Origin of the sequence: Asprobacillus argus (genome assembly GCF_032248395.1) — a bacterium.
GTDB classification, from domain to species: domain Bacteria; phylum Bacteroidota; class Bacteroidia; order Flavobacteriales; family Flavobacteriaceae; genus Polaribacter; species Polaribacter argus.
The window spans coordinates 173,014-230,684 of sequence record NZ_JAVTTO010000003.1; the positions used below are offsets into that span (position 1 = coordinate 173,014).

Sequence of the window (57,671 nt, forward strand, 5' to 3'; positions counted from 1 at the left end):
TAGACACAAATAAGTTTTTATTAATCGGATCAAAATGAATATCTCTTATCCTTTGGTGTTCTAACGTCAATTTTCCCTTTTTTATCGTAATTCTATAGGAAGTTCCTAATTCTTTACTTTGGTAAGTTCCTAAATACTCATTCAGATTCACATTTCCAAAGGCAACAAATTTAATAGGCTTTCTATCGTTAATACTTACCTTCATTATTTTGATTCCCTGATCATTCTTTTCAAAAACTACGTCAACATCATTAGGATCTTTCATCATTTTAAACTTATTTTTATCAGTAGGGACAAGTCTTGTCTCACTTTTTTCATTTCTGTAATAAACAAGAGTATCATTTTTTAACAGCACCTTTCGTTTATACTTCTCATCCACTTCCCAATACTCTCCTAAAAACTTTGAAAGTTGTTTTTGAGAAAGTTTTATAAACATGGAAGGGTCATGAACAACAATTTCTTCCTTTTTGGAAGCGTCTTGTTTTGGAAATTTCCCTTCTAAGAATAAATTAGCAATAGTAAATACTTGATCAACAGGATCAATCGTGGATAAGTTGGAAAAAACTGCAATTGAGAGATTATGAGATGGAATCCGAGCGAAATAGGCTTTATACCCTGCGTCAGAACCTGAATGAACTACCACTTCTATTCCTCGATAAGTTCCTACAAATTGCCCCATCGCATATCCCGTTTCTGAACCACCAATCAATTTTGTTCTAGTGTTCAACTTACGGATTATTGACATATCACCTACTATAGGGTTTTGAAAATTCAACGCCCATTTCCCAAAATCTTCAGCAGTGGTAAATAAACTTGTAGGACCGACTGTGGCATAACTCAACGTACTTTTTATAAACTTTTTATCACGTACTTTATAGGAATAGGCTCTATTCGCTACTATTTTTTGATGATCATCATAAAACTCACTATTGTTCATTCCAAGAGGCTCGAAAATTCTCTTTTTCGTAAAATCTGCAAACGACATTCCTGATACTTTTTCTATTACCTCTGCCAATAATGTAAAACCAGTATTAGAATACATGTTTCTCTTGTTGGGATCAAAATTTAAAGACTTTTGGCGATTGACCAGTTTTAAAATGTGCTCCTGAGTAATTACATCATCTAAACGAATACCCGACATTCGCAAAAGGTCCCATTGATCTCTTAATCCGCTACTATGATTTGCAAGATTTCTAAGCGTAATTTTCTTTCCGTAGTCTGGTAGTTCGGGTAAATACTTCCTCACATCATCATCCATAGATAACTTCCCGTCTTTTTCTAAAAGTAATACGGCAAAAGCGGTAAACTGCTTTGAGACAGATGCCACATGAAAAACGGTATTCTTTGTAATAGGTATGTCATATTCTAAGTTGGCAGATCCAAAACCTTTTTCATAAACGATTTTATCATCTTTCATCACCATTACAGACATCCCAGGTTTTTCCAACGTGTTCCATTCAGAAAAAATAGCATCAATATCTTTAGTCTTAACCTCCTGAGCAATAAGAATGGTAACGAAAAAGAAGAAGAGAGTACTACTATATAGCACCTTGTGGTTAGTTTTCATCTATTTATATTTTAGCAGTTATCGTTTTAAAGACCTCTGGTTTTTAATTAGGTTACATCACAAATTATTTAATGCTGTAAAATTGTTCGAAAAAAGGTAATTTGGTACATTTGCAGACTATTTAAAAAAGAATATGACTAGTAAAGAAACTAAGACTTTTGATGTCTTAATAGAAATTCCAAAGGGAAGTAGAAACAAGTATGAGTATGATTTTGATTTAAAAAAGATTCGATTTGATCGAATGCTTTTTTCTTCGATGATGTACCCAGGAGATTACGGATTTATTCCTGAAACTTTAGCTTTGGACGGAGACCCATTAGATGTATTGGTAATGGGAACAGAACCGACATTCCCGATGTGTGTCATGGAAGTTAAACCCATTGCTGTTTTTCACATGGCTGACGAAAAAGGTCCAGACGAGAAATTAATTTGTGTACCAGTAACAGATCCTATCTGGAATACTTATGAGGATATTACAGATTTGAATCCGCATAGAAAAAAAGAAATCACACATTTCTTCCAAGTATATAAAGATTTAGAAAAGAAGAAAGTAGATGTTGGTGGTTGGGGCGATGCTAAAGAAGCACGTGAAATCTATAAAAAATGTGTGGAACGCTACGAAAATAGTGAGCATAAAACTAATAGAAATTTTACGATATAATTTATCATTACAATTTGGTAAAGTAAACCCTTTCATATTCAGTATGAAAGGGTTTTTCTATTCGCCTCGATTTTACTACTTTTGCCCAGCAAATTAACAAAACAAAAACGAATATGGGATCAATGATGATTTACATGCCAATAGCTTTGGCAATCTTAGGGCTAGCATATATGCTAGTAAAGAAGTCTTGGGTGATGAAACAAGATGCTGGTGATGGAAAAATGAAAGAAATTTCTGACCACATCTATGAAGGAGCGCTAGCTTTCTTAAATGCAGAATACAGACTTTTAGCTATTTTTGTAGTAATCGTAAGTGTTTTATTAGCAATCGTTTCTTTTGTTGTACCTACAACTCACTGGTTAATCGTAATTGCATTTATTTTCGGAGCTGTATTTTCTGCTTTCGCTGGAAATATCGGAATGAAAATCGCTACAAAAACAAACGTAAGAACAACACAAGCTGCTCGTACAAGTTTACCAAATGCTCTTAAAATATCTTTTGGAGGTGGTACTGTAATGGGATTAGGTGTAGCTGGTTTAGCCGTTTTAGGTTTAACAGCATTTTTTATCATATTCTATCAATTCTTTATGGATGGAACTTGGTCTTCTACGGGAGATATGACTATCGTACTAGAAACCTTAGCTGGTTTTTCTTTAGGAGCTGAATCTATTGCACTATTTGCAAGAGTTGGTGGAGGTATTTATACCAAAGCTGCCGATGTAGGAGCGGATTTAGTAGGTAAAGTAGAAGCTGGTATTCCAGAAGACGATCCACGTAACCCAGCAACCATTGCAGATAATGTAGGAGACAATGTAGGAGATGTTGCAGGAATGGGAGCCGATCTATTTGGTTCTTATGTAGCAACTGTATTAGCTGCTATGGTACTAGGAAACTATGTAATTAAAGATATGGGAGGAAGCATTTCTGATGCTTTTGGAGGTATCGGACCTATCTTATTACCAATGGCTATTGCAGGTGCAGGAATTATTATTTCTGTAATTGGTACCATGTTAGTAAAAATAAAAAGTAATGATGCAAAAGAAGCACAAGTAATGGGTGCTTTAAATGTAGGTAACTGGACATCTATTATTCTAGTAGCGGTTTCATGTTTTGCATTATGTTATTATATGTTACCAGAAACTATGAATATGGAGTTTTTCGGTGAAGGATTGCAAGAAGTTTCTAGAATGAGCGTATTCTATGCTACCCTAGTAGGTTTAGTAGTAGGTGCGGTTATTTCATCGGTAACTGAATTTTACACTGGATTAGGTAAAAAACCAATCTTAAAGATTGTACAACAATCTAGTACTGGAGCAGGAACTAATATTATTGCTGGTTTAGCGACTGGTATGATCTCTACGTTCCCATCTGTGTTATTATTTGCAGGTGCTATTTGGGCATCGTATGCTTTTGCTGGATTCTACGGTGTTGCTTTAGCTGCTTCTGCAATGATGGCAACAACTGCTATGCAGTTAGCTATTGATGCATTTGGACCTATTTCTGATAATGCTGGAGGTATTGCTGAGATGAGCGAACAAGAGCCAATCGTAAGAGAACGTACAGATATTTTAGATTCAGTAGGAAATACGACTGCAGCAACTGGAAAAGGTTTTGCAATTGCTTCTGCTGCTTTAACGTCATTAGCATTATTTGCTGCCTATGTAACTTTTACAGGAATTGACGGAATCAACATCTTTAAAGCACCTGTCTTAGCAATGCTATTTGTAGGTGGAATGGTGCCAGTTGTATTCTCTGCATTAGCAATGAATGCTGTTGGAAAAGCTGCCATGGAAATGGTACACGAAGTAAGACGTCAGTTTAAAATGATTCCTGGAATCATGGAAGGTACTGGAAAACCAGAATACGACAAGTGTGTGGCAATCTCTACACAGGCTTCTTTAAAAGAAATGATGTTACCAGGATTATTAACGATCGGTTTCCCATTGATCATTGCTTTTGTACCGATGATCTTCGGAATGGACAATTTAGCAATTGCTGAAATGTTAGGTGGTTATATGGCTGGTGTAACAGTAAGTGGTGTACTATGGGCTATCTTCCAAAACAATGCTGGAGGAGCTTGGGACAACGCTAAGAAATCTTTTGAAGCTGGAGTTGAAATCAATGGAGAGATGACTTATAAAGGTTCTGATGCTCACAAGGCAGCTGTAACTGGAGATACTGTTGGAGATCCATTTAAAGATACTTCTGGACCATCTATGAACATCTTAATTAAGTTAACTTGTTTAATCGGATTGGTAGTAGCTCCAATCTTGGGAGGACATAGTACAACAGATGCACATACAGAAGTTATTGAGTTACATGCAGATGGTGGAAAACACAAACACATGGAACATGCAGTTGAGAAAAAAGTGAAGGTAAAAATGACCAATAATGAAGATGGAACCGTAAAGGCTGTGGTTATGACAACTTCTAATGAAAACGGAGAAGAAGTGACCAAAGAAGAAATCTTTGAAGGAACGAAGGAAGAAGTTGAAAAGAAGCTAGAAGCTTTTGAAAAGGATCTTGAAAATGTAAAGATCAAAATCAAAAAAGAAGTAAAAAAGATGCAATAATCTTTTTATGCTATATAAAATAAAAAAGCACCTCAATGAGGTGCTTTTTTATTTCCATATCTTTAAGAGTCTAAAATCAAACTTATGGGACTAGTTACTCAAGAAACCAACAAAGACGTTTGGGCATATATAAACAGTATTGAAAATATTTCTAAAAGAGAAGATGCAAAAACGCTTGTGAATATGATGCAAGAAATTACCAAATGCGAACCCAAAATTTGGGGAGATCATTTCATTATTGGGTTTGATAAGTATAGCTACAAACGCAAAGGTGGTAAAGAAGAGTTCGAATGGTTTCGCACAGGTTTTGCCCCAAGAAAGACCAAACTGACCTTATATTTAACGATGGATATTGCTCAGGAGCAGGACTTGCTAGATGCTTTGGGTAAATGCAAGCACGGCAGAGGTTGTTTGTATATTAATAAACTGGCAGATGTCGACCTGATCGTTTTGAGAAAGTTGATTGAAAAATGCTATAACCCTTCCAAAGAATAGCTATTGTTTTATTAAGACCTTTAAAAGGTACGACTAACTGTATATAAATAATATTTTTTATTTTGCTTATTAAAAATGGAAATTCCCTAAATTCTATGACTTCTAGCTTTTTCTCTCTATTACTTATTGCAGGCGCCATCCAAGGCTTTGCGTTTAATGCCTTTACCTTTTTAAAGCAAAAAAAGGTAAGTAAAGTTATTCTCTATCTAAACTTAATGGTCTTATTTCTGTCTTTGAATAACCTCCAGGCCTGGTTAATTGATAACGGATATCGTTCTGATTTTTTCTTTATCAAATGGCTAAAAGTACCGTGGTATATGCTATTATTTCCAATGTTCTATTTGTTTTTGATCCACTATATGCAGGTAGAGAGTAGATTAAGAAAATTACTTCGAATTTCGATTTTCATTTTTTCAATTGAGATGATTCTTCGCGTAGCTATCATGTACTATACCTACTATTTTATAGAGGGTTTAGATAGCTATTTAATTGTATCGTATACTAATGCAGAAGAGATCTTTAATGCTGTATTTGGTATTATCATTGTATATAAATCTAGCTTTTTAGTTTTTAAACAGAAAGAACGATATCAATATATTCTATCTTACGATGACATAAATTGGATCAAGGTCTTTTTAAGGCTTGGGGCATTGATCATTGCTTTTTGGATAATGGCAATCGTAATACATAATGTCACGGGAAATATGTCTGCGTATGTACCATTACGTCTGGGCACTTCCGTATTGCTCTACTGGATAGGGTATCAAGGGTTTTTCCGATATAAAATTGTAAAAGACAGGATCTCATTAAGAAATTATATATCCAACGATCGGATCCAGAGTTTAACAATTGCATTACCAAGAGACAATACCATTTCAAGTAAGCACGAAAGAGATTTTGAAAAAATAAACCAGTATATCACATCAGAACAACGTTTTTTAGACGCTCAATTGACCATGAACATTCTAGCACAAGAATTGTATATGAGTCCGAGTCATGTATCTAAAATCATTAACAATTATAGCGATTATAATTTTTCAGATTATATCAATTCTTACAGGGTAGAACAAGCAAAGAAGTTATTAGCCGATAATGACTTTGATAGTTATACAATGGTTGCGATTGGATTGGAATGTGGATTCAACTCAAAGTCCACTTTTTATACAGCTTTTAAGAAGCTAACGAACCTTACACCCACACAATATAGAGAGCGATATTAGTTGTCCTAATTTATAGCAATCTATCCGAATTTTGGCAAATTCGATAATCTCGGACATCTCATTTACAAGCATAGTTACTTTAGTGGAAGAAAAATTAACTATAAAAATGTAGCATTATGAAAAAACAGTTATTACTTACAATTGCATTACTCCTTTGCGCATATTCAAATGCACAAATAACAGTAGAGAAATCATCCGAAAAGACATTGGATGAGATGTTGAAAAACATTGATAAAACAGATTTTACCTCTGGAATTTTGGTAGATAGATCTGGGAATTACGCTAACTTAGCGAAACTTAATTCTTCTGAAAAAAGTGTCTCAATAAATTATGCCTACTTTAAACAGGCAATTTTGGACTTGCATATTGCTTCAAATAAAGAAAAATTCATTTCTTCAAAAGCATTGAAAGAACGTCTCGAAAAAAACAATCAGAAAGGGGATATTGTAGACATTGGTATCATCAGTGCTGATTTCCACAGTTTAAACTATCAATTTGGAAAAGAAGCTGGAAATGGTCTAAAGCTAGAAGGCAATGCATTTAAACAAGTTAAAAACAAAGAAGCTTTTTTGCATCACACTAGTCTGGTAACTTCACCTCTAAAAATGGCCGCGAAAGGTACCACTATCACATATCGTTTTCAAGATAAATTCTGGTTTAACAGCTCAAAAAAAGATATTAAAAATTTGACAGCTCATTTTCAAAATGGCGGAAAATTTACCATAATTGAAAACGGTAAGATCATAAGAAAAGAATTACAGCAAAACTATACAAAGAATGGCGAGAAAATGATAACATTTACCGCTACCTACTCTGACAATTCGCAACTAACATGTAAATCAAAAATCTATATTATCGCTCAAGAAATGGCTTCCAGAGGAAGCAGCTGTATCGAAAGTGATAGTGTATTTGCAGATCCCACAGAAGCTTTTCAAGGATATGACGAGACTACCCCTATTCGCGGTAGAATGGATTATCGCATTTATTTTCGTACTAACAGCCCTGGCTCACCTTGTAACCTAGTAAAACCTATCATAATTATAGATGGGTTCGATCCTGGCGACCGAAGACGATTCGAAGATGCAGACTGTGCAAATGATCAGGATTGTGCAGGTAAATATATCAATAATGGTCAATTCGACGGTAGTCTTCATACATCTATTCGAGAATTTCTAAATCCTACTGATGGCTCTCAAAATTTAGGAAGCGTTCTTCAATCATTAGGTTATGATGTTATACTTGTAAACAATCCTACACATACTGCTCCTAACAACATTAAAATTGATGGAGGAGCTGACTATATTGAAAGAAATGGATTAACCTTGACCAGACTTATCCGTAATGTAAATTTAAGATTAGCTTCCAATAACTCTAACGAAGAACTCGTCATAGTCGGCCCAAGTATGGGTGGGCAAATCTCGAGATACGCGTTAGCTTTTATGGAGAAAAAATATGCGCAAACAGGAGAATCAGAATGGGACCATAACACACGTCTATGGATCAGCGTCGATAGCCCGCATTTAGGTGCTAATATTCCATTAGGAGTTCAAGCTTTACTTAATCAAGTAAAAAACGAAAATGACGCTGCACAAGATTTTGTAGACAATCAATTAGGCTCTCCTGCTGCCAAACAACAATTGATTGAACAATATACAGGGCATCATCAAAACCAGTTATTAGATCAGGAATTAGATGGTAAAACTGTATCACAAGGATTTTCAAGTTCGAGAGGTTCAATATTCTTTCAAACTTTTTATAACGCACTTTTTAATAACGGTTTGCCTGGATCGAAAGGGTATCCTCAAAATCTTAGAAAAATTGCATTAGTCAATGGGACGATGACGGGTAGCAGAAATTATGAGAGTGTGCATCAAGAAATCCCTAATGATGTCTTCGCCGATAACAGTGAACAGACATTGAATATTAAAGGATTTCAAGAAATCGGTATTGGCCCCATTAGCGGTCCTGTTCATATTGCTAGTCTGGAGACATTTTCGCTGCCAAAATATCTATCTCATGGTAAAGTATCAAGGTTCAAAAAATTACTCAATGATAGAAGTCTTTATATGACCAACAATAACTCAAGAGGAAATATGGATAATATTCCTGGAGGTTGGTTTGACAGTAATAATCAGCTGGCTGCTCCTGTACTGGAGGGTAGTCCGCACAATATTAATTTTGCGCTATGGTCATTTATTGCACGTGCGTTAGGTTTTGAAATGATCGGATTCATTCTCGACCTTTTTGGGGATGATTATTGGAGTTTACGTAAATTAAAGCCCGTTAGTTCTTTTATTGCTTCCTATTCAGCTATTGGTCATTTAAGTCCAGAGCAAAGTTGGGCGCAAGCCTTGGATAAAAATTTAGTCTGCCAGAATTTAACCCCATTCGACTCTTATTTTGGTCATGACATAAGTACGCAACATACCACGTTTAATACGGAGGCTAGAACTTGGCTAATAAGTGAAGTTGAAGGAACGGCTTTAGAACCATATTTCCCTGTTAACCCAAATAATCTAGTAGGCTCATGGTTGATGTGTAATAACTTAACACGAACATATACTTTTAATAGTTGTTCTACTCCTGGCGATGTCATTAACTGGGAAGTCGGCGGAGGCATGCAAGTTGTAAATTCGACCACAAATTCAATAACGGTGCATACCCCTAGAGGATCGGGAGGTCAGGGGTATATTAGAGCACATTTTTCAAATGGAGTTAGTATGCAAAAGGATATTTGGATTGGCCCTCCAGGGCTTCCTGCCGGAGTAACCGGACCTACAGTTGTAAAACCAGGATTCATATATACCTATCAAGGAGGAATTGCACAAGGAGCATTATCCTATCAATGGGAGTTACCTCATCCATTTAGAGTAACAAGCACCATTGATATGAGTTCCATGAGCTGGAATATGGCGCCAACAACAGGAAGATTTTTAGTAGCTATGTCGGGACATCAAGGGGCTGATGGGTATGTCAAAATGAGAGGGTGGAATAATTGTGGCCTTGGGCACCCCGCAATTCTAGCCGTTGAACACGAGCCTCATGATTCTGGAGATCCTTTTGAGTTTCAGGAATTGCGATCCGGAGGGCAAAACCCTAAACAGACGGTATATCCAAATCCCGCCAATAACAGTTTAACTATTAACATAACTAAAAAATCAAAAGACGAATCATTTACCGTTACATTAGTAGATGTTTCTGGAAGGATGTTATTACAACAAAAGTTCGCAGATAATCAACTTACACTGAACACATCGAGGTTCAAAAACGGTTACTATATTTTGAAAATTAACAGCAAGCATCAATCTATTACTAAAAAAGTATTGATTCAGCATTAGAAAAAGAAAGTAAGTATCCTTAAGACCGGATCATTGCATAAATGATCTGGTCTTACTTTTGTAACATAAATTTTACGCTGTCTCCAGCCACCTTCTGACTTAACCTGCTAATTGCATATTCGGATAATTGCAACACTCTCGGGTAACCACCTGTAACCTGACAATCGCGCATTAAGACGATCAACTTTCCTGACGGAGTTAACTGAACCGTGCCTGGCAATACCGCAGACGTCAAAATAGAGGATAAGTTATTTTCAACCAGTTCATTTAAACGATATCCTACTCGATTGTTATCTTCAGAAACGGTAAATGATTGAAACAGTCTTTCTTTTTGTTTGTTGTTCAACTGGTCAAATTCTGGTCCAGGAAAACATTCCAAAGCTACATCCTGAAAATGATCTTGATATATCTTCAATTTAGAAAACCCTTCATCTGAATATGGCTTCTTTGAATTTATTTTCAACGTATCACCTTTCAATAATTTCAGCTGGGTAATTCCCATTAGAAAACTTCTACTCTTTAACACAATCTCGGATTGAATTCCACCTTGTATTGCTAAATAAACCCTAGCTCCATAATTTCTTCTTCCAAACGATAAGACATCCTTCTTTTTAACCTCAACAACAGTATTCATTTGGATAGAGTTCCTATTGATTTTAGGTGAAAAATCTCCACCCATTAAGCAAATAAAAGCGCCCGATGTAAATTCGAACTTTCCTTGTCCGAAGGTAATTTCTACAACAGCACTTGTACTATTATTCTTTAATAAGATATTTGCCATTTCAGCGGAATACGTATCCATAGATCCGCCTTGTGGAATGCCATTTTTAGTGAAACCGATTCGACCTACATCCTGTATTGTATTGTAAACTCCAGCATGCACTACTTTAATCATATCCATTGAAATTTAAGTTTATAAATTCCTTCAGAAACCTCTTCTTGAATTTTCTTAAAAACCGCTAAATCTATTGATTGAAACTTCACTCGATCTCCGGCTTTTGCAAAACTGGGTTGCGTTTTTGTGACATCAAAAAAGTCAATAGGAGACTTCCCTATAATATTCCAACCTCCTGCACTATCTTGTGGATATACCCCTGTTTGCACTCCTCCTATTCCTACAGCGCCTTTCTCAACACGCAACCTCGGATTTGATCTCCTGGGCATATGAATTTGAGAGTTCAACCCTCCTAAATACAGAAACCCTGGTTGAAAACCTAAAAAATAGATCAGATACTCAGGAGCCGTATGCAATCGAATCACCTCATCAACAGCAATGCTTTTCTTACTTGATATCTCTTCTAGGTCCAAACCAAACTTCAAATTGTAACAGACAGGAATTTGCCAAACCTTTTGTTTTCGAACTTCTTGCTTTCTCTCCATTGCATACAACTCGTTGAGCTTTACAACCGCACGGTTAAAATTCTTTAAAATTCGGTATCGAATCGTCAAAGAGTTGTATGCAATGATCGTATCTAAAACATTTTCATCCTTTTCTATTTTTTTTTCAAAAGCAACAATATCTTGAATAATTTCTTCATCAATTCTTGACGGCCATTCTATTAAAATAGCGGATTCTCCAAAAGGCTTATATGTAGGTTTGTATATATTCAATAGTATCTAACTGTCATTTCGAGCGCAGTCGAGAAATCTTTTATGATTGCATTCCAAGACCTCTCGATTCCAATCGAGGTGATATGAATTTTTCATTTAACTCTTTTAAAATATCAATGGCATTCTTGTTATCCCCATGTACACAAAAGGTTTGTGCCTTGATCTGTTTTTCATTTCCTTGAACAGTCTTTACTAAAGACTCTTCAGCCATTCTTCTCACATGCTCAACGATTTTTAACCTATCAGTAATGATTGCATATGGTAATGCTCTTGATACCAAGGTTAAATCATCATTATAATTTCGGTCTGCGAATGCTTCATATACTATAGTCATTTGATTAGCTAAGGCAACTTTTTCTATCGCTGAATTATACGGAACATAGATTTTTACATCTTTAAAAGCACGTTGTATAACCGAAACCACCACGGTTGCTTTCTCTTCGTTTACAGCGATCAAGTTATACAAAGCTCCATGTGGTTTTACATGATGAATAACAGCTCCTTTTAAATCCGCTCGTTCTTTAAAAACCTGTAACTGCTCATACAAACTTTGTTGCAATGCTTTATTGGAAATATTCATGATTACGCGTCCAAAATTCTCTCGATCGGGGAAGGATGGATGCGCTCCTATTTTTACATCATTCTCAATAGCAAGATCAATAACTTTGTCAATAATTTCAACAGAACCTGCATGTCCTCCACAGGCAATATTGCATGAAGATATAAATGGCATTAGTATATGCTCATTATGCAAACCTTCACCAACATCGCAGTTTATATCGATCATTAAAATAGATTTATTCCAAACACTTTAAAAACACCTTTTAGCCCTAAGAAAACGGTAATCAATACAATGGTAAGACCCAATATATTTTGTGCTTTAGAGTTCACATAGTTACCAAGTACCACTTTTCTATTCACAACCCACAACAAGATTCCTGCGATCACTGGTAGTAGTATTCCATTTGCTACTTGAGCGAACTTTATGATCTCTATGGGTTTAATTCCAAATGAAGAGAATATAACTCCCAACAATAGAATAAAGATCCAAACACCTCTAAACTTCTTCGATTGTAGACCTCCCTGCCATCCAAAACACCCTTTGGCTACATAAGCCGCAGCTAGCGGAGCTGTTATGGCCGAAGTAATACCCGCGGCAAACAATCCAACGGATAAAAAGTACTTTGCAAAATCTCCATACAACGGAGCTAGGCTCTCTGCCAAATCCGAAGCATTTTTGATCTCCCCGGAAGAGATAGATGCTGCGGAAACGATAATCGCCATGGACACTAATCCGCCAAGAATGATCGATACAATCGTATCCTTTTTCGCCGCTTTTAGATCACCTTTATCTTTCCATCTTTCTTTTACTAAAGAGGCATGTAAAAACAAATTATAAGGAACTACCGTCGTCCCTATTAGTCCAATAATTGTAAGTAAACTCCCTTCAGGCGATTTTGGCACGAAAGCTCCTTTTAATATGTCTAGTAGATTGGGTTTAGTTACGATCGCAGTAATAACAAATGAAACACTCATCAAGAGAACCAATGTAATCAGCGCTCTTTCTAAAAATTTGTAATTCCCAATATATAGTAACACAAAAGCAATCACTCCAATTACCGCGCTCATAATGTTTACAGAAAACCCAAAAACATCCACAATAACCTGACCAAAAACAGTTTCCAGTCCTAGCATACCTCCACTAATATTCCCCGCTTCATAAGAGGCATTTCCCACAACAATGGCCGAGAGGATTAAGAGCATCATTAATCGATTGATCATTGGGTTTTTGATTTCTGATTTAATGACTTCAGACAATCCTTTTTGAGAAATGATTCCCAAACGTGCCGCCATTTCTTGCAATACAATTGTTGCTACAATGGACAATACCATCGCCCATAACAAATTAAACCCAAAATTAACTCCTGCTAACGTACATAATGTTACTGTTCCAGGTCCAATAAAAGCCGCAGCAACTAACGTTCCGGGGCCAATATTCTTGAATAGATTTTTAATCATTGTCCATTGATTTTAAAGCATAAATAGCAAAGCTTCCTAACCAATGTCCTCCTTCATAGCTATCGCCAACAAGATTTGGTAAAGAATAATTAATATGTTCGTTTGCCAAATTTTTTAAATGATCGTATTCTGGCAGCTCTTCAATAATATTATATAAGCACCAAGCTCTTGAAAAGTTTACTCCATCTAAATGTACTAGCTTACCATCGGTCCTATCGGAAACCTCTCCAACAGGAAATCTAAAATCTTCATTTGAAAGTTTTGGTAAAAATGCCTTCAACCATATCGAAAATTCAGAAGCAGGCAAAACGCGTTTCATAATAGCCGCTTCCTGTAAGCAAGGAGAAAGAAAATCGAAACCACTTGGCTCCCATGTTATAGGGCAATCGGCATCTTTTAAATAAAAATCCTTCGCTCTTTGGTCAATCATGCTTTTCAGATCTTCTCTTTGTACGGTATTTGCATAATCCCAGGCAAACGTTAATCCAAATGCCGTGTTTGTATGCTCCCCTACTCTGATTGGGTATTTTAATTTTGGCAAAAACTCTAAATATTTTTCAACAATTAAGTTTGTTAACGGTTGTAGATTAGTTTCTAACTCCTTTCCTAAAGGGTCATTCCATGTGTGTAACTCTTCTGCCAATTTAAGTAACCATGCCCATCCATAGGTTCGTTCATAGCTTCCATTATATTTCCCCTTGAAATAGACGATCTCTTTTGCAATATTCTCAGCTGTAATACTCTCTTTCAATTTTTGCTTAGCCTCAAAAGCATGGGTTGAGTTTGGATATTGTTTTAGCAGTGCTACTAAACTCCAGTGACCATGCACTGAAGAGTGCCAATCAAAACATCCATAAAAACTTGGGTGTAACTCCTTAGGTGACCTCAAATCTGCATCGCTTCCAATAGTTTGCCCTAACTTATTAGGATATTCGGTATGTACACAGTGCAAAGGTAATTGGATCAACCTATCAGCTTGTATTGCATCTAACTTTGGGATAGTCACAATGGCAACATTGTTACTCCCTTTAGTTTGATTTTCTGAGGAAGGTTTACACCCTATCATCAAGAATAAAAGGCATAAAAAGGATAATTTTTTCATATACTAGGTTCTATGTTATAAATGTAGAAAAAACAATCCATAAAAAAAGCACCTTTTAAAAGGTGCTTTTTTGTAAATATGATTTAAAATTTATACTAATGGTCCCCCTGCCATTATTTCTTCATTCGCGTATTCTTCAAACTTCTTAAAGTTATCTTTAAAGGAGTCTGCTAATTTTTGAGCTGTTTTATAATATCCTTCATCATTATTCCATGATTTTCTAGGGCTTAACACTTCTGTTGGCACATTTGGACATACTCTAGGTTGTTGCACTCCAAAAACTGAATGCACATGATAATTGTCTTTATTTGCTTCTTCTAAACTACCATCCATCGCTGCGGTGATCATAGCACGTGTATATTTCAGCGCCATTCTATGACCTACGCCATAAGGACCTCCTGTCCAACCTGTATTTACTAACCAAACTGTTACGCCCGCGTCTTGCATTTTTTTACTTAACATCTCAGCATATCTTGTTGGATGTAATGGCATAAATGGTGCTCCAAAGCAAGCTGAAAAACTTGGTTGCGGTTCTGTTACTCCAGCTTCTGTGCCTGCTACTTTTGCAGTATATCCGGAAATAAAATGGTATGCTGCCTGACCCGGAGATAACTTAGAGATCGGAGGTAATACTCCAAATGCATCTGCCGTTAAGAAAAATATATTTTTAGGGTTGCTTCCAATAGATCCTTCCTGAATATTATCTATATGATAAATGGGATAACTAACTCTTGTATTTTGTGTAATAGAAGTATCTTCAAAATCGATTACTCCGTTCTCATCCATAATTACGTTTTCAAGAATCGCTCCTTTTTTGATCGCATGATAGATGTCCGGTTCTTTTTCTTCAGTTAAGTCAATTACTTTAGCGTAGCATCCTCCTTCAAAATTAAAAACGGTGTTTTCATTGGTCCATCCATGCTCATCATCTCCAATCAACTTTCTATCGGGATCAGCAGACAACGTTGTTTTTCCAGTTCCAGATAATCCAAAGAAAATAGCAGTATCTCCATCTTTACCAACATTTGCAGAGCAGTGCATTGGTAAGGTATTTTTGAATACTGGCAATATAAAGTTCAATGCAGAAAAAATTCCTTTTTTGATCTCGCCAGTATATCCTGTACCTCCAATTAGTGCGATTTTCTTCCCGAAATTCAAAATGGCAAAGTTATGCTGACGTGTTCCGTCTACTTCAGCATCTGCCATAAACCCAGGAGCGTTGATCACCGTCCATTCTGGAGTAAAGCCTTTTAACTCTTCCTCCGTAGGTCTTAAGAACATGTTATACGCAAACATATTACTCCAAGGATATTCGTTTACTACACGAATATTCAATTTATAATTTTCGTCTGCGCAGGCATAACTATCTCTAACAAATACTTCTTTATCGGATAAGTATGCTGTTACTTTCTTATATAAGGCATCAAACTTATCTGATTCGAAAGGAATATTGATATCTCCCCACCATATTTCATCCTTTGTAACGTCATCTTTTACGATAAAACGATCCATAGGAGACCTTCCCGTAAACTCGCCCGTATTCACAGCTATAGCTCCTAAAGAAGATTCTTCTCCTTGTTTTTTCTCTAAAGTTTCTTGGTGTAATTCGCTGGAAGACAGCTGATAACGAATTGTTGCGTTTTCAATTCCTAAGTTATCTAACGAAATCGATTTCGTGTTTAAATCTATCATTTCTAAATTTTTAGTTGTGTAAGATTATGATGCAAAATTACATATTATTTCTACACTACATTGACCATACAACTTTTTTATTCACTATTTTTTGTTGATTACTTTTTTCATAAAGAAAAAGAGTAACAGTAACCACCCTACTACAAAAAGCCCTCCTCCTAAAGGCGTAATAAACCAAATTGCTTTGACAGGAACGCCAAGCAAGTAAATTAGATAAATAGAACCTGAGAAAAATAGAATTCCAAAAAAGAAAAACAAACTTACTTTATTCTTAAACTTTTCGGTAAAGCCATTATAACTATTTACAAACAACAATACAATTACATGATACATCTGATAACGAATGGCAGTTTCCATGCTGCTGATTGCCTCGACGGTTAACTTTTCCTTCAATGCATGCGAAGCAAAAGCTCCTAGAACAATGGCAGTTAGCCCTAGAAAAGCGGTGATACTTAAATTTTTGTTCATATCTAACATAAAAAAATGAGTTTTTGAATAATGTTTTTTAGTACTTTCGGTGCTATAATCAATCAAAAATAATCATAAATCTAGAATGAGGAACATTTTAGTTATAGGAGCAGGAAGATCAAGTTCTGAACTGATCAAATACTTATTAGATAAATCAAAAATTGAAGATCTTTTTATAGTAGTTGCAGATATTTCTTTAGAAAATGCGGAAGAACGTACCCAAGGTCACGAAAATGCAAAGGCGCTATTATTTGATGTCTTTAATGATGAACAAAGGCGTGAAGAAATTCAGAAAGCAGATCTTGTAATCTCTATGCTGCCCGCGCGTTTTCACATAGAAGTTGCTAAAGAATGCATTGAGTTTGGCAAGCATATGGTTACTGCTTCTTACGTTTCGAAAGAAATGAAAGCTTTAGACACAGAAGCAAAAGCAAAAGGATTGGTTTTTATGAATGAAATTGGTGTAGATCCAGGAATTGATCATATGAGTGCTATGCAGGTGATTGATCGCATTCGTGATAATGGTGCTAAAATACTCTTGTTTGAATCTTTTACCGGTGGATTGGTTGCTCCGGAAAGTGATGACAATCTTTGGAATTATAAATTTACATGGAATCCAAGAAATGTGGTAGTTGCTGGTCAAGGAGGTGCTGCCAAGTTTATCCAAGAAGGTACCTATAAATATATTCCATATCACAAATTATTTAGAAGAACGGAATTCTTGACGTTGAACGGCGACGGTAAATTTGAAGCCTATGCAAATAGAGATTCTTTAAAATATAGAAGTGTCTATGATCTGGAAGATATTCCAACCATGTATCGTGGAACTATTCGAAAAGTTGGGTTCTCGAGAGCCTGGAATATCTTTGTTCAATTAGGGATGACAGATGATACGTATACCATTGAAGACTCAGAACATATGAGCTATCGCGATTTTACGAATCTTTTCTTAGCATATTCTCCAAGTGATTCTGTCGAATTAAAATTGCGCTCTTATTTAAAGATCGACCAAGACGATGTAATGTGGGATAAATTGGTAGAATTAGATATTTTTAATGCTGATAAAAAAGTAGGATTAAAGAATGCTACTCCTGCACAAATACTACAAAAGATCCTATCTGATTCATGGACCTTAGGAGCAGATGATAAAGATATGATTGTAATGCATCATAAATTCGGATACGAGATCCAGGGCGAAAAACGCCAGATAGAAAGTAGCTTAGTAGTTAAAGGGGAAAATCAAACCTATACAGCAATGGCCAAAACAGTAGGCTTACCAGTTGCCATGGCTGCTTTAAAAATACTGAACAAAGAGATTGCTACTCCGGGTGTGCAAATACCCATTAGCAAAGAAGTGTACATTCCTATCTTAAAAGAATTGGAAGAATACGGCATCAAATTCTCTGAAAAAAAAGTGCCTTATTTAGGGTATAATCCTGAAAACGTGATCGGTTGAAGAGAAGCAGTTAGTTTTGCATAGATTCCTTCAATGTAACTAACTGACTTTCTAACTCGTGTAATCTATCGTAAATATCGACAGGTTCGGGCATTTGTTTCGAAGCAAACATGGTCACATACCACACTTCCATCACCTCTTCTGCATCTATGGTGTACGTAGGATAGTTTCCATTTTTGTTATCGCTTTTTAAGATCAGTTTTCCACGCTCCTCTATTCTATTAATAACACGCTTTAATACAATCCCATCATTTTTACTCACAATAACATAGATACGTCCGTCTTTAATATCGCTTAAACTTTCTACGTATTTACCAAATACCAGGTCTCCATCAAAAAAAGTGCGCACCATAGAGTTTCCATATACTTCAAAACATCGATAGCTTCCATTTGTTAAGTGTGGCATATTAAAAGAAGGCAGTGTTTCTATATATTCTGCATCTCCATACCCGTTTAAATACCCCGCTCTTGCCTTAATAGGGACATACACCACATTCTCATTCCCAGTTTGATTCACGGCAACTACCTGTGGCATTCCTGAATATGAAGTCATATTTGAAGATGCTGCTTTCAACATTTGTGTACTTTTACCGAATAAATAATCCGGATCAATATCAAATTCTTCAATAATAGCCTTTAAAACATCATATCCTGGTTTTGTTTTCTTTCTTGTTCCGTCCGGTTGAGGTCTACCATTAACAATACTATCCACGGTAGTACTGGTAACACCTATCCTTTTAGAAAAAGAATAATTATTCAATTTAAACTCTTCTATAATTGCCCTAATCTTGTGTGCAACTCCGTCCATATCATTGATGTTGTAATAAAGATCTGAAACATGATTTTCTAGTGAAGTTCTGTATCACGCCAGGTTCTCCTTTCATAATTTACTGCAATATACTGATTTTTTTACAAATTGCAACATTTTACAAAAGATTTCATCATATGTTTGTATTTATTGTGTAATATGTTTATATTTGTATCACCTTATAAAGGAACAGTATTCCTGTTTTAGTATAAACTCCTAGTAGGCAGAATTCAGACCATCAACGAGCATTCAAAAAATTGCTACTCTTTAATGGCTCCAAGGCTATCTGGCTACAAAAAAATTAAAACATACTTATGAAAATTATTAGAACTGCGCTATCTCAGTATGGCGTAAAAGAAACTCCTGACACCACCGATCATCCTCAAATTGTAAAGTATTTTACCGAACTAGGATATGACGGAGAAAAATTGAAAGAAGACACTGCGTGGTGCAGTGCATTTGTAAATTGGGTGGCCAAAAAAACAGGCTATGAACACTCTGGAAAATTAAACGCGCGAAGCTGGTTATCTATCGGAACCTCAACGGAAATTCCATCATGGGGAGACATTGTAGTGCTCTGGAGGGAATCGCCGAGCAGCTGGAAAGGTCACGTTGGTTTTTACATTAAAGAGAGTAAGCGATATGTTTATGTTTTAGGCGGAAACCAACGAAATAGCGTCTGCATTAAAGCATATCCTAAAAACCGCGTATTGGACTACAAAAAGTTAAGAAGGCATGGATAAAGTATCGAACATCTCATTCTGGCTACTCACTATGATCATACCCTTAAGCGGAGTTATCTTTACAGTTATCTTGTTGATTGTAGTCGATTTCATTACCGGATCATACGCTTCTTACATGAATGGAATAGGCATTAGTAGCAAACGCATTGGACATACCATTTCTAAGCTCTTCATCTACAACTTAGTCATAATATCAGCACATTTTCTAGAAACTAATATTGTAGATGAAATTCCCTTTTTAAAGATTATAGCGGGTTTTATCGCTATTACAGAAATACGATCGATCTTAGAAAATTACACAAAGATCTACGGGGTTAATCCTTTTAAAGTGTTGCTGCAATTTATAAAAACCTCCAGTTTTAAAGAAATACTAACTTTTCTGTCTAGTCATCAGAGAATAAAGAAAATTGAAAAAGAGAAGTGATCACTCATAGCAAACGGCTATAACTTCAGGTAAAAATCTCTCGTCAACGCTGTATACTTCTCAGTATACTTATGGCGGGAGATTTCTATAATAAGCTCCTCCTCCACTAACGCTGTTTCTTCAACCCTTCGACTTCGCTCAGGACAAGGAGAGAACTCCAACAAACTACGCTTTATTTCAGAAGTGGCCGTTCCTTTTACCCTACACACACGGTTGAGAACCAAGGTGCTTTCTGAAGCCAGGGAAACAAATGCCTCCTCTTCTTTATATGGAATAATCACGGCAAAGGTTCCTGCGGAAGAAAGCACCTTGGCAACTCCTGCAATCAATTCTTGAAATGATAAGGATGAGGTAAAACGCGCTTTATTTCTAGCCGCGTCTTCCGTTTCATATGCATCGGTATAAAAAGGCGGATTGGAGATGATGAGGTCGTACTCCTCCCCTTCTTCGCTCATCTCTTTGGCAAAATCCTGAAAAGAACTATGGTAACAAAACAAACGATCTCCCCAATCAGATAATTCAAAATTGCCTACAGTTTGCTCATAAGCTTGCTCATCGATCTCTACCGCATCAATGGTCATAGCATCCGTTCGTTGTGCTAGCATAAGAGCAATCAATCCAGTTCCAGACCCCACATCTAAAATCGAATCTGGGAAATGTGCAACAGAAGCCCAGGCGCCTAATAACACACCATCAGTTCCTACTTTCATAGCGGTTTGATCTTGATGAATACTAAATTCTTTAAATCGGAATGGCTGACTCATAGCACAATAAAAGCTGAAATTATATCGACCGCAAATTAATTCTTAATTCTGACATGGAATAATTAAAAATCCGCTATTACGCATCTATGTTTGGTTTTTGTATAGGTCTAAAAAGCAGTACAAATCTCGAAGAAGTCCTATTTTTATGAAAATTTACATTCATGAAAATCCGCTACTACGCAAGTCTTCTTACCCTTTGTATCAGCACGCTCTGCTACGCGCAACAAATGCCGATAGATTTTGACGATTCAGCAGATGTTTTCCTCCCTTTTGGAAATAGTAGTTTTTCAGCAAATGTAGATCCACAAAACAACAGTAATAACGTAGGACAGTTTCACAACGATGGTTCGGATCCTTCCCAAGGGTTTTATATAGACCTCTCTCAATCCATCGATCTGAGCACCAATAAGAACATTACACTTTCCTTTTACTCCTTCGATCCTAACGCACACAGCATCCTACTCAAACTAGAAAATGGGGACAATCCCAATGTAGAGGTACGACAAAGCTTTAGTGTCCCCTCTCCTTCCGACTGGAAAGAAATCACATTCGATTTTTCCAATGCCCAACTCAGTTCGGATGGTACACCCATAAACGCAACAGGAACCTACACGAGGCTTACCCTGTTTATAGATGAAGGTGTAAGTACTCCTGGGACCTATTTGATAGACAATATTAACGACGGGTCGACTCCAACTGACCCTAACGAATTAGACGTGATCTATTCTGATCTCGTTTGGTCAGATGAATTCGATACAGATGGCGCTTTAGACAATACAAAATGGTTTCACCAAACACAATTGCCAGCAGGAGGTAGTTGGTTTAATGGAGAGCTACAACACTATACGGATCGTATAGAGAACTCTTTTGTGGATGCCGGTTTTTTAAATATCGTGGCTATTAAAGAAAGTTTTACAGATCAAGGGCATACCAAAGAATATACATCCGCAAGATTAAACTCGAAATTTGCTTTTACCTATGGTCGTGTCGATGTGAGAGCAAAGCTACCGTTCGGCAATGGCACCTGGCCCGCTATCTGGACACTGGGAAAAAATATTAGCGAAACTGGAGCCTACTGGGAAACCCAAGGATTTGGGACCACTAGTTGGCCAGCCTGTGGAGAAATAGATATTATGGAGCATGGCCTACATAGTGTTAATGAGGTAAGTGTTGCCTTACACACGCCATCTAGTTCTGGAGCTACCGTAAATACAGCGACACAAATGCTTGCCGATGTGGCAAATGATTATCACGTGTATTCGATGAACTGGTCGCCAGATCAAATTACCTTTCTTATTGACGGAGTTGGATTCTATACCTACAGACCATCCTCACAAAATAGCGCTACCTGGCCTTTTGATGAAGATCAATATCTCCTCTTAAATATAGCCATGGGCGGATTTTCTGGTACGCCAGATCCCAGTTTTACGGAAAGTAGTATGGTTATTGATTATGTAAGAGTCTATCAAAACGTCAACTTGAGCACAGAAGATGTATTTGCCAACAAGTTTTCCGTATATCCAAATCCAACTTCAGATATCTTAAACATTAGAACGGACGAAAACATAGATCGTATTGCACTATTCAACATACTCGGGCAAACAGTATTAAGGCAAAGAGTACCTGGAAAGCAACTCCATCTACATTCGATGAAGTCAGGTATTTATGTATTAAAGATATATTCAGGAAATAAAACCGTCACTAAAAAAGTTATTATTAAGTAAAAAGGTTATTTGTCCTTTCTTAATCCCAACAGCTTTTTTAAGTCTTCTTTATCCGATTTTAATTCGGCAATCTGATCTAATAACGCTTCGATCAATCGATCCTTATCATCATCGCTAGCGGTGCTATATTCTTTGCTCGGTTCCTGAACCACATGAGCATCTCCCAATAATAACCAATGGAGATCTGTATCTGGATATTTTGTAATTATATTTACAATAGCATTTGAATTTAACGGAGAGTCTTTTGCTTTTCCTCGAAAGTTTGCAGAAGTCATATCAATACTTTTAAAAAACTCTTGCTTGGTAATTGGTTGCCTTTCGGCTACCTCCATCACTCTTTCTTTTATATTTGTAAATATATTTTTCATACCGTTTTGAATTGCAATTTTATTTACTTATATTGTAGATTACAAAACAGTAACAATATAACAACAATTTTTGCAATGTCAAACAAGAATTACTATGATTACAGAATTAGAAAGAAAACAATTAAAAGAATTGCTGCAAGCGCATTACGCAGATGATGTCTTAAAGATCCTATCCCAAAACATGGTACTCAACAGAAATGGAGAACCACACAATGCACAATATGTTCGAATGGTCTTTCAAGGCTTTCGAAAAAATTCAGATATTGAAGCCGCCATCTGGCAACTAGCTACAGAGAAAAAAAAGGAACTCGATTTACAAAAAGCCCGAAAACAAAACATTCTTAAAAATAAACCTTAGCAAAACTATCTTTTAGGGGGAGCGTTACGCTAAGGCTACCAGAGTAATTTATATAGCCTACGAATTGCTCTGGTTTTTTTGAGTGTTCTCATCTAAGTTCGTTTTCAACCGCGATTTTAAATTCTACTAGTCTTTCAGCAACTTTCTCATTGTGTTTTCTATTTGGAGAAAGTCCCATTGAGTCAGATTCGATTTTACTCAATATTTCTGCAATCTTCGTTAAATCTTCAGTTAAAGTGTATTTCAGAATTGTCATTGTGTATGAACTATATTCACCTCGTGCACAAGGCTCATTTGATATTCCTATTGGATCCCAAACATAAAAAAGTGTTTCATCAATTCTGTTTTCTAATTCTTTTAGCTTCTTTTTGTTATTCATTTCGTCAATTACATGCAACGGTTTGTATATGATGCGTTTCAATGCATTATATACTTTGTTGTGTATAGTTAGTATTTGTCAATTTCTAAATGTAGGTTAGCATAAATACTTGCGCCAAGTAAATCTGGGAACAAAGACTTATGATTGATATTCATTCTATTCAAAGATTTTAAACACGAACTCCTGTCTTTTTCTGGTATTTTAACTTCGTATAAAAATATGTTCGTTTTTTGTTCAGTTGATTCAATAATGGTTTTTAAATCTTTTTTGACATTAAACTTTACAAAAAGCCCATCTTGACTTATCAGTCTTGGTGTTATATCAGAAAGAGGGTGATACATTTCCAGTTGGTCGTCAATTTCCTCTTCAATCACTACAGCTGCAAGCATCCAAATTGTTCTAAACTTTGAGCTATTTTCTTTAGCTTGAAATGCAAAATAGCTAGCCACATAAGGGGATGCAGAAAAATCTAGAAGAGGAGTTCTTAGACCATGATGTTGACCTAATGTCCAAAGTTCGTTTTCGTCATTTATTATCTCTTTTAGGCCTTTAATTCTTCCCCTAATTGAGTATTTAAAAGTGTCTAAATGTTCTTCTAATATATTTTCATAACTAGCTTTGGATAATACTTTTCTTAGCCCTCTGTGAATAGAAGGTTGAACAGCCCATGAACTATCACTTTGTCCTCGATATATATAAGTTCTCTTTTCAAGTAGATTTTGATCTTTTAAAAAGTCGTGAAAGTATTTCCATGAACTAAGCGTTACGGTTTGGACTCCATCTTTAAATTTATCGAAATTCCATCTTGGTGTTCTTGCCATATTTTATAATTATACACAACTAGTTATATCTCAACAAATATAAGGATTTATAAGGCCCTGCTTCGGGATAAAAGAACACTTATGCTCTAAAATACAACAAGTAAAAGGGATTGCATATAATATTATTACAAAAATCCTCAAACAGGGTTACTGAAGAGTTTAGATGATATGAATTAAAAAGACCAAATACAAAAAAGCATTCGCTCCAAAGAACTTGAAATGTTTGAAAATGGGAGTTCCTTAGGATGTTTTATACTTGTTTTGTATGTCTTACATTTGTTTTGCACTGATGCTTTCTTTTTAAAGAAATCTTTAAATTATGGATATTTAAAAAGATTGCTAACGTATATCAGATTTAAAGCACTTACTTCTTGATAAACTTCTGCACTCTTTTTTGTGATCCTTTTTTCAATTCAATCAAATAAACTCCAGAAGATAAATTTTGTACATTGAAAAAGTGTTCGAGATTAGAAATATTTGGAATGGAAGATGCTATTTTTCGTCCAAATATGTCGTAAACGGCTACTGACTCAAAGCTTATTTTACTCTTTATTGAAATATTGGTAACGGCAGGATTAGGATAAACTGTGAATTGCTGCTTTTCCAAACTTTTAACAGATAAACTCTCATCAAATTCAAAAATTCTTACACGGCCCGATGTATTGGTGTAGCCATCACGCCAAGTTCCACCCGCTACTATACTTCCATCATCACTTAGACTAACCGCTGTGCCGAATGTACCGTTTATAATAGATCCTACAATATCCTCTCCTTTCTGCATCCATGAACCATTATTGTTTTCATAAATACTTATATGACCAGTATCATTTCCATTTGTGTTACTGAATGGAACCCCAATAGCCACAATATTTCCATTGGCGCTAAGACTAACGGAGTAACCAAAGTTTCCTGTATTCGTTTGCCCATCAATATCGGTTCCAATTTGAGTCCAAGAATCATTAATGTTCTCATAAACGCGCACGTGCCCAGCATTTGACGCTCCATCATTATTCCATTTTGCTCCAATAGCAACAATACTTCCATTAGCACTCAAACTAACAGAAAAACCTGAATTATCACCTTCACCCTCTCCATCAATATCATCACCTACCTGTATCCAAGATCCATTGTCGTTTTTATAAACACGAACATGACCCGAATTTGATCCATTACTATCGTTTGTTTTTGCTCCAATAGCTATAATACTACCATCATCACTCAAACTAACTGAATATCCAGAATCATCATAAGCAGCTTCTCCATCAATATCACCTCCTATCTGCATCCAGACATCATTAACATTTTCGAAAACTCTTACATGACCCGAGGAAATTCCGTTGTCATCGTTAAAAATGGCACCAATAGCAACAATATTACCATCTGCACTTAGACTAACGGAAAAACCAGAATAATCCACAGCTGTTTCTCCATCTATATCATCACCTATCTGTAACCAAGACCCATTATCGTTTTTATAAACACGGACATGGCCCGAATCCGATCCATTACCATCATTTAAGTGAGCTCCAATAGCTACGATACTTCCATCTGCACTTAAACTAATTGAAGTTCCAAATTCATCATCAATGTTTTCTCCCTCAATATCATCTCCTATTTGAATCCAAGACCCGTTAAGGTTTTCAAAAATACGTACGCTACCAGCCACATCAACATTATTCCCTCCATAAACAGGCATGCCTACTGCTACTATGCTACCATCCGCGCTTAAACTAACAGATTTTCCAAATAGATTTCCAGGGGATTCTCCTACAAGATCAGACCCTATCTGAACCCATTGACCATGACTTAATAATATATTTCCAAAAAATAAAAGACTAATTAGCAATTTTAGTTTCATATCTATACAATTTTTAGTTTTAAGCAAATATATGTTCTTTTTATATTTTTTTGGTAATCAATGAAGTAGTTTTATAAAAACAAGCATTAATATTTCCAGGCGTGCGCCTTCGACCACTCAGCCACCTCTCTCTATGTCATTGCGAACCCCTGCACTGAGCGTGTCGAAGTGCAGTGAAGCAATCTCCGTCTTTAGAACGGATTACTTCGTCGCTAGCTTCTCGTAATGACGTAGGTTATATAGTAGTTCTTCGAAATAAAAAAAATCCACAACTTTCGTTGTAGATTTTCTTTTGCAGAGAGGAAGGGATTCGAACCCTCGATACCCTTTTGAGGTATACACACTTTCCAGGCGTGCGCCTTCGACCACTCGGCCACCTCTCTTTATGTTATTCGTTCTCGCGTCTCGACTGCGCTCGACCTGACATTCTATTCTATATACAAGTCGATCAGCCCTTCTGGCGTCTCGACCACTATGGTTTTATTCGTTCGATCTACCTTTTTGATAAAATCGTCGATCATAGGTATAAATACTTCACTCCCATTTCGGTCGATCTCAAAAAGTGGTTGCGCTGCCGAGTCATTGATATGAACAATGGTCCCCACGGCTCCAAAGTTCACATCTTCAATCGTAAATCCAATTACTTCATGATAGTAAAACTTATCTCCCGATAAGGTTGGCAACATATCTAAGGGTAAATAAATATCCGATTTTAGAATCGAATCGGCTTCTTCTTCAGTGTACAAATCTTCAAACAATACCCGTAACTGATTCCCTTTGTGTAATGAACTTTTTTCAATTAAAAATGGAACCAGATTATTGCCTAATTCGACAAAAACTGATTCCATTTTTCTGTACAGTTCAGGCTCGTCGGTATCTAATTTGATAACTACCTCGCCCTTAAAACTATGTTTTCTTACGATCTTGCCTAAATAAAAACAATCTTCTTTACGCATCGTCGTACAAACTACTTATTCAGCAGCTTTTTCTTCTTTAGTTTCTTCTTCTGTAGCCTCTGGAGTTTCTTCAGCAACAACCTCAGTCTCTGCTTCTGCAACTACCTCTTCGGTAGCTTCAGCTTCAGCAGCAACTTCTTCAGTAGCTTCCTCTACAACTTCCTCAACAGGAGCAGCCGCAGCAATACGTGCTTCATTCACCGCTTTTTCAGCTTCTAAAGCTTTTGCTTTAGCTTCTGCTTTCGCTTTTGCTAAATCATCTGACTTTGCAGAAACCTTACCAGTTTTCTCCTCTAACCAAGCTTGGAATTTCTCCTCTGCTTGCTCTTCTGTTAAAGCTCCTTTACGAACTCCACCAGCTAAATGATTCTTTAACATCGCACCTTTATAAGATAAAATTGCTTTCGCAGTATCTGTTGGTTGCGCTCCGTTTTGTAACCATTGTACAGCACCATCAACATTTAAGTCAATCGTAGCTGGGTTTGTATTAGGATTATACGTTCCTAATTTTTCTAAGTAACGACCATCTCTTTTCGCTCTTGCATCCGCAGCAACGATCCAATAAAATGGTTTTCCTTTTTTACCGTGTCTTTGTAATCTAATTTTTACAGGCATATTTGTTAATTTTTAAGGTACTCGACCTTGATTATTAAAAATGCATCCTTCTCGAGAATGCGGGTGCAAATGTACAAAAATCTTTTACAACTAAAACTATATCAACACGCTAAATATCTTAACTTTACGTGAATTTTTATGCTGATATGACAATTCTTCAAAATTTTCCGTTACCAGGAACACATCATAGGCCCATTATCACAGATCTTTTCTATAAGAAAAATAGAGCTAAAAAGCCACTTGTCATCTTTTGCCATGGCTATAAAGGCTATAAAGATTGGGGCGTATTCGGGAGAATGAACGATGCATTTATCGATCGTGGGTTTGCCTTACTCAAATTCAATTTTTCGCACAATGGTGGCACGCTAGAGCAGCCGATAGATTTTCCAGATTTGGATGCCTTTGGGAAGAACAATTACATGATGGAAATGGACGACCTTCAAACAGTGATCGATTGGATTACGCAGAATCAGGAACATAAAGATGAAATTGACACTAATAACATTACCTTAATCGGACATTCTCGTGGTGGAGGTATCGCTACACTTACTGCTTCTAAAGACTCAAGAATCAAGCAATTGGTCACATGGGCAGCAGTCTCCACGTTAGACCGCACCATGTTTCAGGAAGGCCCAGAATTAGAGAAGTGGAAAAAGGACGGTGTTTTTTATATCGTAAACGGACGCACAAAGCAACAGATGCCGCATTATATCCAATTCTACGAAAACTATATCGCGAATAAAACATATTTAGACGTTCAGAAAGCCTCAGAAAATAGTACGATTCCGCATTTGATCATTCATGGAGATGGAGATATGGCAGTGCCCATTTTCCATGCGCAAAATCTACATACATGGAGCTCAACTAGTGAGCTATATATTATTCCGGAAGCGAATCATGTCTTTGGTGCAAAACAACCCTGGACCGAAGATGAATTCCCTAAGGATTTTCAGAAAGTACTAACGGCAACTTTTGGGTTTTTAAAAACCTCCTAATTGTTAATAAAACCCAATAACTCTTTCTCTTTTTTTCTGGTCCTTTTTAGTACTTTTATAGTATCTAATTAGAACACGAGAAATCCACGTTTATGTACTTGATTTTTGATACGGAAACCACAGGTTTACCTAAGAGTTGGAATGCACCTATTACCGATACGGATAACTGGCCCAGATGTGTGCAGATTGCCTGGCAATTGCATGACGAGCTAGGAAATGTGGTAGAGCATAACGACTTTTTGATTCAACCGGATGGCTATAATATTCCATACGATTCGGAAAGAATACATGGGATTTCTACAGATCTTGCTGCAGAACAGGGTATTCCCTTAGAAGAGGGTTTAGCATTATTTAACGATGCTCTGAAAAAAACAACCTTTATTGTGGGTCAAAACGTTGGTTTTGACATCAATATTATGGGTTGTGAATTTCACCGATTTGGTGTAGAAAATAACCTAACAGCGCTCCCTTTATTAGATACCTGTACAGAGCATACCGCGCAAATGTGTCAAATTCCTGGAGGACGTGGAGGAAAGTTTAAACTGCCCACACTTACAGAATTACACCATCATTTGTTTGGTGTTGGTTTTAACGAAGCACATAATGCAACTGCAGATGTTGAAGCGACTACGCGTTGTTTTTTAGAATTGATTCGTTTAGGCGAGTTTACCAAGGAACAGTTGGATGTTGAGGCTGATTATTTTGAGAAATTCTCCGAGGCCAATCCAAAAACCGTTCAGGTTATTGGCCTAAAGCACATCAACCTAAAGAAAGAAAGTGATAAAATAAGAAAGCGTTTGGCTTCCGTAAAAGAAGTTGAAACCACACAGTCTACTTCAGAAGGATTAAGCGATTTAGAAGATGTGCAGTATGCGCATTTACATAATCATACACAGTTTTCGGTGTTACAATCTACGATTCAGATTGGTAATATTGTAAAGGCTGCGGCGAAAGACAATATGTCTGCCGTAGCGTTAACAGATACAGGAAATATGATGGCTTCTTTTCATTTTGTGAGAGAGGTATTGAATCATAACAAACAGGCAGCGATAGCAAATGAGCTTTCAGAAGAAAATGGAGAAGCGCCTACAGAAACAATCTTAAAACCAATTTTAGGTTGCGAATTTTACGTTTGCGAAGATCATACAGATAAAACAAGAAAAGACAATGGCTATCAAGTTGTCTTACTTGCGAAGAACAAAAACGGGTATCACAACTTAGCTAAGATGTCTTCTATTGCCTTTGTTGATGGATTCTATTATGTTCCTAGAATCGACAGAAAGGTTATTGAGCAATACAAAGAAGATATCATTGTATTGACAGGAAATACCTATGGCGAGGTTCCTAATAAGATCTTAAACGTTGGAGAACTTCAAGCGGAAGAGGCTTTATTGTGGTGGAAAGAACAATTTGGTGATGATTTTTACATCGAATTAATGCGCCACAATCAGGAGGACGAGAATGTTGTGAATGAAACATTGTTGAAATTCTCCAAGAAACATGATGTAAAAATCATCGCTACCAATAACACTTTTTATCTCAATAAAGAAGATGCCAATGCCCATGATATTTTATTATGTGTAAAGGATGGTGAAAAGCAAGCCACACCTAAAGGAAGAGGACGAGGATATCGTTATGGGTTACCAAATGATGAGTACTACTTTAAGTCGACCGATGAGATGAAAACCTTATTTGCGGATCTTCCCAAAGCAATTAGCAATATTCAGGAGATCGTAGATAAGATAGAGGTATTCTCGTTAGCAAGAGATGTCTTATTACCTGCTTTTGATATTCCAGAAAAATTTCAAGACAAACTTGACGAAGAAGATGGAGGTAAGAGAGGTGAGAATAATTACCTAAGACACCTTACCTATATTGGAGCCGAAAAACGATATGGAGAAATAACGGAATCCATCAAAGAGCGTTTAGATTTTGAGTTAGAGGTAATTGAAAATACCGGTTATCCTGGGTATTTTTTAATTGTAGAGGATTTCATTAGAGAGGCTAGGAACATGGATGTATCGGTAGGACCTGGACGTGGTTCTGCTGCAGGATCTGTAGTGGCCTATTGCTTGTGGATTACCAATATTGACCCTATTAAATACGACCTACTTTTTGAGCGTTTCTTAAATCCTGAACGTGTATCGATGCCAGATATTGATATTGATTTTGATGATGAAGGTAGAGGTCGAGTTATGGATTATGTGATCAAGAAATACGGATCCAATCAAGTAGCGCAGATCATTACTTATGGAACCATGGCCGCGAAATCTTCGATCAGAGATACGGCCCGTGTTTTAGATCTTCCACTCTATGAAGCAGATAGAATTGCAAAGCTGATCCCAAACATCAAACTAAAGAATATTTTTGGTGATGATGATAAAAGTAAAGGGAAGGTAGCGGGTCTTCGTTCTGAAGAAAAAGACATGGTTAATGAGTTAAAATCCATTGCCGATGGAAATGGAATTGAATCAGAGACCATTAACAAAGCACTAGTACTTGAAGGCTCTGTAAGAAACACAGGAATTCATGCTTGTGGTGTGATTATTACACCTTCCGACATTACTAACTATGTACCTGTTGCAACGGCTAAGGATTCTGACATGTATGTCACACAATTTGACAACTCGGTCGTAGAAAGCGCTGGATTGTTGAAAATGGATTTCTTAGGGTTAAAGACATTGACTCTAATTAAAGATACTGTTAAGATTGTAAAGGCGCGTCACGGAATTGAACTAGACCCAGAAAATTTTCCTTTGGATGATGAGAAAACCTACGAATTGTTCCAACGTGGAGAAACTGTTGGGATCTTCCAATACGAATCTCCCGGGATGCAAAAGCATATGCGCTCTCTAAAACCAACTGTTTTTGAGGATTTAATTGCCATGAATGCATTGTATCGCCCTGGGCCCATGGAATACATTCCATCGTTCATTAACAGAAAACACGGTACAGAAGAGATAGAATATGATCTTCCTGCCATGGAAGAATATCTGGCAGAAACCTATGGAATTACGGTCTATCAAGAGCAAGTAATGTTACTCTCTCAAAAGTTGGCCGACTTTACCAAAGGCGAAGCCGATGTCTTACGTAAAGCCATGGGTAAAAAACAGGCTGCTGTATTGGCGAAAATGAAGCCGAAGTTTGTAGAACAGGCAGGTGCAAATGGTCATGATAAAGAAAAACTTGAAAAAATCTGGAAAGATTGGGAGGCTTTTGCATCCTATGCGTTTAACAAATCGCACTCTACATGCTACGCATGGATCGCGTATCAAACAGCCTATTTAAAAGCACACTACCCTTCGGAATATATGGCTTCTGTACTCTCGAACAATATGAACGATATTAAGTCGGTATCATTCTTTATGGAAGAATGTAAGCGCATGGGACTACAGGTTTTAGGACCTGATGTAAATGAGTCTTACTTAAAATTCTCGGTAAACAAAGAGGATGCCGTTCGTTTTGGAATGGGTGCCGTAAAAGGTGTTGGAGGTGCCGCAGTAAAAGCTATCATAAAAGAGCGTAAAGAAAATGGAAGCTATAACTCTATTTTCGATCTTACTAAACGAGTGGATCTACGAGCAGCGAATAAAAAAGCTTTTGACAGTTTAGCTTTAGCAGGTGGTTTTGATTCCTTTTCTGATACACATCGATCTCAATATTTTTATCTTGATGAAAAGGGGCAAACCTTTATTGAAAGAGCCATTCGTTATGGAAATAAGTACCAAGAGAATTTGAATTCTTCACAGGTTTCCTTGTTCGGAGAAGCTTCGGAAGTTCAGTTTCCTGAACCAGAAATTCCTTTTACAGAACCTTGGGGAACTATGGAGCGTTTGGCTAAGGAAAAAGAAGTAGTCGGTATTTATATTTCTGCACATCCTTTGGATGATTTTAAAAATGAGTTGAAGTTTTGTAATGCCAAAGTGAGTCACTTTAAAGGAGATCTTTCTAAATATGTGGGCGCCAATCTTTCTTTTGCAGGAATAATAACTGAGGTGCAACATCGTGTTTCTAAGGCTGGTAAAGGCTGGGGTTCTTTCTTTATTGAAGATTATTCCGATAGTTATGAGTTTAGAATTTTTGGAGAAGATTATCTAAAATTCAAACACTTCCTGGTTCCGAGTTCTTTTTTATTCATTAGAAGTACTATCCAAAAAGGTTGGGTCAATAAAGATGGCGTGGAAGGTGAACCTCGATTAAAGTTTACAGACTTTAAACTATTGCATGACATCATGGATGATCTTTGTAAAAAAGTGACGGTAAACATCCCTATTCAACAAGTAAACGAAAAGTCTATTGCCGCTTTTGAAAAATTATTTAGTGGCGAAAAAGGAAAACAATCACTCCGTTTTGTGATTTATGACACCGAAGAAGAAATTGAGTTAGATGTACCCAGTAGAAATACAAAAATTAAAATTACCTCTGAGTTATTGAATACGCTAGAAGCGCAGCACGTGAGCTATAAGCTGAATTAAACGTTCAATCCATGCAATTACAAGCTCTTCACAGTTTAAAACAACAGCTTTCTAAGGCTGCTATTTGGACTGAAGCACTGGAATTCAATCGTTGGGAATACATTAAAACAGCGGGGACTGCGAACACCAACTTATATTTCATAGAAGAAGGTTGCGCGCGTGTTTATTTTTCAGAAGACTCGGATGAGCATTGTTTGTATTTTGGACATAGCGGCTCTTTGATTTCGGCACTAGATTCATTTCTCTCCGAAAAACCATCTTCAATCGTTATTCAATGTATTAATAAGACCAAGGTAAAAGTGATTCATAAAAAAACGTTTCATCATTTTATTCAAAACAATAATGAAGCTTCCAATCTCTGGCAACAAGTGCTAACTGACCTTATGCAATGGCACTTAGAACGAGAGAAGGATTTACTGATCAACTCACCGGCACTGCGCTATGAACGCGTTTTATCCAGGCAACCTGATCTATTCCAGCAAATCCCGCATAAGTATATTGCATCTTATTTACGTATGACTCCGGAAACGCTTTCTAGAATTTTGAATTCTTGATCTCAATCAAGAATGTTTTTTCTAAAATATGTTAACATTGCCATATAGAAAACCATTATGACCGAGACCTCGCATTTTCATCTCACTCTACTTACCCAAGAACACAGCGAATTGTTCTTTGATTTAATCCAGAACAATCTAAAAAGGCTTGAAGATTTTTTTGCCGGTACCGTATGCAAAACTACCACGTTGCAAGACACACATGAATACTGTTTAGAAATTGAACAACGTATTCAAAATAAGACATACTTCCCGTATCTCATTATAGAAACAAAGACAGAAAAGCTAGTGGGTTTAATCGATCTAAAAAATATTGACTGGAATATTCCAAAGGGTGAATTGGGTGCTTTTATAGATAAAGACTATGAAGGCAAGGGTATTATTACACATCATGGAAAAATGCTCATCAATCAGATTGTTTCTGAACATGGTTTTAAAAAATTATTTTGCAGAGCAGCACCTCAAAATACAAGAAGTATTCAAGTACTAGAACGCATTGGTTTTGAATTTGAAGGAACTATTCGCCTTGATTATAGGACAACACGTGGAGAACTGGTAGACTTAAATTATTACGGAAAGATCTTTACTTAATTTGTAATCTCTTTAAACAGGTTTTCCAAACTTTGATTCTTGGAATTCAACTCCAAGATTTTCAATCCATTTTCTTGCGCAAAATCAAAAATGACAGGACGCATGTCTTCATTTGCCTTAAATGTCAAATGCCAGGTATTATCGTAATTATTACTGTGCGAAATTAAATGAGGTAGTTTCTTAATAAACTGCTCTTCCAGTTTATAATCAAAAGTTACTTCTATAACCTGTTCATTATTTTCTTTAAGCCCTGCAATAGGTTTATCTAACATTAGTTCACCTTTCTGAATGATGATTACTCGATCGCAAATAGCTTCTACCTCCTGCATAATATGTGTCGAAAATAAGATTGTTTTTTCCTTTCCCAGTTCTTTTAAGAGCGCTCGTATCTCCATTAATTGATTAGGGTCGAGTCCTGTAGTTGGTTCATCTAGAATTAGAACGTCAGGGTTATGTATAATGGCTGCAGCCAACCCTACTCTTTGTTGATACCCTTTAGAAAGTTGTCCTATCTTTTTATGCTTTTCAGGAGTCAGTCCTACTTGTTCTATAACACTATTAACTTTTGATTTCTCAATCTTGTAAATAGAAGCTTGAAATGCCAAGTACTCTTTCACATATAAATCGAGATACAACGGATTATGCTCCGGTAAATACCCAATATGATGCTGTGCTTCGTTCGCATTGTTCAGTACATCTATCTCATTAACAGCCACACTCCCTTTAGAAGGTTTTATATATCCCGTTAAGATCTTCATCATCGTAGATTTCCCAGCACCATTAGGTCCTAAAAACCCAACAATCTCTCCCTTCTTTAAAGAAAAGCTTACTTCATTTAACGCTGTTTGAGCTCCATACTCTTTGGAAACCCCCATAACCTCTATAGACATATGACAAAAATAATTCAATTAATTTGATAACGTTATTTATTTAACATTAGTTCATAAAAAAAGCTCGATTACAAAAGTAATCGAGCTTTTCTATATAATTTAAAACTTACTCTATAATCAACTTTCTTGTTGTTTGCGTAGTTCCATTTTTTATTTTCAATAAATACACTCCATTAGAAACGTCTTTAAAAGAAACGTTTTCGGAGAATCTAGCTGCTACATTTTTATAGCTTACCTCTTGTACCAATCTTCCCGTAAGGTCAAATAATTGAAGTTGCACATCATCAGAAGTAACAGTATCAAACTGAAGATTGAAGTCTCCGTTTGATGGATTTGGAAATAAGTTAAATCCTTCAAAAGCCGTATCTTTAACAGAAGTAGTATTGTCTACAATTATAGTATAATCTTCTGTTTCTCCCCACCCTGAATTATGATCAGCAGTACAAGGACCTTCTCCATGTGGCTCATTTGTATGTGTATACTCAATAATAACCCTCATTCTCGTACTACCGAAAACTGCGTTGTTAGGCACCACAATATCTAAATCCAATGTTCCTTCATCATCAAACATGGTACCCAGATTATATCTTTCTGTATTAATGTCAAATTCAAAATCTTGGTTCCAGTCAATAAATACATAACAGTGATCCTGGAATCCAGCAGTATTCATAGTTACAGCAATATTATGTGTATCTCCTCTAACCACATTCGTAGATTCTGCCGTAAAGTCTTGATATCCATCATCTGGATTAGGATCATGATCATTTCTAGAGGTTTTATCTATCGTATTGAATTGAACTCTTAAGATCCACTCACTATTTGCTGTTTCGTTAAAAGTAGACGCACAATAACTTCCTGCATCTGTTGTAAAGCTTGCGCTTGTATAACTACCCGTAGCACAACTATTTTTAGGTCGTACTCTCCAATAGTATTGTGTAGTAGGAGTTAACGTTGGAGATACATAGCTATTTGTAGTTGCATTTCCACTATGGAAAAGTGTTCCAAAACCACTATCCGTCGAAATCTCCACGTCATATGAAGTTGCGTTAGATTCTGCATCCCACGTCAACGTTGGTACTAACGGAGCGGCCGTTGCACCATTAGCTGGTGATGTCAAGTTCAATGCCGAGAATGTACTTGAATATACGGTTAATCCTGCACTCACATTTTGTGTTACAGAGGTTGAAGTAGCCGTCACATCTATAGTGTAAGATTGCGCTGTTACTCCATCTAAATTACTAATCGTCATGACTACATTTCCGTCTGCACTTATTGATGTTGGACTAAATTCTACAAGTGATCCTGCTGGTTCTCCTGTTGTTGAGAACGTCACATTCTCAGAAAACCCATTTACAAAGTTAAAGTTCAATGTATATTGAGCTTCTCCTCCACCTGAATTACACGCGGATAAATCACCTGTATTATTCTCTACTAAGAATGTAGGTGTTGTAGAGTTGATCGTAAAGTTTGCTGTATTTACAGCTAGGAAAATATTATCTGCTGCCTCTACCATAAGTCTACCTTGAGTAGTTGGATTTTCTGGCACCACTAAGGTATGTGATCCATCATTAGGTGTATTCGAGACTAGTGTAATTGGGAACGTAAGTCCGCCATCAGTAGATAATTTAATATTCACCATCTGACAGTTTACGGTTCCTGCATTATCTGTACCTGCAACATCCCAGGTAACTGTTTGTTGCGTACCTGTATCCCATGTCGGTGAATTATTAGTACTTGTTACCGCAAATGGTCCGCTAGCTGCATCTACCGTAATTGCCATTAGATCATAACTAGATTGTCCATGTAGTCCTGTAGCGGTAGGTTGTCTATCTCGCACTGTTAATGCCCAATTCAATGTTCTTCCCACTGTAGATACAGTTTCCCAGTCACTTCCTGAACTTGGACTTGTTTCTGTTAATGATCCAGCTACAATTCTACTCAATTTTGGAATGTATCTATCTTTTTTGGTCGTAGGTGACAATGATCTTGTCTGAGCACCTGTCGTTGTGGTTGGACCAAAGCTTGGTATAGTAACGACTCCATCATCGTTTTCTTCCCAACAATAGGTTAATGTATCCCCGCTATCAGCATCGGTAGCCGAACCTCTAAGTACGTAAGCGGTTCCTTGAGGGATCGTATAATTTGCCCCTGCGTCTGCAACTGGAGGATTGTTCGTTAATGTCAATGGAGAATTGTTTTGCCAACATGTTCTGGTTACTAAATTGTCCAAAATTTGTTTAATACTTACATAATGAAAATAAGCATCACTATTTTGCTGTACGTTAGAAGATGTAATACCAGCATATCCCATAATTGTAGATCCAGAACCTGGTTCTACATTTACTCCTGATCCTTCGCTCTGATGAGAAAAGGTGTGATTAGCTCCCATCTGGTGTCCGATCTCATGAGCCACATAATCGATGTCAAAAGTATCTCCTTCAGGAACCCCATCGGCCGGTGAAGTTTTTCCACTCCCTTTAGATCCATCTACACAAACACAACCGATACATCCTGCACTACCTCCACCTCCGGAAGCTCCGAACATGTGTCCAATATCATAAGCTGCTTCACCGATTTCACTGGTTAGTGTACTTTGTAATTCTCCATTCCAAGCACCAATTGAAGTATAAGGATCTGTTGCTGCATCTGTATAAATCAAGTCAGGAAAATCCTGTACTTCAAAAGTAACTGCCATATCTACTTCAAAAACAGCATTTACTCTAGCTATGGTAGCATTGATACCAGCTAAAGCTCCTGCTACCGTTCCTCCATGATATGCAGTATACTCTCCATTTACAGACATGGCTAATCTAAACTTTCTTAAAGTTTGATCGTTCGCATCTCTACCTGTCAGGTTAGATCTTGGGCTTTCTTTTTTGATCTCATTAGCTGTAGAACAGATAAACTCATCCGTTTCCATTCCATGCTTTGATTCCTTATTATAAGCGATATATGCATTTGGTTGATTCTTTACCGGTTGCATAAAGGTTGCCGACCTATTTGTATACGTAATCATTGTTTGCACTCCTTTTGGTGACACACTCATACGTAATACTTCTCCATGAGAACCGTATCCTATATAGGATTTGATCTCTGGAAATTTAGCTGATAATGAAGGTGAAAACACTGGAGCTTCGAAAATCGTAAAGTTGAGGAAGCTTCCTTTTTCATCAGGAATTAGCACATTTGTACTAGACGTTCTGTTAGATTGACCTCTTAAAGGAGCCCCTTTTAATTGATTTTTAAAATCTGTTGCATTCAAAACGAACGTTTCTGATTCATTTTGATTTAGGTCTTTAATGGAAATCTTATTAAGATTTCCTATAGTGGTTGTTTTTGTCCATGCATTCTTTTGAGCATGGGTACTGGTAGAAAGCGCTAAAGCCAGCGCTATTACCAATAAAGGTAATTTTAATTTCATCAGGAGTTGATATTTATGTTTTGTAATCGACCAAATATAATTAATAATTCTCGTTATTAATGATTTGTCGCGCTAAATACTTAGTTTTTACACAAATATGATTTAAAAATAACTTCTGAACGATGATTTTTTAGTATAAAGCACAAAAAAAGAGCACTTTAAAGTGCTCTTTTTAATGATCTCTGTTATCTATAATTATTCAATAATGATTTTTCTTGTGGTCTGTTTATCTCCATTGGTAATCTTCAACAAGTATAGTCCGTTTGATGTATCGTTAAACGATATGTTTTCAGAAAATCTACTTGCCACCTGATTATATTCTAATTTTCTTACCAATCTTCCTGTCAGGTCAAATAATTGAAGTTTTACATTATCCGAAGAAACAGTATCGAATGTCAAGTTAAAGTTTCCATTAGATGGGTTTGGATATAAATTAAATCCTGCAAAGGCAAAATCTTCAATCGAAGCGGTAGCATCTATTACATTTATTGTATAATCTTCTACCTCTGCATCTGCGGAGTTTTCACACGAAGTAGGATCTGAATTATATTTTGTGGATACTCTCATAATGGTGCTTCCCAGTGTTGCGCCAGCAGGAATAGTTACTGCAAAAGGGCTTGCTGTAGTGGCTCCATCTGATACATTATTCGCAGTTCCTAAATCATACTCCTCATTAGCATCGTCAAAATCACAATCTTGATTCCAGTCAATCCAAACTATTGTATGCGTAGTAAAGTTTCCATCCGTATCTGCATGCACTGTTAAATCATGTGTCTCTCCTTCTTTTACATCGGTACTTATACCAGTAAAATCGCTATATCCTCCGTTCTCTTTTGTCGAAGCGTTGTCAATGGTATTAAAAATCACACGAGTCGTACTCGTATCGTATGAAGTATTTGCTACGGATGTACATACCGAACAGTTCTGTGTCGTAAAAGAATATGCTGCTGAGAAACTTCCTTCTCCACAAGAATTCTTTGGTTTCACTCTCCAATAATACGTTGTTGCTTGATTTAAAGAACTAAGACTATACGAGTTTGTCATAACATTTCCACTACTTACAATTGATGCAAATCCACTATCAGTAGCAACTTCCACATCGTAAGAAGTAGCATTCGTATCGGCATCCCAGCTCAAAACTGGACTTAGACCAACACCAGTACCTGCATCTGTTGGCGAAGTTAAATTTATAGCTCCAAATGTACTGCTATACACCGTTAATGTAGCAGTCACATTCCTGGTTACTGAAGTAGAAGTAGCTGTTACATCTATGTTATAAACCCCTGCTGTTGCTCCATCTAAATTTGTCACTTCCATCGTAATAGTAGTATTACTATTTGCTGATGTAGGTGAAAACATCACTGTAGAACCAGCTGGTTCTCCAGAAGAAGACAAGGATACTGTTTCAGAAAATCCACTTATAAAATCTAATGTAATATCAAATGTAGCTGTGTTTCCTCCTGAGTTACAAAGTGATACATCACCTGTTACATTTGTAGCAACAAATGTCGGGCTGGACACCGTAACAGAAAATGCAGTACTATTTACTGCATAAAAGATGTTTCCAACAGCCTCCACTTTAATACGCGCATCATTTGTTGGATTATTAGGAACTGTAATATTTTGAGTACCGTCATTTGGTGTATTTGAAGCCAATGTAATTGGAAATGTTAAACCTCCATCTGTAGAAAGTAAAATATTTACATTTTGCGTATTTGGTCCCGATGCACTGGTTGTATTCGCTACGTCCCAGGTAACAATTTGTGTTGTTCCAACATCCCAATTATTCCCGGCACCTGTTTGAGAAGTTACTGCAAAAGGACCACTAGAACCATCTACCGTAACGGTCATCAGATCAAAATGAGATTGTGGAGATAACCCCGTGCCATTACCTTCTGAACGATCTCTAACCGTTAATGCAAAGTTTAATGCTCTTCCTACTGTTGAAACCGTTTCCCAAGAAGTATTATTTACTGTTTCTGTAGGGTTCGTTTCTGTCAACTGACCAGATAAAACCCTTGAAAGTATCGGCATATATCTTTTTGGGTTGGTACTTGGAGGTCTAGATCTCCAAAGAGCACCAGAAGTTTTGGTAGGTCCAAAATTACCAGATGTGGTCGTTCCATCGTCAATTTGCTCCCAGGTATATGTTAACACATCACCTCCATCTGGATCTGTAGCGGATCCTGTTAAAATAAAAGCTGTCCCTTGTGGTATCGTATAATCACTACCTGCATTTGCAACAGGTGGATTATTGGTAATCGCAGTGGATGTCCAACAGTTATTCGGTGAACTCGCTACATTTTGCAATATCTGACGAATACTATGATAATTAAAATACGGATCACTATGGTCTTGTACATCATTACTTCCTGTAATTCCAGCATATCCCATAATGGTGGTTCCACTTCCAGGTTCTACATTTACTCCAGCGCCTTCATTGCTCTGCGAGAACGTATGGTTTGCTCCCATTTGGTGACCTATTTCATGCGGCACATAATCTATATCAAAGAAATCTGTCATATACGCTCCTCCATCATTATCTGTGAAAGGATGCTGAGAAAACCCGCTTCCTTTTTGTCCGTTTTCACAGACACATCCAATACATCCTGCATTACCATTTGTGGAATTTGCATATACAAACAAATGACCAATATCGTAATTAGCTTCACCTACAACGCTTGTTAGTGTAGATTGTAATTGACTATTAAAGCTACCTGTATAAGGATCTGTTCCAGCATTGGCATATATTAATTCAGTTCCAGTAACGAGCTGGAATGTAATAGCCATGTCTACCTCAAAAACTTCATTATTTCTATTGAGAGTAGATACCACTTGAGCTAAAGCATCGTCTTGCGCATTTCCGTTACCCGCGTTACCATCATCCCAATAGTTTGTGTATTCTCCATTCGTAGAAATCGCTATTCTGAATGTTCTTAGAATTTGATCATTAGCTCTATCATAAGAAGGAAGGTCTTTTACTGGTACATCTCCACCTTCTGTTAAACATTCAAAATCTTTAACAGATTCCACACGCACACCTCTATCATAGGTAATGTATTCCGATACATCTCCCTTTTTTACGGGTACAGTAAATACATTCGGTTTATTAAGATAAGAAGTCATAGTTTGCAACCCTTGCGGAGTAACACTAAAGCGAATTCTTGCTCCAGGGCTATCAACACCAAAACCTAAATAAGTTTTAATATTTGGATGTTTTAATGCCATTTCGGGCGATAATACGGGAGCTTCTACAATACTAAATCGTTCTAATTTCCCTTCCTGATTAGGAAAACTTACCACTGGCATAGATCTAGACACAGATGCCGATCTCATAGGAGCGTTTGAAAGCTTTACTTTAAATGCGTCCAAGTCTAAGGTAAAAACATGGTATCTATCATGCTTTAGATTCTTTGCAGCCGCAATCTGGTTTGTGGCTTTCAGTTTACTTTTTTTCCAGGGAGATTTTTGTGCGAATGTTGCGCTGGACATTACAAATAGTATTGCCATTACAACTAAGGGTGATTTAATTCTCATAAGAACGTTATTTGATTGTTTTGCAAGCTCAAATATAATTAAATATTTATCTTTGCAGTCGCATTCTATGAACAAAAACGTACAGTTAAAAGATTTAGGGTTAAAAGATTATAAGCAGGTTTGGGACTTTCAAACTGAGCTTTTAGATGAAATTATTTCGGTAAAACGAGATAATCGAAAAAATAGCGTGCAAAATGCTACATCTAATCATTTTATTTTTGTCGAGCATCCACATGTATATACCCTTGGAAAAAGTGGCGATCTATCCAACTTATTGTTGAATGAAGAGCAGCTTAAGCAAAAGGGCGCCGTCTTTTATAAAATTAATAGAGGTGGTGATATAACTTATCATGGACCAGGCCAGATTGTAGGGTATCCAATTTTAGATCTAGAGAACTTTTTCACTGATATTCATAAATATCTTCGCTTTTTAGAAGAGGTTATCATTCAAACACTTGCCGAATACGGTATCTCAGGCTCTCGAAGCAAAGGAGAAACAGGTGTATGGCTTGATGTAGGCACCCCTTTTGCACGAAAAATATGTGCTATGGGTATTCGAAGTAGTCGATGGGTAACCATGCATGGTTTTGCGTTAAACGCAAACGCAAACCTTGGATACTTTGATAATATTATTCCTTGTGGAATTCGAGGAAAAGCAGTTACCTCTATGGAAGCCGAACTAGGAAAAAAAGTTGATCTTGGGGAGGTAAAAGAAAAAATCCTATTTCACTTTAAGAACATTTTCGAAGTGGAGTCTTTTATTCTTTAAAATCGATTGTCAGCTGATCGGGCAATAACTTAAAAGATTTTCTATGGTACTTTGTAATCCCTAATTTTTGGATAGCCTCTCTATGTTCTTTGGTCGGATATCCTTTATTCTTTTTCCAATTGTATCCTGGGAATTCTGTATCGATCTTTTCCATAAATTCATCTCGATACGTTTTTGCTAGCACAGATGCTGCTGCTATACTTAAGTATTTGGCATCCCCTTTTACAATGGTTTGATGCGGTATTTCTTTAAAAGGATGAAATTTATTTCCATCGACAATAATAAATTCAGGAGGAATATCTAATGTGGCAATCGCCCTGTGCATTCCCTGTATAGATGCTTGTAGAACGTTCAATTTATCTACTTCTTGATGATGGATAAAAGACACACCATAGGCAAGCGCTTCCTTTTCAATAATAGGTCGCAACTCGTTTCTTCTTTTCTCGGAAAGTTGTTTTGAATCATTTAAATATTCATGGGTAAAATCTTCTGGCAGAATGACAGCTGCAGCTACTACAGGGCCGGATAAGCAACCTCTTCCCGCCTCGTCAGTTCCTGCTTCGTTTTTAAATCCACTAAAGTTGATCTTTAACATTCTCAAATATAAAAAATCACCAACAAATTTGTTGGTGATTTTTAAAGAAAACTACGCATTCTTTACTTAAATTTAGGAGAACTGGATTTCCAATCAGAAAACTCAGAGCAAGTATCTAACTTCACTCTAAATCTTACTAATCTTGGTTCTCCACCAATATCCTCAAAAGAAGCATAATGCATCAACTCAGTTTCTGCACTAGACTCTATATGGGAGAAAGAATACGTAGTTCCCCAGAAAGCTCCATAGGTACCTATAGAGCCGACTTGCACTTCAATATCATACTTTATTAATCCTGGAGGCGGGCATATACCATTACATGATGGTTTTATATATGACCAAGCCAGTACAATAGCATCTTCTGTTATTGCATTTGAAGGATGAAAATTGAGGTTTACAATTGCATCTGTACACGTCGGAACTGCGTTCTTTATTCCGTCAAAATCGATGGCGTTTTTTTCGACCAAAGATGGATCTTGGAAATTGTTTTTTTCCTGAAGGCTTTGTTCTTCAAGTAAAAAAGCGTCATTTTGTGTACAGGAGAGTGTCAAGAATAGACATAACGATAGCGAAAACGCTAGAGTAGCTTTTCTCATTTTTGGGGGTTTAGGGGATTAAAGTTCTAAATGTAAGAAAAAAAAACGAATCAATGTTATGTTAAAAATTTCTAAGTATAAAATTATTAAGAAGCTTTTCCGTTTAAAAGTTTACTTTTGCTCTCATGAATTCTATTGAAATGAAAAGAAGCTTATTAATCAGTATCTTATTTTTCTTATTAGGAGCTCTTGGTACTGTAAACGCTCAGAGAAAGCTAACAAAAAAGCCCGGACAACTTGGTGGTGACCCTGATGGTTTAAGTGTTAGAGATTCTACTTTTTCTAATGAAACTCGAATTAAGCTAAGTGGTAAGACAAAATACACTGATTATAGAATTTTCTTTCTACAAAAAGATACCGTTTATGTTGACACCACCTTAAACATAAAGAAAGAATATGCGTTTAACTTCTTACGAAAAGATAATTTTGAGTTATTAGCCTTTCATAACCAAGGGCAAACATTCAATACGTTAGGATATGATTTTAGCAACATTTCTTCTTTCCCAGATATTGGAAGGAGTGCAAAACAATTCTTTTATATAGAGAAAGAGGATATCAAATATTATCAAGTTCCAACTCCAACAACAGAGATTTTGTATAGAACCGGAATGTTACAAGGCCAAGTTTTAGATGCCAATTTTGCATTGAATTTTTCAAAACGCTTTAATGTTTCCATCGCATATAGAGGTATTCGCTCTTTGGGGCAGTATAGAAGATCTCTAGCCAGTCAGGGTAATTTTAGGAGTTCATTTCATTACGAAACTAAAGAACGTCAATATACGATCAAAGGACATATTGCTTCTCAAGATCTTTTGAATTATGAAAATGGCGGACTGACACAAGCTTCTTTGGATGCTTTTATTTCTGATGATCCAAACTTTTCTGAAAGAGGTCGACTTGACGTTAATCTAAGTAATACTGAGAATGTTTTTGAAGGCGAACGGTATTATTTTGAGCATGATTTTAAGCTTATCTCGTCAAAAAAAGATACGTTAGAGAGTGCTAATTTTTCAAATCTTAAGGTGGGACATACTTTTAATATTGAGAATAAACTATTTCAATTCAATGAATCTGTACCAACTTCTTTTTTAGGAACAGCCAGTACTACGACTGCCTTAAATGAAACTGTAAAGAATAAAACATTCAACAATCAGATATATTTAGAATTCAATTCTAAATATGTATTGGGTAGATTTAGAGTAAAATCTAACTACACCAGTTACAATTATGGTTACGATACTATATACAATGTAAACAATACACCGGCTCAACTAAAATTAAAAGGAAGTGCTATTGGACTCGGGGCTGACTGGAAAGCAAAAATCAAAAACTTTTCATTGACCGCTGATGCCCTAGTAACACCTGGAAATAGTCGAGTTGGAGGAAGTCATTTATCGGGAGAAGCACGTTATAAGAAAGATAGTTTATTTTCGGTAAAAGCTTCGCTTTTGATCAATTCTAAATCTCCAAATTTCAATTTTCTTTTGCAACATAGCACCTATGATGATTATAACTGGGAGAATAATTTTCAAGATATCAACACTCAGGATATTGGCTTTGCTATCGAATCAAAATGGATCAATGCCTCTGCTAATTTTACCAATATTGAGAACTACGCCTATTTTGATGAGAATAATACTCCGCAGCAATCCGCAGAGAATATTACGTATTTAAAAGTAAAAGCTTCAAATGAATTCAAATACAAAAAATTTGCACTGAACAATACGGTGATGTATCAAAACGTAAGTTCAGGGAGTAGTGTATTTCGAGTTCCGGACCTAGTTACAAGAAACACGCTGTATTATACAGATTATTGGTTTAAAGGAAAGCCTATGCAAGTTCAAATCGGAGCCACTTTTAAGTATTTTTCGAAGTTTAAGGCCAACGCCTATAATCCGTTATTAGCTGAATTTACATTACAAAACACTACAGAGATCGGATACCCTACAATAGACCTTTTCTTTAATGCCCAAGTACGAAGAACACGTATCTATTTTAAGATTGATAATATGACTTCAAACTTTAGAAAAACCAAGGATTATTTTTCTGCACCCAATTACCCGTATAGAGATTTTGTGATTCGATTCGGGTTGGTTTGGAACTGGTTTATTTAGTAGCCAGCTGTCTAATCTTGATTTTGAATGCAGCAAAGATCAACGTCATAAAAGGTGACAGCCAGTTAAAGATCGCATAGAAAAAGTATTCTCCTACTCCAACACCTAGCACACCAGATTGATAAGCGCCGCAAGTGTTCCAAGGTATCAACACTGATGTTACTGTTCCTGAATCTTCTAAAGTTCTACTTAAATTTTCAGGAGCGAGACCTCTATCTTCGTATGCCTTCTTAAACATTTTTCCAGGAATAACAATCGCTAAATATTGGTCTGAAGCGATTACGTTTAGTCCTAAACAACTCACCACAGTACTAGCAAATAATCCGAATATTGAACTTGCCAATGAAAGCAATTCTTTGGTTATTCTAGATAATGCACCTATTGCGTCCATAACACCTCCAAAAACCATAGCACATACAATTAATAAGATAGTCCATAGCATTCCATTCATTCCACCAGCGCTAAATAGTTCTGTTAACTTATCATTGTCCGTTATCACCTGCGTATCTGTTAATACCGCATTTGAAATCGCTTGGAAGTTTGATTCTGAAAGCGCCGACAAGACGTCAGATTGAAATATAAAAGCGAATATTGCTGCTAAAACAACTCCAGTTCCTAATGCTATAAGAGGCTTTGTCTTTAACAAGATCATTGCTATAACTGCTCCAGGCACTAAAAAGAGCCATGGGCTTATATTAAATGTATTGTTTATTGAAGCTAATAAACTACTTATATCTGCATCTCCATTCGTATCTACCGTCATACTTAAGATCGAAAATACGACTAGCGCTATTAGTATTGTTGGCACTGTAGTAAAAGCCATATACTTTATATGCGTAAATAGATCCGTCCCTGCCATTGCAGGTGCTAAGTTTGTTGTATCACTTAGGGGAGACATTTTATCTCCAAAGTAGGCTCCGGAGATCACAGCTCCAGCAATCATTCCAGTAGGAATACCTAATGCACTTCCTATTCCAATTAATGCAATACCCACTGTAGCCGAAGTAGTCCATGAACTACCGGTTGCTATAGAAATAATAGCCGCAATAATAACGGAGGCTGGTAAAAATATAGCTGGACTCAATACTTGAAGCCCATAATACACCATCGCCGGAATAACTCCGCTCACCAACCAGGTCCCTGCCAAGGCACCCACTAATAATAAAATGATAATAGGAACAAAAATACTTTTCCAATTCTCCCATACTTCCAAGCACATTCTCTTAAAGGAAACGCTGTTCTTAAACCCTACCAATGCAGAAACCGCTCCTCCGATTAGTAATATATATTGATTAGAGTAGTCTCCTAACCATGCGCCATCCGCAGCAAAAATATTATATGCCAATAAACCCATCAAGATGATCACAGGAATGAAAGCTTCGAATAAGCTCAGTTCCTTGTTCTCCATAATATGTTGATCTCCAACTTGAACTTCTGATAGGTTTTTATCGTCTTGCATGTGTATTTTTTTGGTTCTGTAATGTTACGATTTTACATGAAGTTACGCAAATCACTCAGGTTTCTTACTTTTGCATCCATGGATTCATTAACACAGATCGTTTTAGGAGCCGCTTGTGGTGAAATAGCGCTCGGCAAGAAAATAGGAAATAAAGCAATTCTATTTGGTGCTATCGGAGGAACCATTCCGGATTTGGATGTGATTCTAGGAAATCTTTTCTACAACAATCAAATCGATCAAACTGCTTTCCATAGAGGCTTCATGCACTCCATTTTATTTGCGATCATTGCTTCTTTGGTGATTGGGTTTATTGTTTTTGAATTGTACAATTCTGGAAAAAGAAAAGGAACAACCACGATTAAGGATTGGATCTGGCTCTTCTTTTTATCCATATTCACACACCCAATACTGGACAGTTTTACTCCCTATGGTACCCAGTTATTTTTACCTTTTACAGATTACAGAGTGGCATTTAACAATATCTCTGTTGTTGATCTAATGTACACCCTTCCCTTTCTATTCTGCATGATCGGAACCATGTTCTTTAAACGAACCAACCCGAAAAGAATTAAATGGACAAAGGCAGGAATTTATATAAGTTCCTTTTATATGCTATTGACCATTGGAAATAAACTCTATATGGATACGGTCTTTAAAAAATCGTTTCAGGAAGCAGACATCTCTTTTAGTCGATTTAGCGCACAACCTACTATAGGAAATAATATTTTATGGTATAGCGTGGCCGAGACAGATGGCAATTACCATGTTGGCTTCTATTCTTTGCTAGATACGGGTAATCGTATGGATACTATTTACACCATTTCTAAGAATCATGAATTATTAAATATTGAGCATCCCGATATAAAAACGTTGCGTTGGTTTAGCAATCAGTACTTTCGATTTTTTAAAAGAGACTCTTCTGATCGAATTGAATATATCGACCTTCGATATCCGTTCCTAAATCCCAAAAATCCAAATTCTGCATTGTTCACTTTTCCGTTGATCAAGAAAGGAGATCGTTATGATATTTCCTCATTTAGAGATCGAAAAATAGACAGTACTGGTTTTCAAAATTTTTGGGAACGTTTAAAGGGTGTTTAATGCACACTTTCTAATTCCAAAACTTCAACTTCCAGCATACATTGTTTTATCATCTGATAGGTTCTTTCAATATCATTGTCTAAACCAATAGAAAAACGGATCAAACCATCCGATAGCCCCATTTCTATTTGTTCCTCTTCAGGAATCTCAGAAGATGTAGAAGATCCAGGTGCAGAAAATAAGGTTTTATAAAATCCTAAGCTCACGGCAAGATATCCTAGATTCTTATGTTGCATCAACTCCATAAGTTCATTTGCCTTTTCCAAAGAACCTACATCTATGGTTAGCATTCCTCCATAACCGTACTCTTCGTTCATCATTGAAGTAAACAAATGATGAGAAGGGTGTGACGCCAATCCAGGATAGACGGTTTTCAGACCATCTGCCTCAAATTTATTTGCCAAGTAATTAGCGTTATAACTATGTTGTTTTATGCGAATATGCAAGGTTCTTAAATTCTTAAGCACAGAGGCTGCACGCATACTGTCCATCGTAGAACCTAATAGCATACTAGCACCATCATTTACATTTCTAAGGCTATCAATAAATTCTTGTGAAGCACAAGTAACCCCCCCTACCGTGTCAGAAGATCCGTTGATGAATTTTGTTAAACTATGAATAACAATATCGGCACCTAACTTCGCTGGTGAAATAGACAACGGAGAAAAAGTATTATCAACCACCAATTTCAGGTTATGCTTTTTTGCTAATACTGCTAACCCTTTAATATCCGCAACTTCTAATAGAGGGTTACTTACAGATTCGCAATACAACACCTTCGTGTTTTCAGTAATTGCGGCTTCTACCACATCCAGTTTTGTAATGTCTACAAACGAAGTTTCTATATCAAATTTTGGAGTGAAATTCTTAAGAAAAGCATACGTTCCTCCATAGATCGTTCTACTAGAAACGATATGATCTCCAGCATTACACAACTGCAATAATACGGGTGTAATGGCCCCCATTCCGGAAGCAGCTACATTGGCAGTCTCCGTTCCTTCCATTGCAGCCAAAGCTTCTCCAAGATAGAGATTACTTGGCGAGGTATGTCTTGAATATAAATAACAACCATCTGCATTCCCTTCGAACGTATCGAACATCGTTTTTGCTGAAAGAAATGTGTATGTTGATGAGTCTGATATAGATGGATTTACACCACCGAATTCGCCAAAGTATTGTAAATCTTGAATGTTGTCTGCTGGATTGAATTTCATAAGTATCGTTTTTTGATACTACAAAATAACAGTATTAATGATATTTAATCAATCATAATAATCAAATATAGTTTTATTTTCTATATTTTTACATAAAAATAGATAATAAAACTTAACATCTTCAAGATTTAGGTTTTAGAACAGAAATATTTTCAGCATGCAATTAGATCAGATCGATAAAAAAATAGTAGGTATTCTACAAACCAACAGCAATCAAACAAATAAGCAAATTGCACTACAATTAAATTTATCGGTTACGGCTACTTATGAACGTATCAAAAAACTGGAAAAAGAGGGAGTCATTAAGAAATACGTTGCCTTGATCGATCATGATAAGGTCAACCGTTCATTTACTGCTTTTTGTCATATTAAACTGGCGCAGCATACCAAAGAATACATCTCCACTTTTGAAAAAGAGATCATGCAATTGGAAGAGGTTTCTGAGTGCTTTCATGTGAGTGGTGATTACGATTATATTTTAAAAGTTTATGTAGAAGATATGAAAGCGTACCGCGAGTTTATGGTAAACAAACTCACGGTACTAAGACATATAGGTAGTACCCATTCTATTTTTACGATCAATGCTGTAAAAAACTCATCTTCTATTGCATTGTAATGTTGCACTTATAATCTGTTTTTTTCAGAAGATCGAGCCTTGGTCTTCTTCTTCTTTAACGATTGGTTCCCAAAATTATATTTGAATCCAATTCGAATGTATTGAGTTTCTCTGTTATCTATAAAGTAATTGTTTTGATCTAGGTAGTTTGTTGTTATTCGCACGATCTGACTTCTTAGAACATCAGAAACTCTTAGAGATATGCTGGCCTTATTATCCAGTATCTTTTTAACAATTCCTAAAGAAAGGTCTTCGCTCCCCTCTATCTGTAACGACCCCTGAATGCCATCTGTAACCATAAAGAAATTCATTTCAGCAGAGAGGCTTTTATCCTTAAGAAACTGATAGCTCATAGAATAATATCCATAATACCCCCATAGATTATTCGTAATCAGTTGATTGTTATTTTCTTGAGCTACAATACTATTTTCATCATTATAAACACTATGTTCTGTGTAAAGACTCCACCGATTATTGAATGTAAAATTGGTACTAAAATTTACTCCGAAACCTTTTTTTGAGGGTACATTTACCGTCGAAAACCGTAACGAATTATCTTGATTATTCTGATAGTTTACCTCCGTAATATAATCTACTTTCTCGCCGTAGTACAGCTCAATATTATACGATTTAAACAACGTATACTGCAACTCAAAATTGTGCGAGATTGTTGGTCTTAACCCAGGGTTTCCTTCAAAAAAGGAATAATCACTAAAATAAAATCTGAAAGGGTTTAGAGAAGAATAATTCGGTCTACTAATCCTCTTTCCGTAGGTCACTCCGAATTGATGATTGTCGTTCGGTGAATATTGAACATAGATCGTTGGAAAAACTTTAAAGTAATTGCTCTTATTTGTTTGATTGATCGTAATCGATTCTCCTGTTAAATCTGTATACTCGCCTCTCAGTCCTCCTTTAAAGCTCCATTTTTCAAATGCTGTTTGATAACTTATATATGCCGACACATTTGTTTCATTGTAGGAAAATGCATTCGTTTTGGTAGGATCTAACACATTTTGACCATTGATAAAATTAAAATGTTTAAGGTCGCTTAATGATGACACCGTAGCGAATTTAAATCCAGTTTCGAACTTTGTATCTTCAGAAATAGTATTCTCATAATCTAGCTGTGCATTATAGATAGTGGTTTCCTGATCTCTATTGGTAGCGAAGCGATTATTCCCAGTATTAACGTTTAAAAGATCGAAATAATTGGTTTCTACTTGCTGATCACCATTGCCATCATAGGTCGTATAATGCATACTTATTTGCATTTTTTGCGTATCTGTAAACTTCAGCTCGTAATCTACATCAACTCCCAAATCTCTTATAAAGTCATTAGCATTACTATTTGTGATAAAAGTAGATGCTAAACTATTGTCAGGGTTTAATACTCTAGAATCTGTGCTGTTTTTAGCTTTCCAATTAGGCCTATAATACAATTGTGTTCCTACGGTTACATTACTTTTTTCATTCAAATAGAATTCAGAGTTTACACGGATATTATGCGTTCTAGACCACGAATTTCTGTTTAAAAAAGAACGAAAAGTAGCGGCAGTATTGAAGTCAATAAGTTCTTCTTCTAATCTATTATATCTGCCTCTAGTATGCGTATAACTTCCGTACAAGTTCACTTTTTTATTTTTAAAATAATGTGAGGTTGTCACGGATTGTTTTGCATATCTAGCCTGCGTAAAATTCCCCCCTACGGTTCCTTTGTATCCTGTTACCAAATTCTTCTTCATCCTTATGTTTAGAATTGCATTGCCTTCTGCTTCATATTTTGCTGGAGGATTGGTTATTACCTCCACGGATGTAATCTCTTGTGCAGAAGTCCCTTCCAATAAATTCTTAAGCTCTGAAGCAGACAAATAGACGCGTTTATCATTAATCAAGATTAAAATATTTGCTGAGTTTCGGATGGTAAGTTGTTCATTATTGACTAATACACCAGGTGTTTTCTTTAGTACGTCCCAAGCATTCCCAATAGATAAGGAGGTGTTTTCTACATTAAAAACTAAGCGGTCAATTTTCCTTTTTACCGTAGGCTTTTTAGCGGTTATCTGTATTTCATCCAAAGCTTCGGTATCTTCAATCAATAGAATTGGTTCCAACATTATTGACTCAGTCAACTCGAAGGTTTGTATATGATCCTTATATCCTAAAAAGGTTACCCTTAGCTTGTAGGTTCCCGCTTTAACGTTGGTCAGAACAAACAACCCTTCTTCATTAGTTATCTCTCCTCTATAGATGGACTTTGTTTTTGAATCTAGCAACACAACATTTGCGAAGGAAACAGGCTTTTGATCCTTGTCGATCACCTTCGCTTTTATTGTGATTTGCCCTAAGCATATGGTTGAAACTAGTAAGAATAAAATAGTGCTAATCGTTTTCATTTTCTTGTTTTTTGATGAAACAAATCTCAAGAAACTCAGTAAGAATAATGGTTAACCATGGGTTAATGATGGGTTAACGTGGTTTACGTATTGTTAATGGTTTTTTACCTGATGATGGACACCACCCCTATTTTTGCCGCTTTTGAAGTATCTATGGGTTAATGCAAGGTTAACGATTCTAAAAAACTACCTTTCCTTTTGATTTTAGTGTACTTTTGAAATGATGAAGAGAAAAATCAACATACTTATTATTGCATCCGTTGCTGCTCTGATTACGCTATCTAGCATTCAGTACTATTTGATCTCTAATACGTTTCAATTAAAAAAAGACACGTTTATTAAAGAGGTTAAGAGTCAATTAAAATTCATAGAAGTAAATGAACGTCTAGAATCTTTAGATGATTCTTATAATGACCTGATCACGGACGTATTGGAGAACTATCAAAACGGAACACTTCCTAAAGAGAAATTGTTTAGTAAAGTAAAACAATTCAATGATAGCCTGAATGCGAAATTCGAAACATATTTTGAGAATACATTAAAAGAAAAATCGTTTCCGTATACAGTAAACTTTCAAGAGCAAATTGTAAGTGCAGTGATTTTGAAATCTACCGGAAATGACACTATTCTGTCACCTAAAAGCGATGGGATATTATTGTTTGGTTCTTCTCTGAATCCCAAAACCCGTATCAGTTTCAATTCAAACCAATGGACTAGTAATAGTCTTTCTGAAGATGATGAACGTGTATTGGAAGCAACCAGGTCTCTACATTTTGAAATACGCTCTCACAGTTATATTGATATTCCCGAATGGAGATATGAAGTATTGAAACAAATGACCGGACTATTATCACTTTCTGTAATCTCGATCCTTACCGTGATACTTTTGTTTATATATGCTTTATCTTCTTTTATCAAACAGAAAAAAGTGGCAGATATTAAAACGGATTTCATCAATAATATTACACATGAACTCAAAACTCCATTGGCTACTTTGAGTGTCGCAACAAAGACCATGCAGAAAGAAACCGTTCTTAGTAACCGTGAATTATTGTCGACAACCGTTCAAACCGTCGATCGTCAAAGAAATCGATTGCAAAATTTAATCGATCAGGTATTGAGCAATTCGTTGGGCTTTAAAGATATTTCTCTTTCGACCTCCTTAGTTTCAAGTAACGAGCTACTGCAAAACCTTATTACAGATTATACGCTTACAAATACGGCCATTAAAATAAATATGCTGTTAGAACCGAAAGATACATCGCTTACGATAGACAAATTTCATATCACCACGGCACTTTTAAATGTTCTAGATAACGCCGTTAAGTATGGTGGAAAGTCAATTGTTGTCTCTTCAAAAAGTTCTAAAAACATGTTTCATATCTCTATTCAGGATGATGGTATTGGTATTGCGAAAGAGGAACAAAACAAGGTTTTTGATAAATTCTACAGGGTTGGTAATACCAATGTTCATACAACAAAAGGACTAGGCTTAGGACTCTATTATGTACATCAGATCATAAAAGCACATAAGGGTTCTGTAGAACTAGATAGTACGGTTGGAGAAGGAACCAAGATTAATATAAACATCCCTATACAGAACGCATGAAACAATTACTATTAGCTGAAGACGATTTAGACTTTGGAAGTATTTTAAAGCAGTATTTAGAATTGCACCACTTCAAAGTGATTTGGGCAAAAGATGGTATGGAAGCTTTTGACGCTTTTCAGAAAGATAGTTTTGCTATGTGCATATTGGATGTAATGATGCCTAGATTAGACGGTTTCTCACTGGCTGAAAAAATCATAGCCTCTAGTCCTGAAATGCCCTTCTTATTTCTGACGGCAAGAGGACAAAAAGAAGACAAAATAAAAGGGCTAAAGTTAGGCGCCGATGATTATATCATCAAACCATTTGAAGCGGATGAATTGATACTTCGGATTCAAAACATTTTAAAAAGAAGTCAAAAAACCACATCCGTAATCCAGCGAGAAGAGATTCAAATTGGAAAGTATACGTTCAATGCAAAAAGGTTGGTATTAGAGCACCCCAATAAATCGCAACGAATTACCGAAAAGGAAGGGTTGTTACTCCAGTTTTTATATCAACATAAAAACCAATTGATCAAACGAGAGCAAATTTTAAATGCTCTTTGGGAAAACAGTGATTTTTTCTCCGGAAGAAGCATGGATGTTTTTATCAGTAGACTTAGAAAATATCTTTCTGAAGATCCTTCTATTTCTATTGAAAGTATTCGAGGTGTAGGCCTTGAATTTAAAATCGCAGATTAATATAAAATTATAAAAAAGAATATCATGAAAACAATGAAACACATCGTAACCATCATCGCTTTGGTTTGTATGAATTGCACATACGCCCAAGAGACACCAACACCGCCACCAACTCCCGAAACTCCGAGCAACTCAGGATCATCTACGTATAAGTCAAGATCTAGAGGTAACGGAAGTTCGTCGTCTCATTCTATCTCTGTTAAGAATGATAATTTATCCTATCGATTTAGAGCAAGTTTTAGTAAAGATTTATCATCCAAGATTCAAACATATTTAGTAAAAGAGCTTGGGAAGAAGAACCTAAATAACAGCAAAACTTATTCTCTTTGGAAGATTGAAAAAAATGATGAGACTGCTTTTAGCTGCAAACTACATAAAGGATCTTTAAAGATCTATTTAGATAAGGAAGCTTTCTCTGAAAAGTTTCAGCAACAAATTCTAACTATGGGTAACCAATTAAAGTATATGATCTCGGGAAGAGATCCTATGGAAGCGAAAAAGCGTGATCTCGAACGTGCTCAAAGACGTTTAAAGCAAGCCGAGAAGGCTTTGAAGCGAGCTCAAAAAAGAGTGAACGATTACTAATAAAAAAGCCTCCATAAATGGAGGCTTTTTTTAGTTATGATTTTGAAATTGTTATTTTTTCTGTTTCTTTTTCAACCACTTGTTTGAAAAATTCTTTTAACTGCTGATAGTATTGCGGGACAATCACTCCTTTGTTAAATTGTAATAGCGAAACAATCTTCACTTTATTTCCAATCTGTTTTACTTGATATTTAAATAATCCTATTCCATCAGGTAACCCAATAGCTGCAACTTCAGGAATAGACTCTACAGTATATCCTTCAGGGATCTCTATAGTTACCGTATTCTTTTCTTTCCATGGAATTCCAAAATCCACTGGATATTTTCGCTTATCAGCTTTAAAAGGATTCGTTTCGTAAGTAAAAAACAACAGCGGGTTGATATACATTTTTCCGCTAATTTCTTCTACCAAATCCTCAGACGAAAATTTAAACAATCTTGCCAAAGGCTTGTAGTTATTTTTGGCATTGGTCACTTTAAAATTATCAATTTCTACTGAGTAATTATCTTCCAATTTAGAGATTACATCCTCCTCTTTTAGCACGTTGTTTCTTTTTCTGTAGTTCAAAGCTCTTAAACCCGTATACTTTGTACGCACCATCCCTTCTATAGTACCATCATCAGATAACTTGACATTAACAAAATTATCTTCTAACTGATGCCTCTTAGGAATCAAAGATATCCAGCCTGAAGTCCCATCCCTTTTTACCAATCTTCCATTCCAATTCATGACTCTATATGGTAAGGTATTTACAGAACTATATTGATCTGTGGCATCTAATAAAATTACACCATTTGGTGTCGTAATCGAAGCTATTACATAATTAAATCCATCCATAGTAGGAAAAATAGGAACTCCATTTGCTCTTGTGCTTGTCAGTACCGGATTTGCATCAAAACCAGCTTCTTTCAGCATTGAAGTCAATAATAAGTTAATTGCACCTGAGTTACCGATGCCTCCTTTGTACGCTTTTCTAATAGTCTCTTCAGGATACTTCCCAAAATAACCATTCCACTTTACTTTAGACTTTACAAATTCGAAAATCGCAACAATCTTTTCGTTGTCTGATGTAGCATTTGCTAAAAGAGTTTGTAAATCATCCTTATAAAAAGATTTTTTTGTCAATTCTCCACCAAATGATGATGATTTATAAATCTGCTTCGATACATCATTCCAAGTTTTGGAAAACGTCCTTATTGGAGAATTGGGAGATTTAATAGCACTTAACTCAAATTTCATACCTCCTCTATAATTTTTCACATGTGTGACATAAGGTTCACCAGATTTTAAAGCAGGGATATTTTTAGCGTTGAACAACACCTGATCATACATCACGTCCGTTCTACTGGTTTTAACATCTGATGTTGACTGAACCCCGACCCCGCTCGATACTCCTACTCTATCTCTATATGTTGTAGTAATACTTCCACTTCTTTTGGACATTCTAGGA

Annotated in this window: 46 protein-coding genes and 1 tRNA gene (2 of these 47 only partly in view); 21 read left to right on the forward strand and 26 right to left on the reverse strand. The window is 36.3% G+C overall.

Features of this window, described 5'->3' with window-relative positions:
• Positions 1 to 1,567, reverse strand: the 5' portion of a protein-coding gene (locus tag RQM59_RS08265; protein WP_349241630.1) for a serine hydrolase domain-containing protein. Its footprint begins 107 nt before the window's first position; 1,567 of the gene's 1,674 nt are visible here — the first part of the coding sequence; its start codon is at positions 1,565 to 1,567; the stop codon falls past the left edge of the window.
• Positions 1,568 to 1,700: 133 nt separating this feature from the next.
• Here RQM59_RS08265 and RQM59_RS08270 point away from each other — a divergent pair, with 133 nt between their 5' ends.
• From RQM59_RS08270 to RQM59_RS08290, 5 genes are all read left to right on the forward strand, one after another.
• Entirely contained in the window at positions 1,701 to 2,228 is a 528-nt protein-coding gene (locus RQM59_RS08270; RefSeq protein ID WP_349241631.1) for an inorganic diphosphatase, read from the forward strand.
• Between the two features lie 113 nt (positions 2,229 to 2,341).
• Positions 2,342 to 4,801 (forward strand): sodium-translocating pyrophosphatase, encoded by a 2,460-nt coding sequence (locus RQM59_RS08275; protein WP_349241632.1) that lies wholly within the window; start codon positions 2,342 to 2,344, stop codon positions 4,799 to 4,801.
• Positions 4,802 to 4,885: 84 nt separating this feature from the next.
• Positions 4,886 to 5,296 (forward strand): DUF1801 domain-containing protein, encoded by a 411-nt coding sequence (locus RQM59_RS08280; protein WP_349241633.1) that lies wholly within the window; start codon positions 4,886 to 4,888, stop codon positions 5,294 to 5,296.
• A gap of 95 nt (positions 5,297 to 5,391) precedes the next feature.
• Complete coding sequence (locus RQM59_RS08285) at positions 5,392 to 6,516, forward strand: helix-turn-helix domain-containing protein (protein WP_349241634.1); 1,125 nt, start codon at positions 5,392 to 5,394, stop codon at positions 6,514 to 6,516.
• 116 nt (positions 6,517 to 6,632) lie between these two features.
• A complete protein-coding gene (locus tag RQM59_RS08290) occupies positions 6,633 to 9,854 on the forward strand; it encodes a T9SS type A sorting domain-containing protein (RefSeq protein WP_349241635.1) in 3,222 nt (1,073 codons plus the stop codon).
• Between the two features lie 52 nt (positions 9,855 to 9,906).
• On the opposite strand, the gene RQM59_RS08295 is transcribed toward RQM59_RS08290, so the two are convergent.
• From RQM59_RS08295 to RQM59_RS08325, 7 genes are all read right to left on the reverse strand, one after another.
• Positions 9,907 to 10,755, reverse strand: a complete 849-nt coding sequence (locus tag RQM59_RS08295; protein ID WP_349241636.1) for a 5-oxoprolinase subunit C family protein — start codon at positions 10,753 to 10,755, stop codon at positions 9,907 to 9,909.
• Entirely contained in the window at positions 10,746 to 11,465 is a 720-nt protein-coding gene (gene pxpB / locus RQM59_RS08300; protein WP_349241637.1) for a 5-oxoprolinase subunit PxpB, read from the reverse strand. The genes RQM59_RS08295 and pxpB overlap by 10 nt, the downstream gene beginning before the upstream one ends.
• A 40-nt stretch (positions 11,466 to 11,505) precedes the next feature.
• Positions 11,506 to 12,252 carry a 5-oxoprolinase subunit PxpA gene (gene pxpA / locus RQM59_RS08305; protein WP_349241638.1) on the reverse strand — a complete coding sequence of 249 codons (747 nt, stop codon included), beginning with the start codon at positions 12,250 to 12,252 and terminating at the stop codon, positions 11,506 to 11,508.
• Positions 12,252 to 13,484: an Nramp family divalent metal transporter gene (locus tag RQM59_RS08310; protein ID WP_349241639.1), complete on the reverse strand. Its 1,233-nt coding sequence runs from the start codon at positions 13,482 to 13,484 to the stop codon at positions 12,252 to 12,254. Before RQM59_RS08310 ends, pxpA begins: the two co-directional genes overlap by 1 nt.
• Entirely contained in the window at positions 13,477 to 14,586 is a 1,110-nt protein-coding gene (locus RQM59_RS08315) for a DUF2891 domain-containing protein (protein ID WP_349241640.1), read from the reverse strand. Before RQM59_RS08315 ends, RQM59_RS08310 begins: the two co-directional genes overlap by 8 nt.
• Before the next feature lie 90 nt (positions 14,587 to 14,676).
• Positions 14,677 to 16,278, reverse strand: coding sequence for a phosphoenolpyruvate carboxykinase (ATP) (pckA, locus tag RQM59_RS08320; protein WP_349241641.1), 1,602 nt, complete (start codon positions 16,276 to 16,278; stop codon positions 14,677 to 14,679).
• An 84-nt stretch (positions 16,279 to 16,362) separates the two neighbouring features.
• A complete protein-coding gene (locus RQM59_RS08325) occupies positions 16,363 to 16,746 on the reverse strand; it encodes a DUF423 domain-containing protein (RefSeq protein WP_349241642.1) in 384 nt (127 codons plus the stop codon).
• Between the two features lie 85 nt (positions 16,747 to 16,831).
• On the opposite strand from RQM59_RS08325, the gene RQM59_RS08330 reads away from it, so the two are divergent.
• A complete protein-coding gene (locus tag RQM59_RS08330) occupies positions 16,832 to 18,202 on the forward strand; it encodes a saccharopine dehydrogenase family protein (protein ID WP_349241643.1) in 1,371 nt (456 codons plus the stop codon).
• Between the two features lie 10 nt (positions 18,203 to 18,212).
• Here RQM59_RS08330 and RQM59_RS08335 read toward each other — a convergent pair whose 3' ends face one another.
• Positions 18,213 to 19,010 (reverse strand): XRE family transcriptional regulator, encoded by a 798-nt coding sequence (locus RQM59_RS08335; RefSeq protein WP_349241644.1) that lies wholly within the window; start codon positions 19,008 to 19,010, stop codon positions 18,213 to 18,215.
• A gap of 314 nt (positions 19,011 to 19,324) precedes the next feature.
• Here RQM59_RS08335 and RQM59_RS08340 point away from each other — a divergent pair, with 314 nt between their 5' ends.
• Both RQM59_RS08340 and RQM59_RS08345 read left to right on the forward strand, forming a co-directional pair.
• On the forward strand, positions 19,325 to 19,753 hold the full coding sequence (locus RQM59_RS08340) for a TIGR02594 family protein (protein ID WP_349241645.1): 429 nt from the start codon (positions 19,325 to 19,327) through the stop codon (positions 19,751 to 19,753).
• Entirely contained in the window at positions 19,746 to 20,177 is a 432-nt protein-coding gene (locus RQM59_RS08345; protein WP_349241646.1) for a phage holin family protein, read from the forward strand. The genes RQM59_RS08340 and RQM59_RS08345 overlap by 8 nt, the downstream gene beginning before the upstream one ends.
• Positions 20,178 to 20,194: 17 nt before the next feature.
• On the opposite strand, the gene RQM59_RS08350 is transcribed toward RQM59_RS08345, so the two are convergent.
• Entirely contained in the window at positions 20,195 to 20,941 is a 747-nt protein-coding gene (locus RQM59_RS08350; RefSeq protein ID WP_349241647.1) for a tRNA1(Val) (adenine(37)-N6)-methyltransferase, read from the reverse strand.
• 161 nt (positions 20,942 to 21,102) lie between these two features.
• On the opposite strand from RQM59_RS08350, the gene RQM59_RS08355 reads away from it, so the two are divergent.
• A complete protein-coding gene (locus tag RQM59_RS08355; RefSeq protein ID WP_349241648.1) occupies positions 21,103 to 22,665 on the forward strand; it encodes a family 16 glycosylhydrolase in 1,563 nt (520 codons plus the stop codon).
• A 5-nt stretch (positions 22,666 to 22,670) separates the two neighbouring features.
• On the opposite strand, the gene RQM59_RS08360 is transcribed toward RQM59_RS08355, so the two are convergent.
• Positions 22,671 to 23,033, reverse strand: coding sequence for a hypothetical protein (locus RQM59_RS08360; RefSeq protein ID WP_349241649.1), 363 nt, complete (start codon positions 23,031 to 23,033; stop codon positions 22,671 to 22,673).
• 94 nt (positions 23,034 to 23,127) lie between these two features.
• On the opposite strand from RQM59_RS08360, the gene RQM59_RS08365 reads away from it, so the two are divergent.
• Positions 23,128 to 23,391: a hypothetical protein gene (locus tag RQM59_RS08365; protein WP_349241650.1), complete on the forward strand. Its 264-nt coding sequence runs from the start codon at positions 23,128 to 23,130 to the stop codon at positions 23,389 to 23,391.
• 88 nt (positions 23,392 to 23,479) lie between these two features.
• On the opposite strand, the gene RQM59_RS08370 is transcribed toward RQM59_RS08365, so the two are convergent.
• The 6 genes from RQM59_RS08370 to RQM59_RS08395 form a co-directional block, all read right to left on the reverse strand.
• A complete protein-coding gene (locus RQM59_RS08370) occupies positions 23,480 to 23,812 on the reverse strand; it encodes a hypothetical protein (protein ID WP_349241651.1) in 333 nt (110 codons plus the stop codon).
• A 26-nt stretch (positions 23,813 to 23,838) separates the two neighbouring features.
• Positions 23,839 to 24,591, reverse strand: a complete 753-nt coding sequence (locus RQM59_RS08375) for an FRG domain-containing protein (RefSeq protein ID WP_349241652.1) — start codon at positions 24,589 to 24,591, stop codon at positions 23,839 to 23,841.
• Positions 24,592 to 24,955: 364 nt separating this feature from the next.
• Complete coding sequence (locus RQM59_RS08380) at positions 24,956 to 26,449, reverse strand: T9SS type A sorting domain-containing protein (RefSeq protein WP_349241653.1); 1,494 nt, start codon at positions 26,447 to 26,449, stop codon at positions 24,956 to 24,958.
• Between the two features lie 295 nt (positions 26,450 to 26,744).
• Positions 26,745 to 26,832: transfer RNA gene (locus tag RQM59_RS08385), tRNA-Ser, on the reverse strand.
• Between the two features lie 45 nt (positions 26,833 to 26,877).
• On the reverse strand, positions 26,878 to 27,405 hold the full coding sequence (rimM, locus tag RQM59_RS08390) for a ribosome maturation factor RimM (RefSeq protein ID WP_349241654.1): 528 nt from the start codon (positions 27,403 to 27,405) through the stop codon (positions 26,878 to 26,880).
• Between the two features lie 15 nt (positions 27,406 to 27,420).
• The gene (locus RQM59_RS08395) at positions 27,421 to 28,020 is read right to left on the reverse strand and encodes a 30S ribosomal protein S16 (RefSeq protein ID WP_349241655.1); all 600 of its coding nucleotides are present in this window, start codon (positions 28,018 to 28,020) and stop codon (positions 27,421 to 27,423) included.
• A 146-nt stretch (positions 28,021 to 28,166) separates the two neighbouring features.
• On the opposite strand from RQM59_RS08395, the gene RQM59_RS08400 reads away from it, so the two are divergent.
• The 4 genes from RQM59_RS08400 (at position 28,167) to RQM59_RS08415 (ending at position 34,635) form a co-directional block, all read left to right on the forward strand.
• On the forward strand, positions 28,167 to 29,015 hold the full coding sequence (locus RQM59_RS08400) for an alpha/beta hydrolase family protein (protein WP_349241656.1): 849 nt from the start codon (positions 28,167 to 28,169) through the stop codon (positions 29,013 to 29,015).
• 92 nt (positions 29,016 to 29,107) lie between these two features.
• Entirely contained in the window at positions 29,108 to 33,490 is a 4,383-nt protein-coding gene (gene dnaE / locus RQM59_RS08405; RefSeq protein WP_349241657.1) for a DNA polymerase III subunit alpha, read from the forward strand.
• Positions 33,491 to 33,501: 11 nt separating this feature from the next.
• Entirely contained in the window at positions 33,502 to 34,044 is a 543-nt protein-coding gene (locus RQM59_RS08410) for a Crp/Fnr family transcriptional regulator (protein ID WP_349241658.1), read from the forward strand.
• A 57-nt stretch (positions 34,045 to 34,101) separates the two neighbouring features.
• A complete protein-coding gene (locus RQM59_RS08415; RefSeq protein ID WP_349241659.1) occupies positions 34,102 to 34,635 on the forward strand; it encodes a GNAT family N-acetyltransferase in 534 nt (177 codons plus the stop codon).
• On the opposite strand, the gene gldA is transcribed toward RQM59_RS08415, so the two are convergent.
• The 3 genes from gldA to RQM59_RS08430 form a co-directional block, all read right to left on the reverse strand.
• Positions 34,632 to 35,525, reverse strand: a complete 894-nt coding sequence (gene gldA / locus RQM59_RS08420) for a gliding motility-associated ABC transporter ATP-binding subunit GldA (RefSeq protein ID WP_349241660.1) — start codon at positions 35,523 to 35,525, stop codon at positions 34,632 to 34,634. The genes RQM59_RS08415 and gldA overlap by 4 nt on opposite strands.
• A 106-nt stretch (positions 35,526 to 35,631) precedes the next feature.
• Positions 35,632 to 38,946, reverse strand: a complete 3,315-nt coding sequence (locus RQM59_RS08425) for a zinc-dependent metalloprotease (RefSeq protein ID WP_349241661.1) — start codon at positions 38,944 to 38,946, stop codon at positions 35,632 to 35,634.
• Between the two features lie 195 nt (positions 38,947 to 39,141).
• Positions 39,142 to 42,483, reverse strand: coding sequence for a reprolysin-like metallopeptidase (locus RQM59_RS08430; protein WP_349241662.1), 3,342 nt, complete (start codon positions 42,481 to 42,483; stop codon positions 39,142 to 39,144).
• Positions 42,484 to 42,550: 67 nt separating this feature from the next.
• Between RQM59_RS08430 and lipB the strand changes: the two genes are divergently transcribed.
• Positions 42,551 to 43,252 (forward strand): lipoyl(octanoyl) transferase LipB, encoded by a 702-nt coding sequence (lipB, locus tag RQM59_RS08435; protein ID WP_349241663.1) that lies wholly within the window; start codon positions 42,551 to 42,553, stop codon positions 43,250 to 43,252.
• Here the strand turns inward: lipB and rnhB are convergent.
• Both rnhB and RQM59_RS08445 read right to left on the reverse strand, forming a co-directional pair.
• Positions 43,242 to 43,847: a ribonuclease HII gene (gene rnhB / locus RQM59_RS08440; protein WP_349241664.1), complete on the reverse strand. Its 606-nt coding sequence runs from the start codon at positions 43,845 to 43,847 to the stop codon at positions 43,242 to 43,244. The two genes, lipB and rnhB, sit on opposite strands and share 11 nt — an antisense overlap.
• 62 nt (positions 43,848 to 43,909) lie before the next feature.
• On the reverse strand, positions 43,910 to 44,443 hold the full coding sequence (locus RQM59_RS08445; RefSeq protein ID WP_349241665.1) for a hypothetical protein: 534 nt from the start codon (positions 44,441 to 44,443) through the stop codon (positions 43,910 to 43,912).
• A 140-nt stretch (positions 44,444 to 44,583) separates the two neighbouring features.
• Between RQM59_RS08445 and RQM59_RS08450 the strand changes: the two genes are divergently transcribed.
• Positions 44,584 to 46,557, forward strand: a complete 1,974-nt coding sequence (locus RQM59_RS08450; protein WP_349241666.1) for a putative porin — start codon at positions 44,584 to 44,586, stop codon at positions 46,555 to 46,557.
• On the opposite strand, the gene nhaC is transcribed toward RQM59_RS08450, so the two are convergent.
• Complete coding sequence (nhaC, locus tag RQM59_RS08455) at positions 46,550 to 48,016, reverse strand: Na+/H+ antiporter NhaC (protein WP_349241667.1); 1,467 nt, start codon at positions 48,014 to 48,016, stop codon at positions 46,550 to 46,552. The genes RQM59_RS08450 and nhaC overlap by 8 nt on opposite strands.
• Positions 48,017 to 48,094: 78 nt before the next feature.
• On the opposite strand from nhaC, the gene RQM59_RS08460 reads away from it, so the two are divergent.
• Positions 48,095 to 49,117, forward strand: a complete 1,023-nt coding sequence (locus tag RQM59_RS08460) for a metal-dependent hydrolase (protein ID WP_349241668.1) — start codon at positions 48,095 to 48,097, stop codon at positions 49,115 to 49,117.
• Here the strand turns inward: RQM59_RS08460 and RQM59_RS08465 are convergent.
• The gene (locus RQM59_RS08465; protein WP_349241669.1) at positions 49,114 to 50,331 is read right to left on the reverse strand and encodes an aminotransferase class I/II-fold pyridoxal phosphate-dependent enzyme; all 1,218 of its coding nucleotides are present in this window, start codon (positions 50,329 to 50,331) and stop codon (positions 49,114 to 49,116) included. The two genes, RQM59_RS08460 and RQM59_RS08465, sit on opposite strands and share 4 nt — an antisense overlap.
• Positions 50,332 to 50,488: 157 nt before the next feature.
• Here RQM59_RS08465 and RQM59_RS08470 point away from each other — a divergent pair, with 157 nt between their 5' ends.
• A complete protein-coding gene (locus RQM59_RS08470; protein WP_349241670.1) occupies positions 50,489 to 50,947 on the forward strand; it encodes an Lrp/AsnC family transcriptional regulator in 459 nt (152 codons plus the stop codon).
• Between the two features lie 8 nt (positions 50,948 to 50,955).
• Here RQM59_RS08470 and RQM59_RS08475 read toward each other — a convergent pair whose 3' ends face one another.
• Positions 50,956 to 53,343 carry a TonB-dependent receptor domain-containing protein gene (locus tag RQM59_RS08475; RefSeq protein WP_349241671.1) on the reverse strand — a complete coding sequence of 796 codons (2,388 nt, stop codon included), beginning with the start codon at positions 53,341 to 53,343 and terminating at the stop codon, positions 50,956 to 50,958.
• A gap of 220 nt (positions 53,344 to 53,563) precedes the next feature.
• Between RQM59_RS08475 and RQM59_RS08480 the strand changes: the two genes are divergently transcribed.
• Genes RQM59_RS08480 through RQM59_RS08490 form a run of 3 tightly spaced genes read left to right on the forward strand, consistent with a single transcriptional unit; the run spans position 53,564 to position 56,220 of the window.
• Positions 53,564 to 54,952: a sensor histidine kinase gene (locus RQM59_RS08480; RefSeq protein ID WP_349241672.1), complete on the forward strand. Its 1,389-nt coding sequence runs from the start codon at positions 53,564 to 53,566 to the stop codon at positions 54,950 to 54,952.
• A complete protein-coding gene (locus RQM59_RS08485; protein ID WP_349241673.1) occupies positions 54,949 to 55,635 on the forward strand; it encodes a response regulator transcription factor in 687 nt (228 codons plus the stop codon). Before RQM59_RS08480 ends, RQM59_RS08485 begins: the two co-directional genes overlap by 4 nt.
• Positions 55,636 to 55,659: 24 nt before the next feature.
• Positions 55,660 to 56,220, forward strand: a complete 561-nt coding sequence (locus RQM59_RS08490; RefSeq protein WP_349241674.1) for a hypothetical protein — start codon at positions 55,660 to 55,662, stop codon at positions 56,218 to 56,220.
• A gap of 34 nt (positions 56,221 to 56,254) precedes the next feature.
• On the opposite strand, the gene RQM59_RS08495 is transcribed toward RQM59_RS08490, so the two are convergent.
• A protein-coding gene (locus RQM59_RS08495) for a DUF3858 domain-containing protein (protein ID WP_349241675.1) crosses the window boundary here: on the reverse strand, positions 56,255 to 57,671 show its 3' portion. Its footprint extends 602 nt past the window's final position; only the last 1,417 of its 2,019 coding nucleotides appear in the window; the start codon falls outside the window, past its right edge; it ends in the stop codon at positions 56,255 to 56,257.

Coding starts and splice junctions, on each gene's coding strand:
- RQM59_RS08270 (WP_349241631.1), top strand. CDS start 1,701: ATGACTAGTAAAGAAACTAAGACTTTTGATGTCTTAATAGAAATTCCA.
- RQM59_RS08275 (WP_349241632.1), top strand. CDS start 2,342: ATGGGATCAATGATGATTTACATGCCAATAGCTTTGGCAATCTTAGGG.
- RQM59_RS08280 (WP_349241633.1), top strand. CDS start 4,886: ATGGGACTAGTTACTCAAGAAACCAACAAAGACGTTTGGGCATATATA.
- RQM59_RS08285 (WP_349241634.1), top strand. CDS start 5,392: ATGACTTCTAGCTTTTTCTCTCTATTACTTATTGCAGGCGCCATCCAA.
- RQM59_RS08290 (WP_349241635.1), top strand. CDS start 6,633: ATGAAAAAACAGTTATTACTTACAATTGCATTACTCCTTTGCGCATAT.
- RQM59_RS08295 (WP_349241636.1), bottom strand. CDS start 10,755: ATGGATATGATTAAAGTAGTGCATGCTGGAGTTTACAATACAATACAG.
- pxpA (WP_349241638.1), bottom strand. CDS start 12,252: ATGATCGATATAAACTGCGATGTTGGTGAAGGTTTGCATAATGAGCAT.
- RQM59_RS08310 (WP_349241639.1), bottom strand. CDS start 13,484: ATGATTAAAAATCTATTCAAGAATATTGGCCCCGGAACGTTAGTTGCT.
- RQM59_RS08315 (WP_349241640.1), bottom strand. CDS start 14,586: ATGAAAAAATTATCCTTTTTATGCCTTTTATTCTTGATGATAGGGTGT.
- pckA (WP_349241641.1), bottom strand. CDS start 16,278: ATGATAGATTTAAACACGAAATCGATTTCGTTAGATAACTTAGGAATT.
- RQM59_RS08325 (WP_349241642.1), bottom strand. CDS start 16,746: ATGAACAAAAATTTAAGTATCACCGCTTTTCTAGGGCTAACTGCCATT.
- RQM59_RS08330 (WP_349241643.1), top strand. CDS start 16,832: ATGAGGAACATTTTAGTTATAGGAGCAGGAAGATCAAGTTCTGAACTG.
- RQM59_RS08335 (WP_349241644.1), bottom strand. CDS start 19,010: ATGGACGGAGTTGCACACAAGATTAGGGCAATTATAGAAGAGTTTAAA.
- RQM59_RS08340 (WP_349241645.1), top strand. CDS start 19,325: ATGAAAATTATTAGAACTGCGCTATCTCAGTATGGCGTAAAAGAAACT.
- RQM59_RS08345 (WP_349241646.1), top strand. CDS start 19,746: ATGGATAAAGTATCGAACATCTCATTCTGGCTACTCACTATGATCATA.
- RQM59_RS08350 (WP_349241647.1), bottom strand. CDS start 20,941: ATGAGTCAGCCATTCCGATTTAAAGAATTTAGTATTCATCAAGATCAA.
- RQM59_RS08355 (WP_349241648.1), top strand. CDS start 21,103: ATGAAAATCCGCTACTACGCAAGTCTTCTTACCCTTTGTATCAGCACG.
- RQM59_RS08360 (WP_349241649.1), bottom strand. CDS start 23,033: ATGAAAAATATATTTACAAATATAAAAGAAAGAGTGATGGAGGTAGCC.
- RQM59_RS08365 (WP_349241650.1), top strand. CDS start 23,128: ATGATTACAGAATTAGAAAGAAAACAATTAAAAGAATTGCTGCAAGCG.
- RQM59_RS08375 (WP_349241652.1), bottom strand. CDS start 24,591: ATGGCAAGAACACCAAGATGGAATTTCGATAAATTTAAAGATGGAGTC.
- RQM59_RS08380 (WP_349241653.1), bottom strand. CDS start 26,449: ATGAAACTAAAATTGCTAATTAGTCTTTTATTTTTTGGAAATATATTA.
- rimM (WP_349241654.1), bottom strand. CDS start 27,405: ATGCGTAAAGAAGATTGTTTTTATTTAGGCAAGATCGTAAGAAAACAT.
- RQM59_RS08395 (WP_349241655.1), bottom strand. CDS start 28,020: ATGCCTGTAAAAATTAGATTACAAAGACACGGTAAAAAAGGAAAACCA.
- RQM59_RS08400 (WP_349241656.1), top strand. CDS start 28,167: ATGACAATTCTTCAAAATTTTCCGTTACCAGGAACACATCATAGGCCC.
- dnaE (WP_349241657.1), top strand. CDS start 29,108: ATGTACTTGATTTTTGATACGGAAACCACAGGTTTACCTAAGAGTTGG.
- RQM59_RS08410 (WP_349241658.1), top strand. CDS start 33,502: ATGCAATTACAAGCTCTTCACAGTTTAAAACAACAGCTTTCTAAGGCT.
- RQM59_RS08415 (WP_349241659.1), top strand. CDS start 34,102: ATGACCGAGACCTCGCATTTTCATCTCACTCTACTTACCCAAGAACAC.
- gldA (WP_349241660.1), bottom strand. CDS start 35,525: ATGTCTATAGAGGTTATGGGGGTTTCCAAAGAGTATGGAGCTCAAACA.
- RQM59_RS08425 (WP_349241661.1), bottom strand. CDS start 38,946: ATGAAATTAAAATTACCTTTATTGGTAATAGCGCTGGCTTTAGCGCTT.
- RQM59_RS08430 (WP_349241662.1), bottom strand. CDS start 42,483: ATGAGAATTAAATCACCCTTAGTTGTAATGGCAATACTATTTGTAATG.
- lipB (WP_349241663.1), top strand. CDS start 42,551: ATGAACAAAAACGTACAGTTAAAAGATTTAGGGTTAAAAGATTATAAG.
- rnhB (WP_349241664.1), bottom strand. CDS start 43,847: ATGTTAAAGATCAACTTTAGTGGATTTAAAAACGAAGCAGGAACTGAC.
- RQM59_RS08445 (WP_349241665.1), bottom strand. CDS start 44,443: ATGAGAAAAGCTACTCTAGCGTTTTCGCTATCGTTATGTCTATTCTTG.
- RQM59_RS08450 (WP_349241666.1), top strand. CDS start 44,584: ATGAAAAGAAGCTTATTAATCAGTATCTTATTTTTCTTATTAGGAGCT.
- nhaC (WP_349241667.1), bottom strand. CDS start 48,016: ATGCAAGACGATAAAAACCTATCAGAAGTTCAAGTTGGAGATCAACAT.
- RQM59_RS08460 (WP_349241668.1), top strand. CDS start 48,095: ATGGATTCATTAACACAGATCGTTTTAGGAGCCGCTTGTGGTGAAATA.
- RQM59_RS08465 (WP_349241669.1), bottom strand. CDS start 50,331: ATGAAATTCAATCCAGCAGACAACATTCAAGATTTACAATACTTTGGC.
- RQM59_RS08470 (WP_349241670.1), top strand. CDS start 50,489: ATGCAATTAGATCAGATCGATAAAAAAATAGTAGGTATTCTACAAACC.
- RQM59_RS08475 (WP_349241671.1), bottom strand. CDS start 53,343: ATGAAAACGATTAGCACTATTTTATTCTTACTAGTTTCAACCATATGC.
- RQM59_RS08480 (WP_349241672.1), top strand. CDS start 53,564: ATGATGAAGAGAAAAATCAACATACTTATTATTGCATCCGTTGCTGCT.
- RQM59_RS08485 (WP_349241673.1), top strand. CDS start 54,949: ATGAAACAATTACTATTAGCTGAAGACGATTTAGACTTTGGAAGTATT.
- RQM59_RS08490 (WP_349241674.1), top strand. CDS start 55,660: ATGAAAACAATGAAACACATCGTAACCATCATCGCTTTGGTTTGTATG.